This window comes from Parasphingorhabdus sp., from assembly GCF_036964565.1.
Lineage (GTDB): Bacteria > Pseudomonadota > Alphaproteobacteria > Sphingomonadales > Sphingomonadaceae > Parasphingorhabdus.
On record NZ_JBALTN010000012.1, the window covers coordinates 1 to 57,671 of the forward strand.

General features: G+C 55.5%; 48 protein-coding genes and 7 pseudogenes (1 of these 55 running past the window's edge). 39 read left to right on the forward strand and 16 right to left on the reverse strand.

The features are described from left to right. Positions 1-345 precede the first annotated feature (345 nt). From V7650_RS15510 to V7650_RS15525, 5 genes and pseudogenes are all read left to right on the forward strand, one after another. Positions 346-3,297, forward strand: coding sequence for a TonB-dependent receptor (locus V7650_RS15510; protein WP_100092249.1), 2,952 nt, complete (start codon positions 346-348; stop codon positions 3,295-3,297). Between the two features lie 342 nt (positions 3,298-3,639). Continuing rightward, the gene (locus tag V7650_RS15515) at positions 3,640-4,569 is read left to right on the forward strand and encodes an IS4/Tn5 family transposase DNA-binding protein (RefSeq protein ID WP_206169919.1); all 930 of its coding nucleotides are present in this window, start codon (positions 3,640-3,642) and stop codon (positions 4,567-4,569) included. Continuing rightward, positions 4,508-4,675 (forward strand): annotated as a pseudogene (locus tag V7650_RS18280) (hypothetical protein); the annotation flags it as partial. The gene V7650_RS15515 and the pseudogene V7650_RS18280, both read left to right, overlap by 62 nt. A gap of 87 nt (positions 4,676-4,762) precedes the next feature. Continuing rightward, positions 4,763-5,029, forward strand: coding sequence for a hypothetical protein (locus V7650_RS15520; RefSeq protein WP_335657155.1), 267 nt, complete (start codon positions 4,763-4,765; stop codon positions 5,027-5,029). 61 nt (positions 5,030-5,090) lie between these two features. Next, positions 5,091-5,716, forward strand: a pseudogene (locus tag V7650_RS15525) (transposase); the annotation flags it as partial. Positions 5,717-5,803: 87 nt separating this feature from the next. Here the strand turns inward: V7650_RS15525 and V7650_RS15530 are convergent. Both V7650_RS15530 and V7650_RS15535 read right to left on the reverse strand, forming a co-directional pair. Beyond that, on the reverse strand, positions 5,804-8,524 hold the full coding sequence (locus V7650_RS15530; protein WP_335657156.1) for a TonB-dependent receptor: 2,721 nt from the start codon (positions 8,522-8,524) through the stop codon (positions 5,804-5,806). Between the two features lie 321 nt (positions 8,525-8,845). Beyond that, a pseudogene (locus V7650_RS15535) lies at positions 8,846-9,160 on the reverse strand (toprim domain-containing protein); the annotation flags it as partial. 57 nt (positions 9,161-9,217) lie between these two features. On the opposite strand from V7650_RS15535, the pseudogene V7650_RS15540 reads away from it, so the two are divergent. Then, positions 9,218-10,454 (forward strand): annotated as a pseudogene (locus tag V7650_RS15540) (IS256 family transposase). A 421-nt stretch (positions 10,455-10,875) separates the two neighbouring features. Here the strand turns inward: V7650_RS15540 and V7650_RS15545 are convergent. The 6 genes from V7650_RS15545 to V7650_RS15570 form a co-directional block, all read right to left on the reverse strand. Then, positions 10,876-12,102, reverse strand: coding sequence for an NAD(P)/FAD-dependent oxidoreductase (locus V7650_RS15545; RefSeq protein ID WP_176278810.1), 1,227 nt, complete (start codon positions 12,100-12,102; stop codon positions 10,876-10,878). A 198-nt stretch (positions 12,103-12,300) separates the two neighbouring features. Further along, positions 12,301-12,846 carry a 3-phenylpropionate/cinnamic acid dioxygenase subunit beta gene (locus V7650_RS15550; protein WP_335657157.1) on the reverse strand — a complete coding sequence of 182 codons (546 nt, stop codon included), beginning with the start codon at positions 12,844-12,846 and terminating at the stop codon, positions 12,301-12,303. A 19-nt stretch (positions 12,847-12,865) separates the two neighbouring features. After that, complete coding sequence (locus V7650_RS15555; RefSeq protein WP_335657158.1) at positions 12,866-14,185, reverse strand: SRPBCC family protein; 1,320 nt, start codon at positions 14,183-14,185, stop codon at positions 12,866-12,868. A 36-nt stretch (positions 14,186-14,221) separates the two neighbouring features. Then, positions 14,222-15,040 carry a hypothetical protein gene (locus tag V7650_RS15560; RefSeq protein ID WP_335657159.1) on the reverse strand — a complete coding sequence of 273 codons (819 nt, stop codon included), beginning with the start codon at positions 15,038-15,040 and terminating at the stop codon, positions 14,222-14,224. A 52-nt stretch (positions 15,041-15,092) separates the two neighbouring features. After that, positions 15,093-15,392 carry a hypothetical protein gene (locus V7650_RS15565; RefSeq protein ID WP_089133690.1) on the reverse strand — a complete coding sequence of 100 codons (300 nt, stop codon included), beginning with the start codon at positions 15,390-15,392 and terminating at the stop codon, positions 15,093-15,095. A gap of 151 nt (positions 15,393-15,543) precedes the next feature. After that, on the reverse strand, positions 15,544-16,518 hold the full coding sequence (locus V7650_RS15570) for an NADPH:quinone oxidoreductase family protein (protein ID WP_335657196.1): 975 nt from the start codon (positions 16,516-16,518) through the stop codon (positions 15,544-15,546). 126 nt (positions 16,519-16,644) lie between these two features. On the opposite strand from V7650_RS15570, the pseudogene V7650_RS15575 reads away from it, so the two are divergent. The 3 genes and pseudogenes from V7650_RS15575 to V7650_RS15585 all read left to right on the forward strand — a co-directional run bounded on the left by V7650_RS15575 (position 16,645) and on the right by V7650_RS15585 (position 18,323). Next, positions 16,645-17,511, forward strand: a pseudogene (locus tag V7650_RS15575) (AMP-binding protein). A 5-nt stretch (positions 17,512-17,516) separates the two neighbouring features. Further along, complete coding sequence (locus V7650_RS15580; RefSeq protein ID WP_335657160.1) at positions 17,517-17,762, forward strand: hypothetical protein; 246 nt, start codon at positions 17,517-17,519, stop codon at positions 17,760-17,762. A gap of 42 nt (positions 17,763-17,804) precedes the next feature. After that, positions 17,805-18,323 (forward strand): AMP-binding enzyme, encoded by a 519-nt coding sequence (locus V7650_RS15585; protein WP_176278803.1) that lies wholly within the window; start codon positions 17,805-17,807, stop codon positions 18,321-18,323. Here the strand turns inward: V7650_RS15585 and dmpG are convergent. The 3 genes from dmpG to V7650_RS15600 form a co-directional block, all read right to left on the reverse strand. After that, complete coding sequence (dmpG, locus tag V7650_RS15590) at positions 18,228-19,268, reverse strand: 4-hydroxy-2-oxovalerate aldolase (protein WP_176278802.1); 1,041 nt, start codon at positions 19,266-19,268, stop codon at positions 18,228-18,230. The two genes, V7650_RS15585 and dmpG, sit on opposite strands and share 96 nt — an antisense overlap. Further along, positions 19,268-20,185 carry an acetaldehyde dehydrogenase (acetylating) gene (locus V7650_RS15595; RefSeq protein WP_176278801.1) on the reverse strand — a complete coding sequence of 306 codons (918 nt, stop codon included), beginning with the start codon at positions 20,183-20,185 and terminating at the stop codon, positions 19,268-19,270. The genes dmpG and V7650_RS15595 overlap by 1 nt, the downstream gene beginning before the upstream one ends. 81 nt (positions 20,186-20,266) lie before the next feature. After that, entirely contained in the window at positions 20,267-21,058 is a 792-nt protein-coding gene (locus V7650_RS15600) for a fumarylacetoacetate hydrolase family protein (RefSeq protein ID WP_335657161.1), read from the reverse strand. 240 nt (positions 21,059-21,298) lie between these two features. Here V7650_RS15600 and V7650_RS15605 point away from each other — a divergent pair, with 240 nt between their 5' ends. Then, positions 21,299-22,063 carry an IclR family transcriptional regulator gene (locus tag V7650_RS15605; RefSeq protein WP_176278799.1) on the forward strand — a complete coding sequence of 255 codons (765 nt, stop codon included), beginning with the start codon at positions 21,299-21,301 and terminating at the stop codon, positions 22,061-22,063. Positions 22,064-22,106: 43 nt separating this feature from the next. Here the strand turns inward: V7650_RS15605 and V7650_RS15610 are convergent, their stop codons facing one another. Then, positions 22,107-22,898: an SDR family NAD(P)-dependent oxidoreductase gene (locus V7650_RS15610; protein WP_176278798.1), complete on the reverse strand. Its 792-nt coding sequence runs from the start codon at positions 22,896-22,898 to the stop codon at positions 22,107-22,109. A 129-nt stretch (positions 22,899-23,027) separates the two neighbouring features. Between V7650_RS15610 and V7650_RS15615 the strand changes: the two genes are divergently transcribed. From V7650_RS15615 to V7650_RS15625, 3 genes are all read left to right on the forward strand, one after another. Then, positions 23,028-23,870, forward strand: coding sequence for an alpha/beta fold hydrolase (locus V7650_RS15615; protein ID WP_176278797.1), 843 nt, complete (start codon positions 23,028-23,030; stop codon positions 23,868-23,870). Between the two features lie 161 nt (positions 23,871-24,031). Beyond that, positions 24,032-25,522 carry a class I adenylate-forming enzyme family protein gene (locus V7650_RS15620; protein ID WP_335657162.1) on the forward strand — a complete coding sequence of 497 codons (1,491 nt, stop codon included), beginning with the start codon at positions 24,032-24,034 and terminating at the stop codon, positions 25,520-25,522. A 65-nt stretch (positions 25,523-25,587) separates the two neighbouring features. Then, positions 25,588-27,783: a TonB-dependent receptor gene (locus tag V7650_RS15625; RefSeq protein WP_176278795.1), complete on the forward strand. Its 2,196-nt coding sequence runs from the start codon at positions 25,588-25,590 to the stop codon at positions 27,781-27,783. 167 nt (positions 27,784-27,950) lie between these two features. Here the strand turns inward: V7650_RS15625 and V7650_RS15630 are convergent, their stop codons facing one another. Further along, entirely contained in the window at positions 27,951-28,604 is a 654-nt protein-coding gene (locus V7650_RS15630; RefSeq protein WP_176278794.1) for a TetR/AcrR family transcriptional regulator, read from the reverse strand. Positions 28,605-29,196: 592 nt separating this feature from the next. Here V7650_RS15630 and V7650_RS15635 point away from each other — a divergent pair. Next, positions 29,197-29,802 (forward strand): annotated as a pseudogene (locus V7650_RS15635) (IS5 family transposase); the annotation flags it as partial. Positions 29,803-29,810: 8 nt separating this feature from the next. Here V7650_RS15635 and V7650_RS15640 read toward each other — a convergent pair. Then, positions 29,811-30,656: an acyl-CoA thioesterase domain-containing protein gene (locus tag V7650_RS15640; RefSeq protein ID WP_100092257.1), complete on the reverse strand. Its 846-nt coding sequence runs from the start codon at positions 30,654-30,656 to the stop codon at positions 29,811-29,813. A 626-nt stretch (positions 30,657-31,282) separates the two neighbouring features. Between V7650_RS15640 and V7650_RS15645 the strand changes: the two genes are divergently transcribed. The 8 genes and pseudogenes from V7650_RS15645 to V7650_RS15685 form a co-directional block, all read left to right on the forward strand. Then, on the forward strand, positions 31,283-32,467 hold the full coding sequence (locus tag V7650_RS15645; RefSeq protein ID WP_100092258.1) for an alkane 1-monooxygenase: 1,185 nt from the start codon (positions 31,283-31,285) through the stop codon (positions 32,465-32,467). A gap of 184 nt (positions 32,468-32,651) precedes the next feature. Then, positions 32,652-33,065, forward strand: coding sequence for a rubredoxin (locus V7650_RS18285; protein WP_442955318.1), 414 nt, complete (start codon positions 32,652-32,654; stop codon positions 33,063-33,065). Then, positions 33,066-34,550, forward strand: a complete 1,485-nt coding sequence (locus V7650_RS15660) for an aldehyde dehydrogenase family protein (RefSeq protein WP_335657163.1) — start codon at positions 33,066-33,068, stop codon at positions 34,548-34,550. A 30-nt stretch (positions 34,551-34,580) separates the two neighbouring features. After that, entirely contained in the window at positions 34,581-36,203 is a 1,623-nt protein-coding gene (locus tag V7650_RS15665) for a GMC family oxidoreductase (RefSeq protein WP_335657164.1), read from the forward strand. A 95-nt stretch (positions 36,204-36,298) separates the two neighbouring features. After that, positions 36,299-36,973 (forward strand): OmpW/AlkL family protein, encoded by a 675-nt coding sequence (locus V7650_RS15670; RefSeq protein WP_100092262.1) that lies wholly within the window; start codon positions 36,299-36,301, stop codon positions 36,971-36,973. Between the two features lie 92 nt (positions 36,974-37,065). Further along, positions 37,066-39,717 (forward strand): LuxR C-terminal-related transcriptional regulator, encoded by a 2,652-nt coding sequence (locus V7650_RS15675; RefSeq protein ID WP_335657165.1) that lies wholly within the window; start codon positions 37,066-37,068, stop codon positions 39,715-39,717. An 18-nt stretch (positions 39,718-39,735) separates the two neighbouring features. Further along, positions 39,736-40,926 carry an NAD(P)/FAD-dependent oxidoreductase gene (locus V7650_RS15680; protein WP_335657166.1) on the forward strand — a complete coding sequence of 397 codons (1,191 nt, stop codon included), beginning with the start codon at positions 39,736-39,738 and terminating at the stop codon, positions 40,924-40,926. Between the two features lie 391 nt (positions 40,927-41,317). Further along, positions 41,318-41,677, forward strand: a pseudogene (locus V7650_RS15685) (transposase); the annotation flags it as partial. Between the two features lie 148 nt (positions 41,678-41,825). Here V7650_RS15685 and V7650_RS15690 read toward each other — a convergent pair. After that, positions 41,826-42,083: a helix-turn-helix transcriptional regulator gene (locus tag V7650_RS15690; protein WP_335657167.1), complete on the reverse strand. Its 258-nt coding sequence runs from the start codon at positions 42,081-42,083 to the stop codon at positions 41,826-41,828. Beyond that, positions 42,046-42,537, reverse strand: coding sequence for a helix-turn-helix domain-containing protein (locus V7650_RS15695; protein WP_335653797.1), 492 nt, complete (start codon positions 42,535-42,537; stop codon positions 42,046-42,048). The genes V7650_RS15690 and V7650_RS15695 overlap by 38 nt, the downstream gene beginning before the upstream one ends. Positions 42,538-42,898: 361 nt before the next feature. Between V7650_RS15695 and V7650_RS15700 the strand changes: the two genes are divergently transcribed. The 17 genes in view from V7650_RS15700 to V7650_RS15780 are tightly spaced (at most 30 nt apart) and all read left to right on the forward strand, a layout consistent with a single transcriptional unit that may run on beyond the window. Further along, positions 42,899-43,207 (forward strand): TrbC/VirB2 family protein, encoded by a 309-nt coding sequence (locus V7650_RS15700; protein ID WP_335653798.1) that lies wholly within the window; start codon positions 42,899-42,901, stop codon positions 43,205-43,207. A gap of 30 nt (positions 43,208-43,237) precedes the next feature. Then, positions 43,238-43,525, forward strand: a complete 288-nt coding sequence (gene traL, locus V7650_RS15705) for a type IV conjugative transfer system protein TraL (RefSeq protein ID WP_335653799.1) — start codon at positions 43,238-43,240, stop codon at positions 43,523-43,525. Between the two features lie 11 nt (positions 43,526-43,536). Then, positions 43,537-44,136 (forward strand): type IV conjugative transfer system protein TraE, encoded by a 600-nt coding sequence (locus tag V7650_RS15710; RefSeq protein ID WP_335653800.1) that lies wholly within the window; start codon positions 43,537-43,539, stop codon positions 44,134-44,136. After that, positions 44,133-44,957, forward strand: a complete 825-nt coding sequence (locus V7650_RS15715; RefSeq protein ID WP_335653801.1) for a type-F conjugative transfer system secretin TraK — start codon at positions 44,133-44,135, stop codon at positions 44,955-44,957. The genes V7650_RS15710 and V7650_RS15715 overlap by 4 nt, the downstream gene beginning before the upstream one ends. Continuing rightward, positions 44,954-46,273, forward strand: a complete 1,320-nt coding sequence (locus V7650_RS15720; RefSeq protein WP_335653802.1) for a TrbI/VirB10 family protein — start codon at positions 44,954-44,956, stop codon at positions 46,271-46,273. Before V7650_RS15715 ends, V7650_RS15720 begins: the two co-directional genes overlap by 4 nt. Further along, positions 46,270-47,142: a DsbC family protein gene (locus V7650_RS15725; RefSeq protein WP_335653803.1), complete on the forward strand. Its 873-nt coding sequence runs from the start codon at positions 46,270-46,272 to the stop codon at positions 47,140-47,142. Before V7650_RS15720 ends, V7650_RS15725 begins: the two co-directional genes overlap by 4 nt. Further along, positions 47,139-47,873, forward strand: a complete 735-nt coding sequence (locus V7650_RS15730; RefSeq protein ID WP_335653804.1) for a hypothetical protein — start codon at positions 47,139-47,141, stop codon at positions 47,871-47,873. The genes V7650_RS15725 and V7650_RS15730 overlap by 4 nt, the downstream gene beginning before the upstream one ends. After that, positions 47,870-50,440, forward strand: coding sequence for a type IV secretion system protein TraC (gene traC, locus V7650_RS15735; RefSeq protein WP_335653805.1), 2,571 nt, complete (start codon positions 47,870-47,872; stop codon positions 50,438-50,440). Before V7650_RS15730 ends, traC begins: the two co-directional genes overlap by 4 nt. Further along, positions 50,433-50,834 (forward strand): hypothetical protein, encoded by a 402-nt coding sequence (locus V7650_RS15740; protein WP_335653806.1) that lies wholly within the window; start codon positions 50,433-50,435, stop codon positions 50,832-50,834. Before traC ends, V7650_RS15740 begins: the two co-directional genes overlap by 8 nt. Then, a complete protein-coding gene (locus V7650_RS15745; protein WP_335653807.1) occupies positions 50,831-51,226 on the forward strand; it encodes a TrbI F-type domain-containing protein in 396 nt (131 codons plus the stop codon). The genes V7650_RS15740 and V7650_RS15745 overlap by 4 nt, the downstream gene beginning before the upstream one ends. Next, on the forward strand, positions 51,223-51,732 hold the full coding sequence (locus V7650_RS15750; protein WP_335657168.1) for a S26 family signal peptidase: 510 nt from the start codon (positions 51,223-51,225) through the stop codon (positions 51,730-51,732). The genes V7650_RS15745 and V7650_RS15750 overlap by 4 nt, the downstream gene beginning before the upstream one ends. Then, entirely contained in the window at positions 51,729-52,364 is a 636-nt protein-coding gene (traW, locus tag V7650_RS15755) for a type-F conjugative transfer system protein TraW (RefSeq protein ID WP_335653808.1), read from the forward strand. Before V7650_RS15750 ends, traW begins: the two co-directional genes overlap by 4 nt. Further along, positions 52,361-53,395, forward strand: coding sequence for a conjugal transfer pilus assembly protein TraU (gene traU, locus V7650_RS15760; protein WP_335657169.1), 1,035 nt, complete (start codon positions 52,361-52,363; stop codon positions 53,393-53,395). The genes traW and traU overlap by 4 nt, the downstream gene beginning before the upstream one ends. Continuing rightward, complete coding sequence (gene trbC / locus V7650_RS15765) at positions 53,380-54,162, forward strand: type-F conjugative transfer system pilin assembly protein TrbC (protein WP_335657170.1); 783 nt, start codon at positions 53,380-53,382, stop codon at positions 54,160-54,162. Before traU ends, trbC begins: the two co-directional genes overlap by 16 nt. Before the next feature lie 3 nt (positions 54,163-54,165). Beyond that, the gene (locus V7650_RS15770) at positions 54,166-55,899 is read left to right on the forward strand and encodes a conjugal transfer protein TraN (protein WP_335657171.1); all 1,734 of its coding nucleotides are present in this window, start codon (positions 54,166-54,168) and stop codon (positions 55,897-55,899) included. Further along, positions 55,896-56,771, forward strand: coding sequence for a conjugal transfer protein TraF (locus V7650_RS15775; protein ID WP_335653736.1), 876 nt, complete (start codon positions 55,896-55,898; stop codon positions 56,769-56,771). The genes V7650_RS15770 and V7650_RS15775 overlap by 4 nt, the downstream gene beginning before the upstream one ends. Continuing rightward, positions 56,761-57,671: the 5' portion of a conjugal transfer protein TraH gene (locus V7650_RS15780; protein WP_335653735.1), read on the forward strand. Its footprint extends 520 nt past the window's final position; 911 of the gene's 1,431 nt are visible here — the first part of the coding sequence; it begins with the start codon at positions 56,761-56,763; the stop codon falls past the right edge of the window. Before V7650_RS15775 ends, V7650_RS15780 begins: the two co-directional genes overlap by 11 nt.

The following is a 57,671-nucleotide window of genomic DNA, read 5'->3' on the forward strand; positions in this document are numbered from 1 at the left end:
ATCCTCCAGAAAATGACTTCGCCTGCGAGCCGGTCATTTTCTGGAGGATAGTGCTGAGCAAACAATAACGGCTGAAGTCTTCTACCAGCTATAAGCTGGTGAGTTTCCTTCAAAGGTGAGACATTAAAATTACAAAATATGGCCCTGCCGAGAAATCGGCAGGGCTTTTTTGTAGCAAAATTGCATCAATTTGCCTGTGTATCGTGCTAAAATGGAGCAAAACTAGATGTTTCACGATTTGAGCCTGGACTTAATCGAGCGATTAGTTAAGTAATAACGGAATGGGGGGGGGGGGTGCGTAAAAATATCACTCTCCGATAAAATGTTGGGATTTGGGAGAGAGAAATGCGTAAATCGTTATTATTAGCCGCCACAGCTATATCTACAATGTCCGTACCTGCCATGGCGCAGGACCGTGATGATGGTACCATTGATAGCAATGTCATTATCGTGACCGCGCAGAGGCAGGCACAAAGTGCTCAGGATGTACCGATTGCGGTTTCCGCATTTTCCGGGGCAGCCTTGGAAGCCCAACAGATCGAGAACAGTTCCGATCTCCAGCTAACGCTCCCGAACATCACCTTTACCAAAACCAATTTTGTCAGTTCCAGTTTTACAATTCGCGGGATCGGCGATCTTTGTGTCGGCGCGTCGTGTGATCAGGCAACCGCCATTCACCTGAACGATTCGCCTCTTTTCGCGACGCGACTTTTTGAAACAGAATTTTTCGATCTCGAACGCGTCGAAGTGCTGCGCGGTCCGCAAGGCACGTTGTTCGGACGCAATGCGACCGCGGGTGTGGTCAATGTTGTCACTGCCAAGCCACAAATGGGAGAGTTCAAGGCATCCGGCGATGCCGAATATGGCAATTATAACGCGATCAAAGTCAAGGGCATGGTCAACATTCCCATCGGTGACAATATCGCATTCCGTGGTGCCGGCGTTTATGTAAAACGCGATGGTTATACCACCAATCTTAACGGCGGCCCTGATCTTGATGACCGGGATATGTATTCGGTGCGTGGTTCGCTGCGTTTCGAACCAACTGCGGATACGACGATTGACCTTTATGCTTCATATTTCCGCGAAGATGACAATCGTATGCGGATTCAGAAGCAATATTGTCAACGTGACCCTACAGGTATTTTGGGTTGTCTGAACAGTTCTCGCAATGCAGAATCGTTCAACGCGAACTCGACTATTGCGGCTACATTATCGTCGCGCGAATTCCTTGCAACTCAGGGTATTCCAACGGCTTTTGCTCTCGGTAGTCTTTACGGTCCAGACCAATATGCAGGTGTTTCCGTTCCCGCGGATCCGCGGACGGTCAACACGGCCTTCACGCCGGAATATTTTGCCAGCGAGTTGACGTTCCAGGGCAAGATCGAACATGACTTCGGGCCGATCAGCGCGCAACTTTCCGGTACCTACCAGAAGGTCAAGCTGGATTCTCGGCAGGACTATAACAACAATATTGGCCGTAGGGATATTTATGCAACTGGATTAAACACGCTTGCTGCAGCTGCAGCTGGTGCGATCCCAGGTCTTCCTGCAGCTTATTTTGCACCTCTTGCTTCTGCGATCATTCCGGATGGACCGAACGGCGTGCTTTGTACTTCAGATACTGATACCACCGGTCTCGGGGTATTTGGGGGCAACAGCATTTGCGACGCAACACCGCTTCAATTTGACCGGTCGAATCTGGATAACAGCAGTTGGTCCGTCGAGGCGATCATCTCAAGCGATCTGGATGGTCCGTTCAACTTCCTGGTCGGCGGTATTTATGCCGACTCTCATCTGACCGAGAACAGCTATTATGTGAACGCCTTCGGGCTCGATTATGGGGCAGGTTTGCTCGGTAGCTTCATTTCGCTTGCCGATGGCTTGCCGCCTTCATTCCTCGGCACGCCATATTATCGCAACCATTCGGATGATCTGACGGTCAAATCCTATGGCCTGTTCGGCGAAGTCTATTTCGATATCAGCGACAAGCTGAAACTGACGGGTGGACTGCGTTACAACAACGACAAGAAAAAAGTTAGAGCGCGTACAACGCTGGCAGACTTCCTTGTGCCATATAGTCAAACAACCGATGCGTTTGAATCACCATTCGTCGGATCTTTGGATGCCGATCCAGGTATACCCGGTAATCAACTTTTCCAGAATCGGGAGGTCAAGTTCAATGAAATCACTGGCCGTGCGGTGCTTGATTATAAAATCACCGACGACAATCTGATCTATGCATCCTATTCTCGCGGTTATAAGTCAGGTGGTATAAATCCGCCACTGCAGCCAATTTTCGCAGCTCCGGAATCCTTCCGGCCCGAGCAGGTCGATGCGTTTGAAATCGGATCGAAAAATACATTTGGCGATGGGGCTCTGCAACTCAACCTGACTGCATTCTACTATAAATATAAGGGTTTGCAGCTCAGCAAGATTGTTGCTCGGACCGCTGTAAACGAAAATATCGATGCCGATATTTACGGTGCGGAAGTCGAGGCAGTCATTCGTCCTGATCCGGACTGGATGATCAACATGGGCTTCAGCTATCTGCACACCAAGGTCAAGGGCGATACGTTTAACAGCGATCCGCGCGATTTTGGCGGAGGCCGGTCGGATGCGGTCATCATCCAGGATATTACCAATGCATCCAATTGTGCGGTGGCTTCCACGTCCGGAAATGCAGCTGGTGTAAATGCTTTTGTCAACACGATAAATGGTGCGATCAATGCCGGTCTGGTGCCGGGACTTGCACCTGGAGCAGGCCTGCAACCAACCACGGCATTCCCTGCTGATGGTGGCATTGCTTCAACCGGTGCCTTTGGTATTTGCGCTGTGCTGGACGCAGCGGCCCAAGGAGCTTTTGCTGGTGCAGGCGTTGTTCCGGCAGCCTTTGGCGGGATCGAGTATTTCTCTGCCGGTGTTCCCAAGAACATTCGTGGGAACCAGTTGCCACAGGCACCTCAGCTGAAATTCTCCACTGGCGTGCAATATACCATGAACTTTGACAATGGCATGAGTCTGGTCCCGCGTGTTGACCTTGCTTATACCGGTGAAAGTTTCGGCAGTATCTTCAACGGCAATGTCAACCGGATCAAAGGTTATGCGCAAGCAAACGCCCAGATTCAGTTGAACGGTACGGATGACCGCTGGTATGTTCGTGGATTTGTCCAGAATATTTTCGACAGCAACTCGGAGACCGGACTATATGTCACCGATCAGTCGTCGGGCTTGTACACGAATATCTTCTCACTTGAGCCACGCCGCTATGGTATTGGAGCTGGCTTCAAGTTCTGATCTGAAGCGACCATGATATGAAGAAAGCCCTGCCGGGAAACCGGCGGGGCTTTTTTTGATCATCTAAGATGCCTTTTGGCGAAAGCGCGACCTGATCCGGATTTTAGATATATCTCGAAATTGGCAGCCATTTTGCGATCAGGAAAGCCGTGCATGGAGACTAACTCCCAAGGGCGAGGCGTGCTGTAAGCGTGGCAAGGACCTTCCAATTACCCACAAGTCGTCGCACGTGTGATTCCATTGGCCGCGCGGACCTTGCTCACGTGGAATCGGGTATGATTCATCCTCTGGCACCTGAAATAGCTGACGGGGTGCACAAGGGGGAATTCTGGTTTCGACGCAGTGAGATGGGCCGATGGGGAAGTTGATATCGGCGCATTTCGCGACAAGCGTCTGGGCGAGCGGCTTAGAACGATGCTTGCGCAGATGGCAGGAGCGATTGGCGCACCGATCCCGATGGCCTGTCAGGACTGGGCCAATACCAAGGCAGCTTACCGCTTCCTGTCTAACGGCTCAGTGAACGAAGGCGAAATCCTCGCCGGCCATTTTCAAGCAACGCGAGCGCGTGTTGGAACGCTTGAAGGGCCAATCCTCGTTCTACAGGACACCACTGAATTCTCCTATCAACGCCGCGCGCCGGAAAAAATCGGTGCAATCGGCCTGGCACCCAGCCGACGCGATGAAAATGGCAGGCTGCGACTTCATACGGTCTGTGGCCTGCTCATGCATTCTAGCCTTGCGATCACGACCGAGGGATTGCCGCTGGGTCTGACAGCAGCGAAATTCTGGACCCGCACCAAATTCAAGGGCACCAACGCGCTGAAACGAAGGATCAATCCTACGCGTGTGCCGAACGAGGAGAAGGAAAGCTACCGCTGGCTCGAGAACATGCGTCAGTCGACCGCTATGCTGGGCGAGTCCGAGCGACTGGTCCACATCGGCGACCGGGAGAACGACATTTACGAATTCTTTTGCGAAGCGCAGGCACTCGGCACACATTTTCTGGTCCGCACCTGTGTCGATCGTCTGGCCGGTGACGGTGACCACACCATTGCCGACGAAATGAGCGAGGTTTCCGTGCAGGGCATGCAACGGGTCGTCATCGACAAGGACGATCATGCCGACATTGAGTTACGCTATAGACGGATCCAGGTGTTGCCACCGATCGGCAAGCAAAAGCGCTATCCGTCTCTCAACCTTACCATCCTGCATGCCCGTGAGTGTAGAGCACCTGAAGGGCGGGCCCCCTATCGATTGGAGGCTTATCACTGATCTGCCGGTAACAACGCCTGCCGAAGCGATTGAAAAGCTCGACTGGTACGCCCAACGCTGGAAGATCGAGCTTTTCCACAAGATACTAAAATCCGGCTGTCGGGCTGAGGATGCACGGCTCCGGACTGCCGATCGACTTGTCAATCTGATCGCAATATTCTGCATCCTGTCATGGCGCATCTTCTGGATGACCATGATCAATCGCGCCGCGCCTTCCGCATCACCCAGGCTCGCGCTGACCGATGACGAAATCGTCCTGATCGATCATCTTGTGGCTTCCAGAAAGAAGGTGCCCAGGCTCAGAACCATATCCGATTACCTGTACGAAATCGCGCGGCTCGGCGGCTATCTCGCTCGCGCCAATGACCCGTCTCCAGGTAACATTGTGATCTGGCGAGGATGGACCCGCCTCATGGACATCAAAATCGGTGCCAACGCCATCCGTAAGACTTGTGGGTAATTGGAAGGTCCTCGCCACGCTTACGTGGGTGTGGCCCCTCAATACGTATCAATGTTGGGCAAGTGCACGCGGCCTCACATGGGCCGTCGGCATCCCGTACAAGCAGAAAGTCTATCCCGCCGACGTGGCGATGATTTTTCCCGTCGCCGGGCGTGGTCGCCCCCGCAAGCGGCACATTCCCGACGCTACATCGGTATCGGCAAAGGCGATGTTGGAGGTAGCAAAGTGGCGCAAGGTCAGTTGGCGGCGCGGAACCAAGGGGCTGCTCTCGGCACGCTTCGCCGCCGTTCGCGTGCGAGTTGCCGATGGCCCGCCTCAACGCATCCGGAACAGTGGCGCGCAACATCTGCCCGGCGAGGAAGTGTGGCTGGTCGGCGCACATCGCTCAACCGGCGAGCGCAAATACTACCTCCCCAACCTGTCCTCCGACACGCCGATCAAGCCGCTTGCCGGAGCCATCAAGGCCCGTTGGGTCTGCGAACAGGGACATCAGCAACTCAAGGAAGAGCTCGGCCTCGATCACTTCGAAGGCCGATCATGGAAGGGGCTTCACCGACATGCGCTGATGTCGATGATTGCCTTGGCCTTCCTGCAATCCCGCCTCCTCAAGCAGGCCAAGGGGGAAAAAAGAATCGCCGGGTCGCCACCACAGCCGAGCCTGCCGACGATCAGGCAGACCATCATTGAACGCCTCGCCAAACCTCCTGATCTGACGTGCCCACAGTGCGGACACTGCATCTCTCATCGCTCGCTCACAAATCTGCCAAAGTAGTGTTAGAACTGGCCACGCAATGTGATGCCATAGGTTCTTGGTTCCGCAAGGAAGGCCGAATAGGTCTGCTGCGATGCGACAAATGGCGTGTTGAACGCAACCTGCGAATAACCAACATTGAAGACATTTTGTGCCCAGCCTTCGATCGCCCATTTATCGTCAGGACCACGGATACCAATACGCGCATTTACCAGCGTAAACCCGTCCTGTTCCTTGCCGTAAAGCAAATCCGAACCGGTGTTATAGTCACTGGTGGTACGGGCGTTGATGTAAAACAACCCGGTCAATCCGCTGTTGCCGATTGGCGGCGTGTAGGACAGCGATGCGGTCGCTGTGATTTCAGGCGCGTTCGACAGATTGTCGCCTGGCAGCAGGCGCAAAGCCGGATCGAGTGGAGAGCCAGTATCACGGCCAACCAGATTATTTTCATAGCTGGTATCGGTATATGTCAGCCCCATAGAGACATTTACATGTCTGACGGGATTGATGGACGCTTCCAGTTCGACACCCTGCGCGACAGCGCCATATTTGACGTTATCCGGGGTACAATTGCCCGTTGCGCCGCTGGCATCGCGATCCGCACCACCGAGATCATCGCTACACGCGTTTACATTCTGAACCACATAAGCGGAGCCATTGAATGTATTGAGCTGAAAACTGTCAAACTGCTGACGGAACGCAGCAACGCTCAGCGAAAATTCCCGGGTCGAGTATTTTCCGCCAATTTCAAAGGCGTTCACCGTCTCCTGGTCAAATTGGAGATTGGCGGTGCTGCCCGCCAATGCCGGATTGGCCAGCGTTGAACTGGTCAACGCAGACCGGTCGAGGTTGAAACCGCCAGCCTTGTAGCCGCGCGAATAGCTGGCATACAGCATCAAATCGTCAACCGGCTTGTAAGACAGGATAGCCGTACCCGTGAATTCATTCTCGCTCCGACTATCAGCCAAAGTTACACCATCCAGTTCGGAAGTTGAATTACCCTGACATGAAAGCCCGATTATGCCCGCTGCCAAAGGAGCAACCCCAGTACTGAGTAACGGCGTGAACAACGCGCGTTGGATCGGACACATCGTATTGTCGTTGGTAAACGCAGCGTTGAAATCCTTCGTTTCATTGGTATAGCGCAGCCCCAACGTCAGATCGAGCTTTTCGGTGATGTGGAATATATTGTGGGTGAAAAAAGCAAAATTCTCGCTCTTCTGATTATATATATCGAGAATCGTTCCCTTGTCATTGATCTGGGCCAGATTATCCAGACCGGCAAAGATCAGCGGGGTGGCAGCACCGAATGCGCCGGCCCCTGCATTTGCGGCTAGCAGCGCAGCCCTGCCGCCAGCGCTCAAACACCCTGAGCTAGTTGGTGAGGCAAGGGCAGGATTAACAGCATTGACGACCCGGCATGGCGCGAACGCACCATATTGCGAACCGAAGCGCAGATTGTCTCGTACCTCAAGCTTTTCGTTCGCATAAAAACCGCCGATCAACCAATCCAGCTTGTCATCAAATGCCGACCCTTGCAGGCGCAATTCCTGCGTGAAGGTTTTAAACTCCCGAGAACCGGCATTTTCAGTCGGTGCGCGATAGAGGATATCGACCTGTGTATAGTCGGTATCGGAAGCCTGAAAGTTGGAATATTCACGGTATCCGGTGATCGACGTCAGGTTCATCGTGCCGAGTTCGGCATTGACCTCAACCGAAGCACCGAAATCTTCGGTTTCACCAGCATAGGTGCGACCGGGAGTCACATAAATATCCCGGTTGAACGTGCTCTGGTTAAGCGCGGCCGGGTTTTGGCCCAGACCCAGCAAAATCGGGATGATCGGGTTGGCGGGGTCGGTCAGTGCCGGTGCACCGGGTTGCGGAAGCGCGAACGGATCAAGACCAGGACTTACCCGTGCTTGTTGGGCGAAACTCGGCTGAACAAAGGTTGCTGCACAGCAGGACTCGTCTTTTTTGGAATAGTCACCAATCACCCGGACGCTCAGACCGTCATTCGGTTCGAACAGCAGCTGACCACGGACCAGAAAACGATCCTTATTATTGACGTCGGTCCCGTTCACCACATCGTTGTAGAAACCGTCGCGTTTCAGATAAACGCCATCCACCCGCGCAGCGATAGTGTCGCTCAGCGGACCGTTAATGCCGCCCTCAAGGCGGATCTGGTTATAATTGCCATAGGTTGCGGCGGCATGACCGGAAAACACGAATTCCGGTGCGGCGGTGGTGATGCTGATCATGCCGGCAGAAGAGTTCCGGCCACCCAATGTACCCTGTGGTCCGCGCAGAACCTCGATCCGTTCAATCGGACCCAGTTCGCTGAGCGCATTACCGCTACGCGAACGGTAAACACCATCGATGAACACCGCCACGGAGCTTTCCAGGCCGGGGTTGTCACCAACCGTACCAATACCGCGAATACGGGCAGAGCCGTTGGCTTCATTGCCGGTCGATGAAACAAGCAAGGAAGGCGCCAGCTGATTGAGTTCGCGAATGTCGCTGGTTCCGCTCTGCTGCAATTGTTCCGCACCAATGGCTGACACGGCAATCGGCACATCGGACAAGACCTGCGCCCGACCCTGTGCGGTCACCACGATCACATTATCATCGACGGTACCTTCATCAGCTTGGTCAGCGGCATCAGATTGCGTCTGTGCATAAACGGGGGCGGTGGTGATTGCTGCAAGTGCAAATGCGCACGCAGATAGATTCAACGCTAATTTCATAACATGCTCTCCTGAAAATTTATTTTTTATCCTCATTAATGATAGCCTAGCCCGTCACATTTGATAGCCAAATCTCGCATCAATGCACCGTTTTCTGCAAACTGTGGCTTTATTGTCAGCCTATGCGGCACTTTTGGCGCAACAAATGAGCAGCCGATTTGCTTCCAACATCCAATGGCCCGCATCTTCTGGAAACAGAGAATAATTAATAAGAGCAGGATGACGTAGCGTCATAGCTGGCGCGGCCTGATCTCCCCGCATTTTGGATGGTTTCCAGGCAAATTTTTGGCCGTCCCAAACACTGCTTGGACCGAAACCGGGTCAATCACTATTTATCGGCCGTCGAGAGCGCAACGCCTGCGCCAGAGTCCCCTCATCGAGATAGTCCAGCTCACCGCCCACCGGTATCCCGTGCGACAGCTGACTGAGTCTCACGGGATAATTTTCCAATCGCTCGGCGATATAATGGGCCGTCGTCTGACCCTCCAAAGTGGCATTCATCGCCAGAACGACTTCGTCAATCCCGCCCTGCTCGACGCGCTTGATCAGCTTGTCGATCGCAATGTCTTCGGGTCGCACGCCGTCCAGCGCTGACAACCGCCCGCCGAGCACATGGAATTTTCCGGGAAACAGCCGCGGTGGGGCATAATGGGTAAAAGGAGTCCCACTATGTGACGACGCAAAGAGCCGACGATCCCGGCAGAGTTACTGGATCAACTATTGGCATGATCGGATGCAGCTTCTGCGCTGGATCAGGCGGATTGCTGGATTCGTTGAAGAAGGCGCTCGCCGAACGGGCGTTGAATGCCGAGATGGATTATCATCTGGGTGGCGATGAACAGGTAGGCAACAGCCGCAATGGCTATGGCCGCAAGCGTGTCATCACCGATAGCAGCAAAATCGAGATTGAGGTGCCGCGCGACCGCGAGGGCAGCTTTGATCCGCAGTTGATTGCTAAATATCAGCGCCGGTTCCCTGGCTTTGATGACAAGATTATCTCAATGTATGCGCGCGGGATGAGCACGAGGGAGATCACCGGGCATCTGCGCGAACTATACGGCATCGACGTATCGCCTGACCTGATCTCGACCGTCACCGACGGCGAGCATCGCTCCGTGCCGGGGGCACGGGAAGACGCGCAGCGCTGGAAGAAGTTACCGCCTGGCAGCAGCGGCCGCTTGATCCGGCCTATCCACTGGTGTTTTTCGACGCCATTCGCGTCAAGATCCGCGATGAAGGCATGGTTCGCAGCAAAGCTATTCATATCGCGCTTGGCGTCCGCGCTGATGGCCGCAAAGAGGTTCTCGGCCTGTGGATTGAACAAAATGAAGGTGCCAAATTCTGGTTGCGCGTTATGAACGAGCTTAAAAACCGGGGCACCGAGGATATCATGCTGGCAGTCGTTGATGGTCTCAAGGGCTTTCCCGATGCGATAACGGCGGTATTTCCCGAAGCCGTCGTGCAGACATGCATCGTCCATTTGCTACGCAACAGCATGGATTTTGTGTCGTGGAAAGACCGCAAGCCACTGGCAACGGCCCTCAAGGCCATTTATCGCGCCGTCGATGCCAAGGCTGCCGAAGACGCGCTGATTGCCTTCGAAGCAAGCGAATGGGGCCTGCGCTATGTCGCCATTGCCCAGAGCTGGCGGCGAGCATGGAATGAGGTGGTTCCATTTTTCGCCTTTCCCGAGGCGGTGCGCAAAATTATTTATACCACGAATGCTATCGAGGCCCTGAACTCAAAGCTCAGGCGAGCGATCAGAGCCAGAGGTCATTTTCCCAATGACGAGGCGGCAACAAAATTGCTCTATCTGGTCTTGAACAGACCAGAAAAAGAGTGGAAGATGCCACTTCGTGAGTGGACCATGGCAAAAGCACAGTTCGCAGTTATCTTCGGCGAACGCTTCATCAAAGCCAAGACGGCATAATGTTCAACCGCCCCACCACACACGAAATTACTGACACTCCCGCGAGCGGCGGCCGTTCATAGGGAATCACGTCCGCACAATATCGAGCGCCTCCTTGCCGCTCACTGCCGATCGCTGGCCATGACACATGATCGTGACGGGTTGTAGTTTCCGTTAGAGAATCGACTTTCTGCCAAACAGCGCCACAATGTTCGGCCACATATCAGGACACCGACCCTCTCGTGATGTCGGCGCTATCCGATAATTTCTTCACGCCGGGCGACGGACCGATCACTGGCCTCTTTGACGATCATTGGCAGACGATGTACCGCAAGGAGTTTGACCTTCTTACGCTTCCTAATGTCGAAGGTATCGCCATTGGTTCGAACTTTCGCGCGGTCTCGATCATAGTGGACATGTTGAATCGGCTATCCGCCGGACTTCAAAGCAATTCCTTAAGCTGGCGCGAAGTATCGGCAAGGTCTTCACGTGCCGCTACCAATCCCGTCTCGACAAGCCTTCTACCCTGCACATAGTCCTTCATGGAATTAACGCAATCGAGCGCCACGACTTTTCCATTCTTCAGATATACAATGGAAAAGGACCGATTGGATGGATCACCACGTGTCACGGAGTCATCGTATCCCGCACTCAGTCCTACCGTCTGAATTTTCAAGTCATACTGATCGGACCAGAACCAAGGTGTTGCGTGATATGGTTCAAAGTTGCCGCAAATCACACTCGCGACGACGCTCGCCATGTCGTTGGCATTCTGGACACTTTCGAGCCGAATGCGCTGGCCGTCCGCAAACGGATTTATGTGTGCAGCACAATCCCCGATTGCATACACACCGGGTAGTGTAGTTTGGCAGTATTCGTCGACTACGACACCGTTCGCGGTTTCCGCGCCTGCCTTGGCCAATGCATCAATGCATGGTTCGATCCCGATGCCGACGAGAACGATATCGGTCTGAATCACCTCGCCTGTTTCGAGCACAACGCCAGTCAGAAGTCCCCCGTCTCCCTCGATGCAGCGGACGCCCGATTCGAGGTGTATTTTTACTTCTCTGCTCACGTGCTCATTTTGAATAAAGCGGGAAACTTCGGGACCAGTGACTCTGGAAAGCACACGATTGAAAGCTTCTACTAAGACGACTTCATGGCCAAGTTTTCGAAATACTGCTGCCGCTTCCAGGCCAATGTAGCCACCTCCTATTATCGTACACCGCTCTGTTCCTGCTTTCATGTCATCGATCAAAGCATCCACATCCTCCTTGGAGCGCACCGTGTGTACGCCCCGTAGGTCCGATCCATCGCAGATAAGGCGCTTGGCATCTCCACCCGCTGACCAAACAAGCTGCTCGTATGCGTATTCCTGACCGTTGCCACAGGAAATTGTTTTCACCAGAGGATCGAGTGAAGAAACATTGCTCCCGCCTAGCAGATGTACATCCCTATCCCGCCAGAATTTCTCGGGTCGAATGAGTATCCTTTCGAAGGTTTTCTCTCCGGAGAGATACTCCTTCGAAAGTGGCGGTCTTTCATAGGGGAGGGCACGACTGCGGTCGAGCAATCCGATGCTTCCGTGGAAACCCTGCTTACGCAGCCCAATGGCAGTCTGAGCACCGCCATGTCCGCTGCCGACGATCAGAACATCGTATTTCTCCATCTGTTAACCCTCCTCCTACAGAATAATCATGACCCCACAGCGGCAAGCATGCATTGAGTGTTCAGTCGGTTCGCGAAAGTCGTCGGCCCATGCCATACAAGAGCCGTGTCTGAAGAAGCTACCCCGATCCTTAATAACGCTCTTCAGGATCGGTACCCAAAGGCAACGATACAGCATGCGAATTGCGAGCTATCCAAATCAAAGGAATGTGTTGATATTCTTTGCTTGCAGAATGGTCTGCTGCAGTATCACTTTACGACGGGCCAGTTTCAGCGAGCCGTCCGTATCCCGCCTGATCAGATCGACGCGTCTGGCCTTCAGCTCCATCTCGTCATCCTCCGCGTGGTGGCGACTGTTGATGACTAGTGAATGAACGGTCCATTCGGTGGGGGTATCGGTCGGTTCGACCTCGATATTGCTCACAAGATGAAAGTGCCGGGTCGGCGGGTCTTCAGCCCATGCGGAGGGCTGCTTGGCGCGGGCTACGCGAATCTTGAGATATTCGAGATCGTCGTCAAAAAAGGCCATCCTTGTGGGGCTGAACTTGGCGTCGTCATTCCGGTAGCGTGTTTGCATCCCTGGAATCCAATAGTGGATGTCGTCTGCCAGCAATTCCAGCCATTCATGCAAATGCTCGCCGTCGAGTAGGCGGGCTTCGCGATAGAGAAATTGCTGAATTTCGATAACTAGATCGACGGAAACTGCTCGATGTTCGCGGGCTTCGATTTTTTCGGCTTGGTTCACGGTCACCTCAAACTGGTATTTAGCGGACTGGTACGTCGGCCCAGGTTTCTGCATTCATTAGATCGGCCCAGCGTTGGTAGAACGCCCGCTGGTTCGCTTCGTTGATCTGGCTCTGATGGACATTTCCCTTCAGTTCCTCGTGTTCGATACGCGAATCGAGGCCCATTCCAGCATGGAGTTTCTGTCGTCGCGTGACGACACCTGCATTGACAGCGGTGCAATTTTCGAAATTCTCACCGTCGTCCATCTCGAAGACCCCTGCTGGAGAGAAAGTCAGCATCACGCCGCGGCGATATTCTTTCTTTAGCTCCTCCGGGGCATTGGCGTTCAGAAATACCCAGGTATGAAGCTCCGTTTCTCTCGGACCTTTTGGGTTCCACGTGCGGAAGGTATTGTGCCCGGCCAGGAAGGACAGGTTCGGAAAAACATTGGCCGAACTGAGCGAGGCGACCATCCTGCTGCGGACCTTCCCCAGCCGTTCGGCAAACCTCGCCTCGTGTTCACGCAGATATTCGAGGATTTGCGGCGAATTGAGCGTGGCCGCGTTGCCGATGAAATCCAGGCCGAACTCCCACCCGTGGCCATTGACGTTGGCGTGATAGGAACGATCGGGCCGCATCGTCGGCTGTTTGCCGAACATGGCGATGAGAGCCGAACTGTGCGTCCATGGAGCGTGGTAGGAATCGCCTACGAAGTTTTCTGCTGGGAACTTCCAGTTGCACTTGAGGCGGGACTTGATGTTGCCGTCGATAAATTCGATGCCGCCTTCGTCATTGTCGAGAATGACGTCGAGATACCAGCGAAAGTCGCCCAGATATTCCTCTAGCGAGGGTGCGTCCGGATCGAAGCAAGCAAAATGCATGCCCTTGTAGCTCTCCACCCGAGCCTGGTGGAGGCCGAGCCGAGACTTATCGAAATTGGACTTGCCATCGTAGGACTTTGGTCGGCTGACGCTCTTCAGACTGCCGTCGAGGCCGTATGACCAGCCGTGGAAATTACATGTGAAACGGCGGGTCTTGCCAACTTCGGCAAAACACACGCGGTTGCCGCGGTGGGAACAGGAATTGAGGAAAGTATGAATCTTGCCGTCTTCGCCGCGCGAAACGATTACCGCATCCTCCCCTATCGTAGTGGTAAGGAAATCCCCGACCTCTGGCAGTTGCGAATCGTGCGCAACGAAAATCCAGCAGCGTGCAAAAACTCGCTCGAGCTCGAGCGAGTAGATCGCATCGTCCCAGAATATCCGGCGATCAATGTAACCTTCTTCCGCATCAACCCAGTCGTTGACCTTGGAGGCGAGTTCCGTTTTATCGTCCGTTTTTGTGGATAGGTTTGTCACCCTATTCTCCTATTGAAATTGGTTTTCCTGCCGCCATCAGGCCGGTAGGATTTCGGCAAAGCCGAGGCCAGTGACACCGCCCGACCAGGCTTCGTAAGTAAGCACTTCTCCCTGGCCAGCCGGAAGGGCTCCCATCACCGCTAGATAATGGCGGATTTCCATGCCCCCATTGCCCCCGTCGCGCATGATCTCTTCGTCGGTCATCGAAAGCAGCGTGGACGGGTCGCCGGACACGATGGCATCGAGGACCTTCTTGTCGAACTCGGGGTTGATTCGGCCCATTTCTCCTGTGCCGACCCAGTGGCTGATCCCACCACTGCCGATCAGTACGACGCGTTCGTCACCCGGCATGCCTCCAACCGCATCGCGCACCATCTGCCCGAACTCATACGCCCGCTGAAGGCGAACATATGGCTCGACGCCGCTGGCCATGTAAACGGGAACGGTCTGAACCGATCCGTCGGTCGGAAGGGCAAGTTGGGCCGGAACGCCGATTGCATGATCCACGCCCAGATCGCGCGCGACGGATACATCGAACCCGCTACCGTGGGCGTGATTCACCAGGTAGTTGGCGAAGTCCGGATCGCTCGCAATCGGTGCATTAGCTACGCCTGGCAGCCGATCAATCGGACCATGCAGCTCGCCGGTAGCGATGAGGAACTGCGGCAGGCAACGCGGGCCGAACAGAATATAGTGGTCGGCGCCGAAAATTATCGCTTTGGTCGCGCCCGATGCGCGAACCTTATCGCATATCCGGGAATAGACCGCGAGAAGGTGATCGCGCTCCTTCTTCTGCGGATTTACGAACAGCAAGGGGTCATGCGGCATTATATAGCCGCCAACGATATTCGCCATTTAACAACTCTCTCCTGTGTGTCGAAAACTCGGCGACGTGATGTCGCGCAAACTACAAACTATCCTTACCGCCGCTCGACGCTTCCAACCGTGATGCAAGCTTGGGAACCCGGGCAAGATATTCGGGCATTGATTGCGGTCCGCGGACGCTGGTCCAAAAGCCCATCAAGAGCATCGGATTGATTCCGTATTCGAACAGGTTTTCTACCTGCATTGAAATAACCATCTCGCGTTCGGTCTCGCTGAGTGCATATTTGCCCGCGACTTCTCCGGAATCTTCGCGAAATGCTTCCTTCCGGTTACGTGAAGTACTCACGTCATAAAACAATTGCTCGACAGCCCCGTAGCTCATCCCATTCGCTTTCTTTTTGCATTGCGACGACGGGGATAATCCCCAGTGTCTTTTTAGGCACTGGCAGGAATGAGTCAATACCCTTGCGTATGGTTCGGCAATTTAGGGCCGCCGACTTACCCATTTTTTGCGCTTTCCTGCGGCTATGGCGCTACCAGGATAGCACAACTTTGCCGACTGTCTCTCGCGACCGCAGCGCCTTCATAGCCGCGACCACTTCACCCATTGGATAGACATCCCGAATCAGCGGGCGAATCCCACCTGCGGCACAAAGCTCGACCAGTTCTTGCTGGATCGCGCGGATTTCGTCGGGATCTCGGTCAAAGCTCCAGTAGACGCCGTGCACGCTGGCTGATTTTACCAGCATGTAATTCGCCTTCAGCGCTGGTATCTCGCCGCTTGCGAAGCCGCATATGAGCAGTTTTCCCTGCCAAGCGAGCAACCGCAAACTCTGTTCCGAAGTTGCGCCTCCGACCGGATCAACCACGATGTCGACTCCATTTGGAGACAATGATTTGACCTCTTGGTACCAATCTGGCTTGCGATAATCGATAACATGGTCCGCGCCATTTTCGATTGCGAAACGACGCTTTTCCTCCAACCCAGCCGTGGCAATGATGCGGGCTCCGGCGGACCGGGCAAGCTGGGTCGCTGCGACCCCGAGACCGCCACTCGCAGCGTGGATCAGGACCGTCTGGCCCGCAGTCAGATTACCTTTCGAAAACAAGGCGACATGCGCCGTGGTATAGGAGACCGGAAGCGCAGCGGCGGTCCGAGCATCGATGTCTCCGATCGCCATCAATCGGTCTGATGCAACCGCGCAATATTCAGCGAAGGCACCGCTGCGAACCTGACAAGCAACCCTGTCTCCAGGCTGAAACCGCGAGCCTGCGCTGGCGTCCACGACTGTTCCGGCAAGCTCGTTACCGGGGACAAACGGCGGCTCGATACGGTCCTGATAGCGGCCCGCGATAGCAATTTCGTCAGCAAAATTGAGCGCTGCGGCCTCCACCTTCACCAGGGTATCAACCGGATTCGGACCGCCTTGTTCCAACGTGGGAACGGGAATCCGATCGAACACCAGATCCTCCGGCTTGCCATATTCCTTCACGACCCAAGCCAGCATCTTCTTCAAATCAATTATCCCTTACAAAATATCCATTCGCATAAGTATGGAAATGACTGTTATCTGACAAGCCCAATCGGCAAAAGGTGGAATTTAATCATGTCAGCCAGCAATGACGCATCGGCCATGTCTCGCGCTGGCGGGGTGATCGCTTTCTTACGGCGAGGTCGTCGAACTTGCGTCAAGCATCGAGGCCGTACTCGCTCGAATGGGTATCGAGCCGGGGGAACGCAAAGAGTATATGGGCCGCCCCATACCGTGTTCACGCTCAGCTGTTTCGCGATATGCCATATCGGCGCGGTCTATGTCGGGCGCAATCCGTTATACAGTGCCGATCGGCTAGCCAGGCAATGTGTCGATAGGGGCCTGAAAGCCATCGTGACCTTCGATGAGCCCGGGCCGCTCGCCAAGTCTCTCCAGATACGCGAACGCATCAGCCGTCCCGTGCCCCTGCTGGTCGGTTCCTTCACACAGGGTCCGCGCGAGGCAATCGCGCTGCAAGAATCTGAGATGGCATCGTTCCTGCAGACCATACCCGACCTACTGACGGCCGGTGGATCAGTGGATCGGGCCACGTTCGACCCCGTCGCACAGCCCGCCATGCTCCAATTCACGGGCGGTACCACCGGCACGCCCAAGGCCGCAGTCCTCACCCATTACAGTCTGCTGCACAATTCGGCCTAAATGGTCAGCAGTTATCCTTAGCTCAAACACGGCAGGGAAGTGATGCTTTCGGCGGCCCCGGCGACCCACGTGGGCGGGATCGAGCCGGTCCAGAATTTGACCATGCAACTGGCTGGAGAACTGGTCTCACTACCGCACTTCGATCCAATGAATGCCCTGGAACTGGTCGAAGAACGACAGATCACCATCCTTCTGCTTGCCCCTACCATGGCCATCGCCCTGCTGAAGGCGCCCCGTGAGCGGCCAATCGACTGGTCGGGCATGAAATATGCATCCAGTGCGGCGCGCGACCGGTTCCAGCAGAGCTGAAGGAGATGTTCCGGGAGGCCACCGACCACTGGATCACGACCCTATACGGCATGAGCGAAACCGCTCGGGCGGTCGACTATTCGCCGCCCGAACGCACGCATGCGCAATGCACCGATGTTCGCCTGCCCTTCACCGAATTGGAAACCCGCAAGACAGACGATCCCCGTCAGCGGGCGGCGGTTAGCGAAATCTGTCTGCGCGGCCCGCTGGTGATGAAGGAATACTCGCGTAATCCGGAAGCGAGCGAGTAGGAATTCGTCGACGGTTTCTTCCGCAGCGGCGTTCTCGGTTCGATGAGCGAAGACGGGCCTGCCGCCGTTAACGGCAGGCTGAAGGACATGATCATCGCTGGCGGCTTCAATATCTACCCTGCCGACGTGGAGCGCGCGATGCTGGGCCATCCCGCCGTTCGGGAGGCGGCGGTCATCGGCGTGCCCGAGGATTACCGAGATGAGACTGCAAGGATGATCGTTAGTCTGCGACGAGGCGAGCAGCTTGATCTCAAGCATCTCAAGGAGTTTCTCTCCGGGCGGCTTTCCCCGATGGAAATTCCCACGATCCTGTCGATCGCAACCGAAATTCCGCGCAATGAGAAAATGAAGATTTCGCGGCAGGGCCTGCGCAAGCGCGAAGGCCTCGCCCCGCGCGGAACGGGGCGAAGTGACCGGGCGGCGGAATTGCGCCGCCACCCGGCCCCTTTCATCACCGAACCAAGGCTAGACCAAGTCGCGTTCCTTGGCCATCGACAGCGCCGTGTCCTCGATCATGTCTTCCTGTCCGCCGATCATCTTCTTGCGAGCCAATTCAATTAGGATGTCGCGCGCGGACAGGCCGTATTTCCGCTCTGCTTCCTTGGCCTGATACAAGAAGGTCGAATAGACTCCCGCAAAGCCGAGGGTGATAGAATCCCGGTCTGCACGGGGCGGCTGCGGCATAATCGGCAGCACCCGGTCTTCGGCTACGTCCATGAGTTTGAACAGGTCGACGCCAGTCTTGATACCCATCCGTTCGCTGACTGCGGCCATTAGTTCCAGCGGCGTATTGCCCGCCCCGGCACCCAGCCCGGCCGCCGAACCGTCGATACGATCCGCGCCCGCCGCCACGGCCGCCAGCGAATTTGCCACACCCATGCCGAGATTGTGATGGGCATGAAAACCGATCTCTGTCGCATCCTTCAAGGCTGTGCGCAGCCCGCCTATGCGAGCCGTCACGTCATCGGGCAGCATGTAGCCGGCCGAATCCACGCAATAGATCGTCGTCGCCCCGTATCCTTCCATCAACAATGCCTGTTCGAACAGATGATCTATCGAGGTCATATGGGCCATCATCAGGAAGCCGACCGTATCAAGACCGAGTTCGCGCCCCAGGCCGATATGTTGTTCGGTGACGTTGGCCTCGGTGCAATGCGAGGCCACATGGACGCACCCTGCCCCGCAATCGGCGGCCATCCGCAATTCATCCAGTGTGCCGATGCCCGGGACGTGAAGGACCGAAATTGTCGCATTCTTCACGACCTTGGCCACTGCCGAAATATACTCGCGATCCGTATGCAGGCCGCGCCCGTAGTTGAGAGACGATCCCCCCAGCCCGTCACCATGAGTGACCTGGATCAGGGGCACTCCGGCATCATCGAGTCCCGAAGCGATGTCGACCATCTGGTCCAGGGTGATTTGATGGCGCATCGAATGCATGCCATCGCGCAGGCACATGTCATGCAGCTTCAGTTTGCGGCCTCTGACCTGATCATCCAGCGTCATTATGCGTTCTCCATCACGGGTTCTAGTTCAAGCTGGCCATCCAGAATGTCCTGAGCGAACATTTCGGCGGTGCGGACAGAGGCCGCTGTCATGATGTCGAGATTTCCGGCATATTTGGGAAGGAAATCGCCAAGTCCCTCCACCTTGAGGAAGATCGACACCTTGCGACCTTCGAAAGTCGGCCCGTTTTTCAACTGGTAGCCGGGCACGTATTGCTGTACCGCCGCGATCATCTCGTGGACGGAGGCGGTGATAGCTTCCTGGTCGGGTTCGTCGACGGTTTCGCAATAGACGGTATCGCGCATCATAAGCGGTGGTTCCGCCGGGTTCACGATCACGATCGCCTTGCCTTTCGCCGCCCCTCCAACCTCTGCTACCGCAGCCGAGGTCGTGCGGGTGAACTCGTCGATATTCTTGCGCGTGCCCATGCCAATCGACTTCGAAGCGACGGTGGCGATGATTTCGGCATACTCCACCTCCTGCACACCGCTGACCGCGGCGACCATCGGGATCGTGGCTTGCCCGGCGCAGGTGACCATGTTGACGTTCATGGTCTTGCGCCCCGCAAGGTCTTTCAGATTAATCGGCGGGACGCACAGCGGGCCGATGGCAGCGGGCGTCAGATCGATCATCAGGACACCAAGTTCATTGAGCTTGCGACTGTTGTCCGCATGAACATAGGCCGAGGTCGCATCGAACGCGATCTGAACCCCATCCTCAATCACATGGGAAACCAACCCGTCGACCCCTTCTGCGGTGGTCTTGAGCCCCAGTTCTTTCGCGCGGGCCAGACCTTCGGACCCGGGTTCGATGCCCACCATCCAGACCGGTTCGAGAACCTCGGAACGCAGCAGTTTGTATAGAAGATCGGTGCCGATATTTCCCGGCCCGATTATTGCACATTTGATTTTATCCATCTCTTCCTCTTTCAGTTGAATTGAGCTTGTTCGCGAGTACTTGAACGCTTGCGGTCGGCCTCTACCCCCGCCAGGGGCGGACTAGGTGAAGGTCAGGCGGCAGGTTCCGAGACCATCGCTAAGACTGAGCAGCAGCGTGTCGCCGGCGGAGATTTCGACCATCGGGCCAAGCGCCCCGGAAAGGATAATTTCGCCTGCCCTGAACGGCATGCCGAGACGGCCCAGCGTATTGGCGAGCCACGCGACCGAGTTGAGCGGCGAACCCTGGACCGCGGCCCCGACGCCGCTCGCAACCTCGGTTCCATTGCAGTCGATTTTCATGCTCACGCTGGCAAGATCAATGTCGCGCGGATCGACCTGCTGCGTGCCGATTGCGAAAATCCCGCATGAAGCATTGTCGGCGACAGTATCCTGAATCCGGATGTCCCAGTCGCAAATGCGGCTGTCGACGATCTCGAAACAGGCGGTGACATATTCGGTCGCCTCAAGAACATCTGCCGCCGTCACGCCGGGCCCTGTCAGGTCATGCTTCAGGATAAAGGCGATCTCTCCCTCGGCCTTTGGCTGGATGAGAGACTTGCGCTCTACTGTGGCATCATCGGCAACCAACATGGCATCGGTCAACTGGCCGAAATCGGGTTCAAATACCCCGATCATCTCCTGCACCACCTTGGACGTAACCCCGATCTTCTTACCGATGATTGCCTCACCGGTCTCCAGCCGCCGCGCAACCAAACGTTCCTGAACGCGGTAGGCATCGACGATATCTATATCCGGATTCCGGTCCCGAAGATTGGGGATCGTCTCACCGGCGATCAGGGCATCGTAAAGCTCATCGCCGAGTGAAGTGATGATCGAAGGTTCAATTGTCATTGCCTAAAACTCTCCCAAACAGATACTAAATTGCGCAGCCGTGACTTATCGGCTCACCCCTTCCAGCCGGGATTTAGTGCGTCATCAGCCACAAATTGGATGAGTTCGCGAATCTCCCGTGTTCTGAAAGCGGTCGGATCAATCGTTCTTCAGAACATTGGGCCAACTCTCCGCATTCTACCAGCCTTGACAACCGAGCCTTTTGGTCTAGAGCCTCACCCTGTGAGAGGAAGAGCCGAGATGAATGAAGAGGCGGGTACATCGGTTGCCGAGCGATTGCTCGACTTGCTTGAGTGCCTTTCATCGTCACCTTTGACGGTGAGGGAAATATCCGAAACTTCCGGAATACCTCTTTCGACCGCTCATCGGTTGCTGCGGCCACTGGTGGCGCGCAAATACGTGCTGCGGCACGGGCGGGGGCGCTACCTGCTCGGCATCGCCAGCTTGGAACTTGGAGCGCGCGTGGATCTCGATTCCATCATCACCAGCGCTACCCGTCCGATCATCGCGGATCTTGCCAAGACCTGCAAGCACACGGTGCATCTGGGTGTTTTCCGGAACAATCTGGTCCGTTACCTGGTCAAGGCCGATGCTGGATATTCGCGTACCCCCTCGCAGGAGATGACCGAACTCGAGGCCTATTGCACCGGGGTCGGCAAGATGCTGCTTGCCCAGCTCGCTCACGATCAGCTGGAGGAGTATCTGGCTCCAGACGATTTCGTCCCTCTGACGCAGAACACCATTTCGCAGGCCGATGCCTTGCGGAAGGAGATCGGCGACGTGCGCAGGCAAGGCTGGGCGATGGACCGGGGTGAGATATATTCCGAATTGCGCTGTCTTGCGGTGCCGATAGAGGATCGGACCGGGCGGCTGATGGCGGCAGTTTCGGTCACCGAGGTGTGCACCGACGAAAATTTCGAAGAGGCGGAGGAGAGGCTGCTCACGCTCCTGCCGAGCATCGTCGAGGCGGCGGAGGCAATCTCCGTCATGCTGCGGGCTTCGTAGGGTCGCTGCGCTGGAAAACGGGCTCTGAACTTGGCCAATGCACCTATCCCATTCTCGAACTGAGCCCGCCGTCGCTGACTAGGATCGTTCCGTTGAGGTTCTTGCCGTCGCGTCGGGACGCAAGCAGCACGTAACACCCTGCATGATCATCTGCCGCGGCGGCTCTTCCTAGCGGCGATGCCTTCGCTACCATTTCAACGGTCCGTTCTTCAGAATCGAGCCGACGCGAAGAACTCTCCAGCGCTGCGAGACCCGACAGGCCGGTCACCGTCCCGCCCGGAGCGACTCCATTGACGCGCACATGCGGCGCCCATTCATAGGCCAGCTGATAGACCACGCCGCGCAGCGCAAACTTACTTGCGGTATAGAGCGTCCCGCCGCCGCCAGCCCTGAAACTGGCGTTCGAACAGGTCACTATCAGGGAGCCACCCGATTCCCGCAGCGCCTCGACGGAGGATCGTGCGATCAATAAGGTCGAAAGTACATTGATGCGGAACAGTTCCTCGAACGCGGTCTCCACATCGGCCGTGCCCATCCGATCTATTCGCTTGTACCAATCGTACACGCCTGCATTCGCGACCACGCAGTCCAGCTTGCCGAATTTTTGCAGCGCGAGCGCGACCCCGCGTCTGCAGATCTCGGCCTCAGTGCAATCGCCTGCCACGACCGCACACCGATCGCCTAAACGATCCGCCAGGTCGGCAAGCGCATCCGCATTGCGATCCAAGGCTACCACATTCGCCCCCTCTTCTACGAAGCGCAGGGCCACCGCTTCTCCGATGCCCGAAGCAGCCCCTGTGATCACCGCAGTCTGTCCCGATAGAATCTCCACCATTTCTCACCCTCTGATTTTTGGCTCATGCCCATTTTGGCAAACCATACTCTTACGTATTGACATTTCTGCGAAGGTCTCGCAACAGATATTTCACAAGAATTTGACAAATTGCGTGGTGTGGAGAGAGATATGTCCAGTAATCTGAGGCTCCCCGATATCGGGGCTTCGATAGACGTCGACGGTATCCAGACGAATTATCATGAACACGGTGAAGGCGATCCAGTGATCCTCCTTCACGGTTCGGGTCCGGGCGTCACGGCATGGCAGAATTGGCAAGGAATCCTGCCTCGCCTTGGCGAAACGCACAGGGTTCTGGCCCCTGATATCGTGGGATTTGGCTTCAGCCCTTTGCCCGAAGGCGAAAAACCGGGGATCAAGCTGTGGACCCGGCATCTGGCGGGCTTCATCGACGCCATGGGCCTCAATCGAGTGATACTAGTTGGCAACAGTTTCGGCGGCGCGCTGGCGCTTGGGATGATGGCTAATCACTCCGACAAGGTGCGCTCGCTCGTTCTCATGGGGACCCCAGCGGGCGAGTTCGAGCAGACCCAAGGTCTGGCGAACAGCCGGACCTTCGAACCCAGCATGGATGCCATGCGCGCAATGATGCAGGCCTTTCCCTACGATCCGTCGATCGTCACCGACGAGGCCGTCGCCGCGCGGTTGCGCGTCGCCGAGATCGCCAGCGGTAAAGAAACCATCCGCAAACTGCAGCCCGGCGAGGAACAGAATGCCAAGGGGTCGCGCATCGTGAAAGGCATCCCGCTGCAGCAGCTTGATGCGATCACCGTGCCGGTGCTGATCCTTCACGGGCGGGAAGACAAGATGATCCCGCTGCAGGTGGCGGTACGTATGCACGAGCACCTCAAGCGTTCGGAAATGCACGTATTTGGTCAGTGCGGCCATTGGGTGCAACTGGAACGCGAGGAACAGTTCCTTGAACAGGTCCGGGGTTTTTTCCGCAACAACTGAACGCCTAGCAAACTCGCAAGCGCGTTTCAATCCGCCCTCAACTCAGCTTCCTCCTAAGATGGTACTTTATGCAGAAATCGAAAACCAGATCCGAGATACTTCGTCGCCTCAGTGAAGGCGATCCTGTTTTTACGCGGAAAGAATATTCCGATGTCGTAACCATGTTCTGGGACACCGTAGAGGCGTGCCCGGACCAGCTTGCCTTGGTCGAAGGCGGCAGAAGCCTTTCTTACGCGCAGTTTGGCGCCGCGGTGGCTGGTCTCGCGGCGCGGATCAGTCAGATTGTCCCGCCTTCAGGGCGCGTCGCGATCTGCATTCCGAATTCGATCGAGGCCAATGTCGCCATCTACGCCGCGCTAAGCGCCGGCGCGGAAATTTCGACGGTCAACGCCGACTATACCCCGCGCGAACTGGGTGCACTGTTCGAGATAGCGCCGCCCGGTCTGGTCCTAGCTGGTGAGCGTAACTCCAACGTTGCCGGGGAAGCCGCCGACAATGCCCATGCGCAGCTGATTACCGTGGGCGAAGGTGGCATTGCAATCGAGCAATTGCTCGACACCCAGCCCACTCGGCCTGAGGTGAAAATCACGGGCGACAGTCCCTGCATCATCATGTTCACCGGCGGATCGACTGGCACGCCGAAGGGCGTGCAGCGCAGCCACCGATCGGAAATGAGCATCATCAAGGCGATGCATACGGCATGGCCGACGCGCGATCAGGAAGAGGTGTGGCTCAATGTCGCCCCGATCAGCCATGTGTGGGGGACACACATGGGCTGCTTCAACCCGGTCTATGGCCGCTCGCCCCTCATCATCGTACCCCGCTTTCAGCCGGATCTGGTCGCGCGTTTGATGGAGGAACATCGGGTCAGCGTGTTCAGCGGCGGTCCGGCAGCGATCTATCAGGGCTTGCTTGCGGCCCCGGATACGGACCTTTCTGCCCTGTGGCTGTGTCCGGGCGGCGGCTCGGTCTTTTCCCGGCAAACCCTGTCGTCATGGGAGGCCAAGACCGGCCTACCAATCCTTGAGGCGTTCGGCATGACCGAAGGCGGCCCACTCACCGCGCAGCCACTCGACGGCACGCATCAATACGGCACCACCGGGCTTCCCCTGCCAGGCATAGAAGTAGCCATCGCCGCGCTCGACGGCAGCGGCAAGCGGCTGCCCGCAAACGAGAATGGCGAGATACTGATCCGGGGCGAACGGGTGATCGACCGTTACATGGGGCTACCTCCCGTGGCTGAAGATGGCTGGCTCCCCACCGGTGATATCGGTTTCACGACACCGGACGGCTTTCTGGCGGTCGTTGACCGCAAAAAAGACATGCTGATCGTCGCCGGGTTCAATGTCTATCCGAGCGAAATCGAGGAAGTGCTTTCGCTGCTTCCCGAGGTTTCGGACGCTGCGGTGGTTTCCGTGGCGGACGATCGCAAGGGCGAGGTGCCTATCGCCTTCGTGGCCACCGGGCCGGACTCCGGCATGACGGAAGAAGTCTTGCTGAGCCACTGCGCCGAACGTCTCACCAGTTACAAGATTCCTCAAGCCGTCGTCGTGCTTGACGAACTTCCGAAAACTCCTGCCCGCAAGCCGGACAAGAGACGACTGGGAGAGATGGCCAAGCAGTTCATGCAGAAACGAAAGGGTTCGAAATAAGTTAGTTCCAAATAAAATAACGTAGAAACACACAGTCGAAATATTATTATACCTGGGAGGTAAAAATGAAGAAATCATTGTTAACAACGGCAGCCATACTGCCTTTCCTGCTCTGTCCGGCTGCGGCCAATGCCCAGAGTGCCACCTCGGATGAAGCCGACCAGGCGGGCGAGGCCCAGCTAAAGGCGGATGCGCAAGCTGACGGCGCGGGCGGCATGATCATCGTCACCGCCACGCGCCGGGAAGAAAGCCTGCAGAAAGTCCCCGTGGCAGTGACCGCCCTGTCGACTGAGGTGCTGACAACCTCGGGCGTTGAACAGGTCCGGTCTCTCAACCAGGTCGTGCCAGGGTTCAACGGCGGCCGCAACCAGAACGTAATGCAGCCCAGCATTCGCGGTGTCGGTTCGAGCGGTACTTCGGTCGGCGATGAATCAAACGTCGCGGTCTATGTGGACGGCGTTTACCAGGGCGATCCCTATTCGACACAGATCGACCTTGTCGAAATCTCCCGCGTCGAGGTTCTTCGTGGGCCGCAGGGCACGGTGTTCGGCCGCAACGCCACTGGTGGTCTGGTCAACGTCGTGACCCCGGATCCTCAGTTCACACCGCGCGCCCGTATCAAGGGAAGCTGGGGTCGCCTGCGCGAGGATGCAAACAATTTCGACATTCGTGCCTACGTTACCGGCGGCTTGACCGACACAATCGCTGCCGATCTCGCCGTTCTCTATCGCAATCAGGATGGATACGCGACGAACCTGCTCAATGGCGGCGCTGTCGGCGATACCGAAATTGCGTCGATCCGGTCCAAGCTGCTGTTCCAGCCGAGCGACCAGGCCGAGTTCATTCTGACGGTCGCATATGTCGATACGCACGAAGAAATTGCGGCCACTGCCCAGCCGTTCGAGGGGAACTCGCTGGGCGCGCAGTTCGCCGGCGCGATCATTCCCGACGAACCCTGGGAAATCTCCAATTTCGCCTTCGGAACGGCTGGCCTGTCTGACTTCACCCGACTGGACATCGCGCTGAAGGGACAGCTCGATCTGGGCGGGGTCATTCTGGAATCGACCAGCTCTTACATGCGTACGCGCGTGCACCAGATCGCCGATTCCGATGGCACCAATATTCTTCTCGGCGAAACGAACATGCGAGTCAAACCCGATACGTTCACACAAGAACTGCGGCTTATTTCGGACAATGGTAGTCCCCTCAGCTGGACTGCTGGCGCCTATTATTACCAGCTGGAGGGTGAGCAGCCGCTTATCCTGATCAATCGACGGGACGTCGCTACCCCGGTCACGCCGATCACGATCGAGCCGGAAGTGGAGAATTCGTCAATCGCAGCCTTTGTCGAAGGCACCTATGATCTGACGCCGAGCCTCTCGGTAACGCTGGGCGGACGTTACACCACGGAGACGCGAAAGTTCTCGCAGCGTATCAACGGCAACCAGCTGTTCACGGATGCGGAGGAGGATTTCGACAAATTCACTTACCGCGTGGCCGTCCAGTACGAAGCTTCGCCTGATCTGAACATCTACGCCACCTATGGCACCGGGTTCAAAAGCGGCACCTTCAACACTTTCGGCACTTCGAACGTGGCGGTCGAGCCGGAAACGATCGAGGCGATCGAGTTTGGCATAAAATCCGATCCACTGCCGTGGCTGCGGGCGAACCTTGCGACCTTCTATTACACCTATGACAACTTGCAAGTGACCGCGCGGGCGGCCAATAATTCGTTCGTTCTGCAGAACGCGGCCAGCGCAGAGATCTATGGTGGAGAGCTCGAGCTTACGGCAGAACCTATTGACGGCTTGGATCTGCGTGCGGCCATCGCCTACACTCATGCCAAATATGATGAATTTTCCAACGCGCAGGTATTCATTCCCCAGGCGGGCGGCGGAAACATGGTTTCATCCACCGATGTCTCTGGTAATCAGCTAGTCCGCACCCCGGAGTTCACTCTGACGCTGGGCGGACGCTACACATTCGATGCGTTCGATGGAGAAGCCTTCATCGGTGGCAACCTCTTCCATTCGAGTGCGGTATATTACGATTACCTCAACATCTTCAGCCAGGATTCTTATGAACTTCTGTCGGCAGAGATCGGTTGGACTAGCCCGGATGACGATCTTACTTTCCGCATCTTCTCGAAGAATCTCACCAACGCAGCGGTGGCCCAGCAAATCTCGCCTGGACCGCTCGCCGCCTACATCATCTACGAACGCCCGCGTGAAGTAGGTGCAAGCGTAGAACTCAGGTTCTGATCTAACGGTCGACGCAGGGCACGAGCATGAACATGCCCTGCGTCGCCATGCCTTTGGGGCCTCGTACTCTTGCGGGTAGCGAGGCCCCTAGATTTTTGGAGCTTCCACATCGCAGCAACAGACACGCGGTGCCCCCGAATAAGGCTCCGGCCGGGCTCGGCGAAGGTTCAACCCGCAGTCGAAGCAGTCGCTCCGGTGGTGCTGGTGGAATCCGTTTTGGGCGGTTCCCGCCCTACTGTTACCGGAAGGAATACTGCGAGGAATGCCTTGGTATCTTCGGCATGGCACCGCTTCGTCTGGGAGCGTGACAGGATGTTCAGTCCGATGATTTGAGCCAGCGCCATTGTCGCCGTCTGGCGCGCCTGATGCTCGCGCTTGCCCAGTTCGATATAGGCATCGGAAATTAAGCTGATCCGGTCCTGATTGACGCGCCGGGTGGTTTCGGCAGCAATCTCGGAAACCCGCGCCCATTCTTGCAGCGCCCGTTCGACGGAGCCGCCCGGAACATCGTGCCGTCGGTTCAGGGCAAGGGTGTAAAAATATCGCAGCCGATCCAATGGATCGTCGAAGTCGCGTTTGCCCGCAAGTCCAATGGCCTTGGTCGCCGAGTTATACCAATATGACAGCGTCTCGCAGAGAAGCGTCTCTCTGTCCTGGAAATGCCAATAAAAGCTTCCTTTAGTTACATTCAGCTCCTTGGCTAATGATTCTATCTGAATACCGGCGACACCAACTTCACCTATTTTACTGAGCGTGTGCTTTAACCAGATGTCCTTTGACAGCCTGACCCGTTTTTTCGATCCGTTATTAGCTTCGGACATGGAATTCCCTAATTTTACGATCCAGTTCGAAAGTTTCGTTCTTCGGACCGCTTATCGCTTTAGTGGCGAAACGCGTTGACATTACATGTGCTGATAGCCGTATCTGCAGCATCAAGGCTGCTTTGACAATCCACCTAAGTATACGACGGCGGCGAGGATTGGGTCAAGGAACCTTCTATTAATCCGTCATTGATTATGCTGGCCGAACTTGCGGAACTCAGACTTCAAACGGATACGCGCATCGTGTCGCAGGAAATCAGCGAACTTCGACATATCGCGGTTACAGCCACGACGCAGGTGAAGATCAGCCGGGCTCTCAAGGGAACGTCGAGCCCCGGGTGAAATGGATATTCCATTCCCTTTCTGAATCTGCGCCGTTCATTAGCTGCCAGATGCTGAAACCGGTTAATCGACGCACCAATATCGGTACGCTCTGGTTCAAGCTCTCTCGTAAATTGGGACTGGGAATTCCTGCGACTCCCGAGACGGTAAACGGATTGCCACCAGCGGGTTTAGAGCCCGATCCGAAAGTAGTTGAGCAATACCAGGATGTTGTGATTCAGTCCGTCTTTACGAAGAGATGGAGTGAACGATGACATGGACTGGTATTGCCCGGCGTGAGCATAGCCGGGAAGGGTTACGATATCCAAGCGATATGACGGACCGGGAATGGCTACTGACAGCACCGTTTATCCCGTCCGCCAAGAGCGGGGGCCGCCCTCGCACGACCGATATGCGCGAAGTTGTGAATGCGTTGCTCTATATTGCGGCGAGCGGTTGTTCGTGGCGACTGTTGCCAAAATGCTTTGCGCCGGTGTCGACGGTGCGGCGCTATTTCTACGCCTGGCGTGATACGGGTTTGTTTGATGCGATCAACATGGTGCTGGTTATGAACCTGCGCGAAATCGAGGGTCGCGAAGCCTCGCCCAGTGGCGGTGTCATCGACAGCCAGAGCGTCAAAACCACGGAAAGTGGAGGAGTTTGCGGCTATGACGCGGGCAAGAAGGTCAAAGGCCGCAAACGGCATATCGTTACTGACACTTGTGGCTATCTGATCTTCATCCTGGTCCATGCCGCCGATATTCAGGACCGCGACGGGGCCGTCGATGTCCTCAAAGCTATCCGCTATCGCTTCCTATGGCTGCGCCATGTGTTCGCCGATGGCGGCTATGCGGGGGACAAGCTCAGGCGCGCGCTCAAATGCCGCTAGCGCACAAAAGTTGCTATCGCTGTGGCTAGCGGTTTCTCTGGTTCATGGAAACAGCTGGCGCGGACAAAGCTCGCGGCTTTGCCTTCACGTTCAAAACAACTGTTCGTGAATAGATCGCGCGAACCTACGGCTGGACGCAAATAACGAATGTCAATTGACTCTAGCTGCTGGCCGATCGAACTTTCACCGCCTGCCACACGGCCCTGGCATGCAGACATCAGCGCCGCAGCAACGGCGCCGCCATGGACAATATTTCCGCTTTCCCATCCCAAAACGGCCCGATTTCCTGCTGCAATTTGTGGAGAGTCTGGTGCGCCCGATAAACCCAAACTGGTGCTCATTGGTCCGGGCATTGCTTGAGGACTGAAATCACCGATCAAATTATAGTCGGCCGGAGCGCCCCCCGGGAAGCTCCCCAAACGAAACAGGCCTGTTGCTGTTCCGACGATATCTTTGGACGAGTTGGTTACACTGCCTGTTACAGTGGCAGATGTTTTCCCAACCATCACCGCTTCGGCGGTCAACGTCAATTCATCCCCCATCGAAGATCCTGATAAAAGTCCGATCCGCAAATCAAAAGTTGAAATTCCGATTTCAGCCGCAATCAGTCCTTTCAACGATTGGGACAATCCTTGATCGATAAAGCCCATGAGTGCCAGCGGATCAAGGTTTGGATTTCCCGGTGCTTTGGCAATCCGCCTATTGGCTTTCATTCGACTGATCGAACGCCCGCTGCTGCATTCCAGCAACTCCATGCCGAGCGTCAATTGATAGGGGGTTACAAGTCGAACCCGCATTTTCTCACCCGTCTGTCCATCTGGCTTGATTGCGCAGTCATCCATTTAACTTCCAATAAGGCATACTCAAAATTCCTTAGTTAGGCGTAAATTGCAAACAAACGACTCCGTTCGCCGGAGACGCGAAAATTGATGCCCGCAAAACCCGAACGGTGCAAGGTCATCATGATCTTGGGGAATGAGGTCCGATGATTGCTTTTACAATTCTGGCCAACATCCCCTTTGTCATTTGGTCATGTTAAACTAGCAGGGCAACGTTGAGAGGCGTAGGCAGCGTTGCGCGCGTCGCGCATTAGATATTCACCGTTGCGTCGATGCCATATGCGCGCGGTGTGTACATCGGGTGTCTGGGGAGACACTCTCTACCTGCGATTATAGCCTTTCCCGAAGCGCTTCATAGGGCGTTTGGCAAAACCAAAGACTCTTGTCTCGGCTTCGTCGCGCTCGCCTCATTCTTATTTGCGCCTCCTAAGCCGGTACAATCCTATCCCGCGGCTCCTCAGAGGCGCTCCTTAACGGCCTATCCAATCGAAAAACGCCTAAAACTACCCGATCAGGTAGTTGAATACCCCTCATATGCCTGTCTACTTGTTGCAGATAGGAATCGGACACGAAATTCGAAAAAGTCCGATCCATTTATGGACTAGGGATGCATTTGAAAGGTAGAACGGATGGTGAGCCACGCATTGAATAAGTCGCATCTAGATGGCGATGCGGCACTGAACTATGTCGACAAGAAAAAAGCACTATGGATACTCTCCGTTCTTTGGCCAGCAACGCCTCTGGTAGGCCTTTATCTCGTTTCGGAAACGGGCTGGAGCATCTGGTATGGACTGGTTCTGATCCTGTGGTATTTAATTATTCCAGCGCTTGATTTTGTATTTGGTCAGGATTACTCCAATCCGCCCGAAAGCGCGGTAGAAAAACTTGAAAAAAGTACATATTATCGCGTGCTTCTCTACCTTACGGTGCCAATACACTTCGCCGCGCTGATCGGCTGCGCATGGTGGGTTGCCACCCAGGATCTCAGCGCGCTTGAATTTATTGCGCTGGCCCTCTCGTTGGGTGTCGTCAACGGATTGGCACTCAACACCGGCCACGAACTTGGACATAAGAAATCCTCGTTCAGTCGCTGGATGGCAAAGCTTGTGCTTGCCGTTGTCGGCTACGGACACTTCTTCATCGAACATAACAAAGGGCATCACCGCGACGTAGCGACGCCGCTAGATCCCGCAACTTCGCAAATGGGCGAGAATATTTACATTTTCTCGCTGCGCGAAATTCCGGGTGCATTCAAACGCGCTTGGCATCTGGAAAAGGAACGCCTCGCCCGTTGTGGCAGTAGCCCCTGGACTCTCAAAAACGAGATTCTCCAGCCGATGGTCGTCACCGTCCTGCTTTATGGTGCGCTGATCGCCGCATTTGGCACGATCATGCTAGTCTTCCTACCGATTCAAATGGCGTATGGCTGGTGGCAGCTGACGAGCGCGAATTATATCGAGCATTACGGCCTGCTGCGCGAGAAGTTGCCGAATGGCCGGTATGAGCACCAGCAGCCGCGGCACTCGTGGAACGCGAACCATATCATGTCAAACCTGATCCTGTTTCATTTGCAGCGCCATTCGGATCACCATGCGCATCCGACGCGGTCCTATCAGTCGCTGCGTAATTTTGAGGATTTGCCGGCGCTTCCGCTCGGCTATCCAGGGATGTTTTTTCTCGCACTATTCCCAGCTGCATACCGGGCCGTGATGGACAAGCGTACCGTCGCTTGGGCCGGCGGCGATCTGAGTAAAATCCAGATACGCAAGGGCAAACGGGCATATTACGAAAGAAAGTTCGCGGACGCTGCGTAAAACTTTTCGGCGCAGGGTAGAGTCTCTTCCCACACCCACCCTGCGCCGTTCTTCCCAACCGAGTGGCGGTGCAGGTTTGTAGGGTCGAACGCTGTGAAAGCTTTGTGCCCAAGGTCACTGCGGTGTCCCACCGAGCGGTGCGATCCGCACCATGGCTCTCCAGAACAAATTACGAGGTTTATCGATGGCGAAATATCAGTGCCCTGATTGCGGTTATATTTATGACGAGGCCGATGGCGACCCTCATGAAGGTTTCGGACCTGGAACGCCGTGGAGCGAGGTGCCGGAAAGCTGGTCATGTCCCGACTGCGCTGTGCGCGACAAGATCGATTTTACTCCGATTGATGGAGGGTTGCAGGCCGCTGAAGTTGGCGCTTGCACGCCCGTCGCCCCAGATGGTTCGACCATGACCCGCGCCGCTCCAGGGGCGCCATTTCGAAAGTGGGTCTGCATCACCTGCGGGCATATCTACGACGAGGCGACCGGTGATCGGCACGAGGGATTTGCGGCGGGGACTCGGTTCGAAGACATACCGGATGACTGGTGCTGTCCCGATTGCGGTGCATCCAAGGGCGATTACGTCCTCGTGCGCGATTGAATGACGACAGACCAGATGAAAGTTAATTCAATGGGGAATCTTGAAATTCTGAAACCAGCTGGATCTCCGGGCAGTACGATTAGAGAATATGACAACCTTTTGACACAAATGAAGGCTGCCCAGTTGGCGCGTCGGACGCGGTATAATCGGAATGCGCGGCTTGATCATCTTGAAAGGCTGCGCGAGGCTGTGCTTGCGCACGAAGCGCAGATCATTGAGGCCTGCGAACGTGATTTCCGCAAGCCTGCAGCGGAAGTCAAGTTGACCGAACTATTCCCGGTCCTGCAAGAAATAAGGCACGCCAAACGGCATCTCAGGCAGTGGATGAACCCCCGTCGCGCGGCGATGACCTTGAGCATGGCTGGCACGCGGGCGCGGGTACGCCCTGAAGCCAAGGGCGTGTGTCTTATCATCGCGCCCTGGAATTACCCAGTGAATCTCTCATTAGGCCCGTTGGTTTCAGCGATCGCGGCCGGAAATAGCGTCGTGATCAAGCCGTCGGAACTGACACCGCACACCTCGGCCATAATCGCCGATATCGTGGGCGAGGTCTTTTCACCATCGCATGTTGCGGTGGTCCAAGGCGGGGTTGAAACCGCCCGGAGCCTACTGGAGCAACCGTTCGATCATATCTTCTTCACCGGCAGTCCGGCGGTCGGCAAGATTGTCATGGCAGCAGCGGGGCGCAATCTCTCTTCGGTAACGCTTGAATTGGGCGGGAAGTCGCCGACCATTGTCGGCCCCGGGGCGGATATGCAGAAGGCGGTACAGAGTATCGTTTGGGGTAAATTCGCGAACAACGGACAGACCTGCATCGCGCCCGATCATGTTTACGTTCATAGCAGCATTTCCCAAAAATTTGAGCAGGCTGTCATCGCAGAGATTCGCAGGGTCTATGGGAGCGACAGTCGCGAACTGAAGGCCAACCCCGACTATTGCCGGATAGTCAATGCGCGCCATTTCGAGCGGTTACACGCCCTCATAAAGGATGCACGCGCGAAGGGTGGAGAGATCGCTTTCGGCGGAGAATTCGATTCCAGTGAAAACTACATTTCACCGACCGTGTTGAGAGGCATGAACCCTGACATGGACATCGCCGAAGAGGAATTGTTTGGGCCCCTGCTCCCGCTCATTCCGTTCGATAATCTGGATGACGTCATCGGAAGGATCAATTCGCAGCCGAAACCTCTGGCGCTCTATATCTTTGAGAAGGACCGCTCATCGATCGACCGCGTGATTGCGAACACCTCTACTGGCGGGATTGGGATCAATGTCACGGTCGCCCAATTTCTCCATCCAAACCTCCCTTTCGGTGGAGTGAACAATTCCGGGATAGGGGCCGCGCACGGCGAGTATGGCTTTCGTTCGTTCTCACATGAGCGGGCCATCCTGGAGGACCGCTTCTCGATCCTTTCCTGGCTCTATCCTCCCTACACGCCGCGCGTGCGCCGTTTAATCAACCTCATAGTCCGGGTGTTGGGCTGATGCGTACATTCTGCAAGGAACATGCGAACTATGTATGACTATATAATAATAGGGGCCGGTTCGGCCGGTTGTGTCCTCGCCAACCGATTGTCCGCCGATGGCAAGAAACAGGTGGCTCTGCTCGAGGCTGGTCCGAAGGACAAAAGCCCGCTGATTCACATGCCGATCGGAATCGCGCTTCTGGCCAATAACAAAAAGCTCAACTGGGCTTTCGAAACCGAGCCGCAGGATCATCTTAACAAGCGGCGCTTGTTCTGGCCCAGAGGAAAGACACTCGGTGGCTCATCTTCAATCAATGCGATGGTCTATATTCGCGGCCATCCGGACGATTATCAATATTGGCAGGAAGCGGCAGGATCGGCTTTGTGGGGGTGGGACCGTGCGAGCGAACTTTTCCGGCGCATGGAGGACAACGAACGTCACCCGGCTGGAGATTTTCACGGACAGGGCGGTGAATTGAGCGTCGGTGATTTGCGTACGGTAAACCCGCTCAGCGATGATTTCGTCGAAGCGGGGCGGGAACTCCAGTTCCCGGTCAATCCGGATTTCAACGCGGACAGCCAAGAGGGCATCGGATATTACCAAGTGACACAGCGCGACGGTCGGCGATGGAGTTCAGCGCAGGCCTTTTTGCGTCAGGTCGAGGGGCGGGCGAACCTGCACATCATTACCGATGCGCGCGCCGAGCGCGTGTTGATGAATGGCAAATCGACCGTAGGTGTCGCTTTCCGACAAGGGCGCGAATCAAAGAAGTTGAAGCTCAAACCGGGCGGTGAAGTCCTATTGTCTGGCGGCACGGTGAATTCTCCACAATTGCTGATGCTGTCGGGGATCGGGGATCGTGCGGTGCTGCGCCATAATGGCATTCCGATCGTACACGATTTACCCGAGGTCGGTCAGAACATGGCCGATCACCTCGACGTCACCATCATGAACGCAGCAAATTCGCGCAAGCCGATCGGGGTGGCAGCCAGCTTCATACCAAGAGCCCTCGGCGGTCTGTGGTCGTATATTTTTTCACGGCGGGGCTTTCTTACCAGCAACGTTGCGGAAGCAGGTGGTTTTGTCCAGTCTTCGCCCGACCGAGACCGGCCCAATGTTCAGTTCCACTTTCTGCCTACTTATCTCAAAGATCACGGGCGAAAACTTGCCTTCGGATATGGTTACACGCTTCATATCTGCGATCTGCTGCCGAAAAGCCGCGGTTACATTTCCTTGAAATCATCTGATCCAATGGCCGACCCGCTGATCCAGCCTGGATACCTAGCCGATCCTGATGATCTCAAGACAATAATCGCGGCATTCAAGATCGGTCGGCGCATTCTGGATGCGCCGGCGATGGCCGCTCATAGTGCTGCTGAGGTGCATCCCGGGCCGTCGGTCCAGACAGACGATGAAATTGCCGCGTTTATCCGCGACACTGCCGAAACAATTTACCATCCCACGGGCACCTGCCGAATGGGTGCGGATGCAGAGTCCGTAGTCGACGCCTCGCTTCGTGTCCGGGGTATCTCAGGCCTCCGGGTCGTGGACGCCTCGATCATGCCCAGCCTCGTGGCCGGTAATACCAATGCGCCGACCATGATGATTGCAGAGAACGCCGCCGACATGATTTTGGGCAAGGTCGGTACGTTGGACGCAAATGCTGCCTGAGGCCGCTCGGTCTCAAGAAAACTCCGGCGGTGCCCGGAGAAATTAGTGAAGCTGGGCCTGGCCCGGACAAGATAACTGTATCTGGGAGAGAAGAAATGAATCCATTCAATGTAAAATTCCCGACATCCTGTTGTGTTCTGGGTCTGGCTCTCATGTGGGGGAGTGCGGCTTCAGCCCAAGATGGCGGCATGTATAAACGCGGGGATTTCGTAGTCGCTGTTTCCGCGTCAGAGGTTTTGACCAGTGAGCAGTTGGACGAGGTTTCGGTTGGCGGGGGTGACCTGCCGGGAGCAGGCGTCACCATCAATAATGACGAAACGGTCACTTTCGACCTATCCTATTTTCTGTCTGACCGGATTGCGGTGAATCTGTTCGGCGGTATCCCTGCTAGCGCGAGGCTGCAAGGAACCGGCTCTATCGGAGGTCTTGCGCTCGGCTCGACTGATTATGGACCTGCGGTGTTGTCGCTTCAATATCATCAGCCGATCGGGAGTAACGTCTCTCTTTATGCAGGGGGAGGCGTAGCGCGCCTGCTATTCCTAAACGAGAAAGACGGCGCAATTGCCGAATTCGATGTGCGCGACACTTGGGCTCCCGCGCTGCAGGTCGGAACGCGTGTAGCTCTGAATTCGAGCCTATTGCTCAACCTCGATACCCGCTATATTCCTTTCAATGGAAATATCAGCGGTAATCTTGGCCCCGCGCGAGTCAAGGCCAAGGTCGGCGTGGACCCAATTGTCGTCAATATTGGCCTTGCCTATCGCTTCTGACGACACTCCTGATCCGCATTCCCGGTACGGCAAATTCAATTGCCGGGACAGATAAGCAGCGGTCGGTGCCGCCGAAGTTAAGAGGAATCATTATGATGACAGCGGGTGGGGTCGACGGGAAAACGCCGCTCGGGCAAGAAGGGCTCGACCCCACCTTGCAGTTATACAACAGACGCATGGCCCAGCGCAGGCACGTTTTTGCTCAGTCTGCCATCCGGCGCGAGCGCCTCTCGCATGAGGCCCATCAAGGTGCGAAGGCGCTCGTCTACTGCGCACCCAGCGGCTTTGGGAAATCGACGCAGTTGGCGATCATGGCAGAAGATGCAGGTTCCGGGAACGCAGCTTACCTTAGCCTCGCTGAGTTCGAAACTGCGGAGGGCAGCGATGGTTCGTGTGTAGAACGTGTGATGCAGGCCATCCTCGATCAGTTGTCGGGACCGGATGCGCCGCAAACAAAGGGCGTGCACGAGGGAGAGGCTGTACTGTTCGCCCGGCTTTGGAAAACCGAGCAGCCAATCTTGTTGTGTTTCGACGAATTTATACCGGCTTTTGCTGACTTGGCGGAGCGGATTATCTGCGAGACGCCTTCCAGCGTCAAACTTGCCTTCGCCCCCATTGGCGTGGAGTTTTTGTCACGGCTCGCTCTTTTGCCCGGGGTCGTAAGAGTGCGGTCGGAAAGCTTAGCATTCAACGAAGCCGAGATAGATGAACTTGCCCTTCTATCGGGGGCGCCATGGTCCACTGAACGCGCTTTGGAACTGACTGGCGGCTGGCCCGCATTGCTGCGTTTCGCTGTCGACCGAGCCGAGCCATTATCTTCGCCCATACAGTGGCCAGAAGTGCAGAACTTCTTGCATAACGACGTGTTTGCCAAATTGACCGTCGAAGAACGGGAAGTTCTGCGTAACGCCTCAATCTTGCAAACGGTTACACCGGAAAGCTATCGCTATGTTTTTAAAGCGAATTCGGACCTAGAACATTGGCTCAAGCGCCTGAGCGCTGTCCATGGTGTGCTGGTTGCAGGGCTGGCGAATGATGGGGAGAAGTTAGTAATGCTCCCGGTGCTCCGCGATTTTCTGCGCGAGGAGTTGCGCGTACTCATGCCAGACCGAATTTCCTATTTGTTGAAGCGCATCGCCTACTGGCATTGGCGACAAGGCGAATACCGCGAGACGATAACTGCTGCTTTGGATGCCCACGACCATCGCTGGGCGCACCGGGTAAGCGCAGGCGTGCTTATCGATATTGCATTACGACAGGGAGAAATTGCGGGTCTACGAGAATGGTTCGCTTCGGTTCCTCGTGACCAGTTGAATCGCCTGCCAGCCTTGGCATTCGGCTATGCCTGGACGATGTATTTCAGCCAGCAGGCGCAGGTGGCAGACGAAGTGCTCGAAGGCATGGCCGCAACTGAATACGCCGGCCAGAACCTCTACGGCCAACCCAGGGGTTGGCCCGAACTCGTATTCGCTATTGGCAAGGCGACACATGATGAATTGGATGAAAGCACCAGACTATGCCACCAATGGATCGATAGTTTTGGAGAGGATAACGAGGTTGGCGCAGGCGCGGCTTATACCTGCTTAGCATTTATCGCTGCGAGCGAGCGGCAATTCGAAGATCTGTCGAAGCTTTCTCGGAAGGCTTTCTCAATCAATCGATACGCGCGTCAGCGTTACGCTTCGGGCTGGCTCTCGGTCGCTCACGTGCTCGCGGCGATGCGGAGCGGCAAGATGCTACGGGCTCGTAAACTCGTAAAACAATCGCGCGAGAGCTCTGATATCGCTGTTGAACGTTCGCCCTTCGCCTCAAATCTCCTGCAGGCGTTCGAATATCAACTTTGCGAAGAGATCAAAGAAGGTGTCATGCCAGAGGGGCTCGAACACGACGCCATTAATTTCGCAATGGAATATGGGGTGGTGGATGTGCTCGCCGGAGTGACCCAGGCTGCGGCAAGGCGGATGGCGTTGAAGGGACTAACAACTGAGGCATTTGCCCTGATGGAAAAGGTCCGCGCCACGGCTCACCGCCGCCAATTGCCCCGCTTACGTTATCTGGCGGAAATCAATCTCGCCGAATTTCACTTGCTGGAAGAAAGCGCGGCGGCTGATGTTGATCTGCCCAAGCCCAACGCTGCGATCCTTTCGGCCAACCAGCTCCAGGCGTTGGATGCGCGCCTCGCCCGTGTGCGAGCGCTCATCGAGATCGGCAAGTCGCGTTTCGGGCTTGCTGAACAGCACGCCCGTCTCGCGTTGCGCGAGGCGGGCGTAATGGGCGACTTGCGTGCGGCGGCCGCAGCCCAATATTGTCTCGCTACGGCGCTTGTCTTTCTGGGTTCGACCCGGGACGCGGAACGTGCTTTTCGCGAAGCGGAAGAACTCGTCGCATTGAATGGATGCCACACGACACGTGAGTGGATGATGGCACTGCTCCTTCGAATCGTGCCAGAAACGATACAGTTCTTCGATACAATCGGGCGTAAGGGCGAAGCGCTTCATTCGATGGAGCCGAGCGTCGGCTCCTCAGATAAGGGCCTCGTGCCGGTTCTGGCAGGGCGGCTTACCCGCAAGCAATATCTTGTCCTCCAATATATTGCCCGGGGCATGACGAACAAGGAAATCGCAGCACAACTCTCGATCAGCGAAAGCGGCGCGAAATGGCATGTCAAGCGGCTGTTCGAACGCTTCGGTGTCTCTAAGCGGAGTCAGTTGGTCGCGACCGCGCAGGCAAAAAACTTACTATAGGTACAAGGAAAATACTTCATGCAATCAATTAAGAGAATTGTAATCATTGGGAGCGGGACTGCTGGGATCAATCTAGCGCTAAATCTGCGCCAGAACGGTTTCGCAGGGAATGTCACGGTATTTGGTACCGAGCATCACGATCCCTATCAACGTCCGCCGCTTTCGAAGAACTGGTTGCTATCCGATAACGATCCCAGCCCCATTCCGTTGCGTCCAGCGAGCGCTCTTGAGGAAAATGAAATCGTGCTCAGGCTGGGCCAGGAGGTTGCCCTGATCGACCGCAAACGTGCTGTGATTGTGACCGAAACTGGCGAGGAAACTCCTTATGACCGGCTAGTATTCGCGACGGGCGCCGCGCCGCGCCGGCTCGACGTGCCGGGCGCGGATCTGAAAGGTGTTTTCTATTTGCGCAGCCTGGATGATGCTGCGGCGCTGCGGCGCGCGATGCGCGATAATTTGTCGGCCGGAGCGGTCGTTGTAGGCGCTGGGGTGATTGGCCTTGAAGTCGCCTCGGCATTTACCACCCTTAATAGACCCGTGACGGTGGTCGAGGCGGGTGCACGCGTCCTCGCTCGGGTCGCATCGGTTTCGGTCGCGGCGCAAGTGACGCAGCGACTGGAAAAGGCGGGCATACACTTCCTGTTTGAAAAGGCGGTCGCCCGGATCGAAGGCGAGTCCGGTTCGGTAAAAGCCTTGGAGCTAGCCGATGGAACTCGATTGCCCGCCCAGCTGGTTATCATTGGAATTGGAGCGGTGCCACAGGAAAGCCTTGCACTCAAGGCTGGACTTACTTGCGATGACGGTATACTGGTGGATGAGGAAATGCGCACGTCGGATGAGCGCATTTATGCAATTGGTGATTGCGCGCGGGGGCCGAATGAATTCGCGCGAGGCAAAGTCCGGATCGAGACGATCCATAACGCTATGCATCAGGCGAAATTGGCGGCCGCCAGCCTGTGTGATAAACCCGCTCCCGCTCCGGCCGTGCCGCGTTTTTGGTCCGACCTTGCTGGCATGAAGCTTCAGGGTCTCGGCATTCGCTCCGATTCGGAAGTGATCGAGGAGCAACATGGGGAGAGCGAGGATGCCGGCGAATATCATCATTTCGAGAACGGCCAACTCGTCGCGACCGAAACAATCAATCTCCCAATGCGGCAGAACGAGTTCGCCTCGCTTATCGTATCCCGAGCTCGTACTGACACCGAATAGTCTGTGAGTTGTTCCCCGTCAGCACTTATGTCACCAAATTGATGTTGTGATTTAAGGAGTGTTTTGGTTTCATCGTAGTGACGAAGGAACGAAGCTCACGGCAAATCAAACTTCATTTCGAACGATGTTGGATGATCATCTGAAAGAACGAGCAACAAAGATGTTGGGGCAAGATAAAATGTCGAAAGAGGCCATATCGGAAGCATTGGGCTATACCGACCGGACCAGTTTTAGCCATGCGTGCAGACGGTGGTTCGACATTTGATGGCCACGTCGAGAAATGGGCCCTTCCCTTGGGGATTGAAATCCGGTTCAAGGATGCTGAGGCAGCGAGGGAACTTGGATCATGGGCCAGCCGGGATTTTTTGATTTGCAGCAGCGGCATTAAGGTCTGGACGCAAAGTCTGATCCTTTGGTGGCGATATTGGTAGCGGTGCCGTTTGAGCTGTTCCGCGTGAATCTGAAGGCGGCCCTGGTGAAAAGCGGTCTGCGCAAAATGGCGGATGATCGCAAGAATGCGGCGGGCCGCAAGCCTTGGGATGAAGTGCTGATCTTCAAGGCCTTGGTGTTGCAGGCGCTCTACAATTTGTCGGACGATGCGATGGAATATCAGCTGCGGGACCGGCTCTCCTTCATACGGTTTGTTGGCCTTGGCCTTGAGGACGCGGTGCCCAATGCCAAGACGCTATGGCTGTACCGCAAGGCGCTGGTCAAAGCGGGAGCGATTGAAGGCCTGTTCCATCAGTTTGACAGCACGCGTCACTGCTATGAATGGCAGCGTGCTCAAAACATGTTATAGCAACTGTATCGTTCACGCTGTTTGCTCCATCCAGTTTATTTGTGAGCGACACAACGCGTTTAGTATCCGACGGAAAAAAATTTGTGGAATTCCGAAAGTTCTAGCTTGTAGCGTCGAGCGATGTCTTTGAGGTGATCCATCCGTTAATATCGCTTTCTAGCCACCTGACGCTGTAACCGCCTATTGAATGAGGCCTAGGAAATTTCCCATCGTCCATCCAGCGATAGATGGTTGATCGTCCTAGTCCGACACGGTGCTGGACTTCTTTCAGACGGAGCAAACGTGCCGCAGGCGGATCTGGCAGTTTATTTGGCTCAATATCAAGCATATCCGCCTCCATGTGCGCGATCGAAGCCATCGCCCAGAAGCGTATCCTTCCGGGCGAGGTCGTCCATGTGCTCAGCGAGCAGTCGCGCGACGCGTTGAGCAGTCCCCTTCGCCCAATGCGGTTTGACACCGTGGAGGTGATCACCAAGCTGGGTTTCTAGGACATCTGGCAAATGGCGAACCAGTTCTTCAAAAAACAAGGCTAGATCCGTTTGCATCCAGCGTGATGCCTTGTCCTGATCTGAAGCTAGATAAAGAAGCAAATGGGCATGCGGCGATGCGCCCGTGCCATATAATATACGCAAGGCTTCACTTACGGTAGCTTCGCGTTTGCCGGCCAAGATACGCCGCATCGTGCCCCGGTCAATTTCAGCCGCGCGCGCAATGCGCACTTGAGAACGGCCTGATGTTGAGGCCGCCTGATTAAGCAGCATAGATACGCCGGCTTTGATATGCGCCTCGGAAATTCCATTGGTTTCAGTCATGTCATTCATCCTGTCTTTAAGAGAACGAATCACCTGATATCTTGAAGGCGCACCTGTAGGAAAATGAAAAGAACATAAATAGAACAAATAGGAAATTACGAATCAACTGATCCGGGTTTCCTGTTCTGTTAAAAACAGCTTCTGTTTAAATGAGAACAACTGCTGTGCTGGCCTGAACAGTTCCGGGCAGATTAGCGCAATCGCTGTTCGGCTATGCCCATTTCCCTTCCAAATTGTCGCTTTTAGCTTGGGATACATCCAATTTGGCATTTCCTGTTTTCCTACAGGCGGATCACCGATGCACAAAGAACATACAGCGAACGCATGCTGTTTCATGTTTCTCAAGCGAAAGTGATTTTCTATGACCAATATTTCTCAAACACGCCGGCGCGCATCCGATTATCTCATTCCAGCAGCCGTTGCGCTTCTGTGTGCAACGGCTGCCTATGCGGGCGCAGACAATACCTTTGATCCTGCGCTGGCAAAATTTACCGACTTTCTAGAAGGTTCTGGTGGCAAGATCATTACCGTTCTCAGTCTGGCTGCGGGGCTTATTGGTCTTGCATCCGGACGCTTTTCATTGGGGCAAATCGCGGTACCCGTAGGCGTCGGTATCGGCGTCGGGACCGGCGTTCCCATCGTCACCTCTGTTGTCACGGCAGTCATTTAACGACTGCGACCGGCAAGGAGGGCGGCACAAATGGCTGACAGATATCTTTTGCCCCGGCGGCTTGATGATCCCGAACTCATCGGATTTTGGACGATCGACGAGTTTCTTGGCCTGATCATCCCGTTCGCCTGGGGCATATTAGCGCAGCATATTTTTGTAGGAATCGCACTAGCATTTGTCGCCTGGTTCGCTCTTCGAAAAGCAAAATCTGGCGGTGCGAGCGCGCAGCTCCTGCATGCTGTCTATTGGTATCTGCCCGGTTCGTTTCTGGGATTGAGAGCCACGCCGCCCTCCTACTGCCGACTTCTGGCCGGTTGAAAGAGGAGAAGATGGAAGCACAAATAGCACATCAATCGGCCCAGCGCCTGCTGCGGCAACGCAACTGGCTGGCCCTCTTAGCTGCGGGGTTAGCGGTAACTAGTCTGGTCGCCATTGCAGCTGGATCAATGCAGCCGCGTGAAATCGTGCTGGTACCTGTAACCGGACAATCGCTGACTTTATCGAGCGCAGGCGTGTCCCGTGAATATATGGAGCTCGTCACCCGCGATACCGCTCTCATGCTGCTCAACCGCAGCCCTGAAGGGCTTGATTACTGGATGGAGCAGATTCTCAAACTGGCCGATCCCAGCGCCCATGGGCGCCTGAAATCAGAATTGGTTAAAATCGTTTCCGAACAACGCGGCTCCGATATTGCCCAGGCGTTTGTCATCCGTTCGCTTGTCATCGATCCGAAAGAACTCAAGTCTGAAGTGACCGGAACACTCAAGACGTTTGTCGGCGCGCAGGTAATTGCCAGCGAGGAGCGTAAATTTGTCTTTAGCTGGACCTACTCAGGCCTTCGGCTTGCGCTGACCGGTTTTGCGCAGATCCCAACCGAGCGCGATCAACAAATTCAGCAGAAATCAATCGAGAAGGATGCCTCGTCATGAGCAGCATATCATTCACCCTGCCTGCCTGTCTTTTAGGCAGCGGCATAGCGAGCATCAGTTGGGGCATTACGCGAATTCCCGATACCGGATTTAAAACTCTTGGCGTGGCATTACTTATTACCGCCCTTTCATTCAGCGCATCACCGGCTTTGGCAGACCAGTTTGTCGAGGCGGCAGATAATGCAAAAATTGACTGCACATTATCGCGCGATGAGCTGACCCGCATTGCTTTGGTTGGTGACGAGTTTTCAAGTGTTTCAAAAATCGCTTCGGGCTATCCCTATAATGATTTCGGGGTAACGCACGAACCGGTGCGCGGCGATATTTATATTTCCGTGCCGCCCAGCTTTGCCAGTGACAGCGCTAGCTTCTTTGCCACCAGTAAACAGGGGTTTGTCTATAAATTCGTCTGTCACACGGCCCCTGTTGAAGCGCATCAGCTTTTTATAACTAATCCCGCCCTTGCAAAACCGGAGGCGGAGACATGGGAAAACGAAAGAAGCGAAGAACAGACCATCATTGCTTTGGTGAAAGCGGTGGCGGAGGGCACAGCGCCTCCCGGTTACAGCGTGCGCCAGCGGATGACGCGGCCTGTTCGAACCGGATCCATCGAAGTCCAGCTCATCGCAGAATATCGCGGCGCAGGTTTTAACGCGCAGCAATTCATTCTCACCAATCGCGGAAGAACCGCAGTCGAACTCAATGAAGAAGAGCTCGCACCCAAATCTGCGCGCGCAATTTCCCTTGCCCAAAACACACTGGGGGCCGGAACAAGCACATCGGCCTTTGTTGTCACCGCGACCCGGGGGGCAGACCAATGAGCGACGTCAAAACGGCAACCCAGGCTGCGGACACAGAAGCAGAACCCGGACATGCGCGCGCTGGCCTCAACAAGAAGATCGCGCGGCGGCAAAATATGCTGCTTGCCGGTATTGGCAGTCTCGCACTGATCGCAGGCGGTTGGTTTCTGTTTGCCGGTGATGGCGATGAAAAAGGTACGCAAGAAAGCGGCATAGTGACCATTGACGCTGGCAGTCTGGTCAACCGCAATCTCTCCCAGCGCGAGTTTGTCGCGGCTTATGAAAACCGGCTCAATAAACTCACGCAGGATCAAAAGGCGCTCAAGGAAGCGCAGCTCCCTACACGAGAAATAGAGGAACAGATTGAAGCGCTTCGGCTCGAAAACAGCGAAATGCGCGCCAACGGGCAAGCAGCCATCGATGCGATTTCAGCGGAAAACGCGGGTCTGAAAACGCAGCTGGAAGAGAAAGACGCGCCGCCGCCCCCAACAACGCCGCCAACCTATGGTCCGCGAGGCGGAGATTTTGACCGTCAGTCTGCATCGCTTGGATCGCCCGATGGTACAGAAATTTCGCCAGGTGGTTCTCCAACGAGCGAGGTAAAAATCCTCAATTTCGGAAGCGCAGAGCAGGGATCGAAATTTACCAAGAAACGCACATCGGAAATATCACCGGTGCTGGTTGAAGACAGTCCGGAATATCTGCCGCCCAACAGCTATGCACCTGCAAAAGTCATCGTCGGCGTTGATGCCTCGGTCGGGGTTGCCAGTCAGAGCGATCCGCTTCCAGTTGTATTGCGCATTACCGGCCCTGCCCGCTCGGTAATCAAGAACGGCAAGCTGCTCACCACCAATATCACTGGATGCATTGTTAACGGCGCAGCGCGCGGCGATCTGTCATCAGAGAAGGTCTATGTGAAACTCGCCCGCATGACCTGCGATCAGCCAGGCGGACGGGTTGCCGTCAGCGAGGTCAAAGGGTTTATCAGCTTTGCCGGTAAATCCGGCGTGCGCGGCCGCGTTGTCAGCCGCGAAGGCAATCTTGTCAGTCAAGCCCTGCTTGCCGGGATTGTCGGCGGGTTTGGGCGCGGCTTTTCCGCCAATGCCAACGGCATATTTTCCGGTCAGATTGGCGCGGACGGGAAACGCGATAGCCTATCGGGCGCGGACATATTGACCGGCGGTCTTGGCCAGGGCGCTGGCGATGCCGCCGATACTGTCTCCAAATATCTCATCGAACGAGCCGAACAATATCAACCTGTCGTCGAGATGCCGACCGGCATCGATGTCGAGATCGTCTTTCTCGACGGCGTCCACGTAAGGAGTGAAAAAAAGTGAATTTCAAATATCAGAAACTAGGCAGGAACCTAAAATCAAAGGCGGCAGCCATTGCGCTTGCTGTTGCAAGCGGCGGGATGGTTTCCGGCCTTGTTGCAGCCAGCTTCATTTCTGCTCCAGCCAATGCCGCAGCAGTGCTCCAGGATGTTCGAACGGCTATCGAGCTGCGCCTCCCGAAAACACCCATTACCAGCCTCACCTGTCAGGGTTTTGGCGGCCTTTGCGAGGTCGTATCGGAAAAGACATTATTCTATATTGATGAACGCGCGCGCTATCTATTTGTCGGGCGTCTGTACGATATGGAAAGCCGGGCAGACCTGACGGCGGCAAAACTGCTCGAGCTTAATCCGCAGCTGCTGGTCGCAGGATCTGCGGGCGCAAATGCCAGCAAGCAGAATACTGCGGAACAGCGCGCCAACAAACTAGTCTCCAAAGTTCCCGTCGCGGACTTAAAGCCGTCGGGCGCGGTCCATTGGGGATCCAAGTCCGGGCCCAAGCTCATCGTATTTTCCGACTTCAATTGCAGCTATTGTAAGCGTCTGACGGCAGAACTCAAAAAAGCACGCGTGCGCGTCGAAGAGCGACCAATTTCGATTCTGGGCGAAAAGAGCCGAAAACTGGCCGAAGCGGTGATCTGTTCGCGTGATCCTGCAAAGGCATTGCACCAAGCCTATTCCGGCGAAACACCAAAGAAGCAAAAGTCATGCGACACCTCGGGTCTTGATGCCAATGAGGCCTTTGCACGAAGCCACGGTTTTTCCGGGACGCCGGTCATGGTGCGCGCAAGTGATGGCGCGGTGCTTGAAGGATATCGCGGCGCTTCTGAAATCCGCGCGTTCCTGAACTCCAATCCAAAAGGTGCAAAATGACACGCGCGCGCTTTCCATTGGGCTTGATTGCGCTTTCCTGCGTCTCACTGGCATCCTGCGCTAGTCTGGGCAGCAATATTAGCGGCAGTTTTGATTGCAAGGCGCCGGGCGGTAGCTGCGCGCCAACATCGCAAATTGATGCAGCGGCGAGCGTTGCTATGATCGATCGAGTTCCATCAAGTGGCAGGCGAGGTCTGATATCGGCGACGCAAACCGCGCGGACGGGCGAACGGGTGCTCAAGATTGTCTTTCCCGGATTTGTCGATGCGTCGGGTAATTTGCATGAAGCCCGCAGCGTGCACGTAGTCGCAAGATCTCCCGACTGGGCTTCTACATTGGCTGACGATGATATAAATATCGCGAGGCAAATGGCGCGCGATATCTCCAGTGGGGCCAAGCAAGAACCCAAAGACACTTCCGGTGGCGCGCTTAGCGCAGACGATAACTCCAGCGAAACGCCATCAGAATCGATGGACGACGCTGATCCATTTTTCAAAAACTCATATAATTTGCCCTCGCGTGGTTCGTACCCCTTGACCGTGCGAGAGGCAATTGCCGGCGCAAATATGCCGGCAATCGAGGGGTTCGATGGGCTCCCTCCCCCAGCAAGTCGAACCCCTCACCCTGTTTTGAGAGCAATCACGAAAGATGGTCTGCCAAGTATTGAGGCCATCGAAGCCGCCAAGATACGCGGGACCAACAGACTGCCCAGCCAGGAGAAGGGAAGATGACCTTCTCCATTCCATCTGCGCGCGCAAAACTATTGTCGGGACTGTTTGGTGATCACCAAACCGCTGACCATGCAAAACCGAGCATCGCGCTCGATATGCTGTCGGACTGGCTGCCATACCGGGTTTTTGATACCGGGCCGCGGCTGTATCGCAACGCGCGCTCAAAAGGATTTATATTGTCCGCCGCGCCGCTGATTGGCGCGGATGAACGCACGGGTGAAATATTGGGGCAGTTTTTTTCAGAAGGCATGCCCGAAGGCGCGTGCTTGCAGATTTTACATTTTGCCAGCCCGCGCATTGGCCAGGTAGTCGCCCCGTGGTTTGCCAAGCGCTACGCACAGGGCGGCGTATATGAAGCAATGGCGCGCCATAGATCAAAAAGGCTTTATGATCTGGTCTGGGAAAGCGGATCTGCCCATGCGCCATTTCATGCCCGCTGCCATAATTTGGTTATATCGCTGGGCGTTCCAGACACCGCAAATGTCGATGATAACGAACTTACGCAGTGCCGCGACGGGCTTATCGGCGTACTGACGTCTCTTGGCATTGATGCAAATGAAATGGAACCGCAGGAACTCATCGCGCTCGTTGATGATTTGACCTCTCCTACGACGGCACCGCAAGAGGACCGAACCGAATATAATCCGCTCGACGATATCGCCAGTCAAGCGATCCGCCGTGATATTGAACTCGAAGCCCACGACGACCGGATGATCTTGCGCACCGAACGGTTCCGGGAAATCGGGCGCAGCGCTGATGGCACACCTGAGATCGGTGCTATTTATCCCGATGCCTTCGATATCCGGCATTTTGGCGTGAGGCAAATGCCTGAACGATGGGCGCCTTGGGAATGCGCGCGGCTAATCGGTGACATGTTCACCGACAAACTGCGGTTTCCCTGCCCGGCTGCGACTATGCTGTGTCTGGTCTATCCCGACCGCGAGGGCGCGTCTGCAAAAGCCGGTTTCAAATTCATGCGCACGACCAGCCTCAGCCAATCCAAAAGCGCGCGGTTTCTGCCCAAGCTCGCCCAGCAATCTTCCGAATGGAGCCATGTCCAGGCAGAATTGCAGGCTGGCAAAAGACTGGTGCAATTGTTTTACGGCGTAACCAGCTATTCGCCACTCGGCCTCGGCGATGCACATGAACGCTCGATCAAGGCTATCTACAAGGCTGCTGGTTGGGATTTGGCCGACGAGCGCTTTCTCCAGCTCCACGGGCTGATCGCCGCCATGCCCATGACACTGGCGGATGGTCTTGCCCATGATCTCAAACGCTTAAAGCGCCTTAAAACCATGCTTTCGACAAGCGCGGCTCATATTGCGCCGTTGCAGGGCGAGTTTCTGGGCGGGCCGCTGCCACATCTGCTGCTGGTCGGCAGGCGCGGGCAGCCATTCTATTGGTCGCCATTTGAAAATGACGCGGGCAATCACAATGTCGCGATCTGCGGTAAATCCGGTTCCGGAAAATCGGTATTGCTTCAGGAAATGTGCGCGAGCCTGCGCGGCGCGGGCGCGAAAGTCGTTGTGATTGATGACGGCCGCTCGTTCGAGCATTCGGTTAAATTGCAAGGCGGGCGTTTTGTCGAGTTTACCCTCAAATCCGGTTTCTCGCTCAATCCATTCTCGATGATTGATGATGTGCGCGCTGCCGAAGACGATGATTATAAGCTCGACTGCATTGCGATGATCAAAGCGATTGTCGGTCAAATGGCGCGGCACAGCGACCGGCTTACCGATACAGAGCGCGGCCTGATCGATCAGGCTGTTACAACAGTCTGGGAAGCGCTGGGAAGCGGCGGCACCATTAATGATGTAGCAACAGCGTTCGCAGGCATTTCCAATCCCGTAGCCGATGATCTGAGCGTTGCCATCGGACCCTATATGAGCGGCGGAAGCTATGGCGGCTTTTTCGAAGGCCAGGCAAGTATTGCGCTCGATGATGATTTTACAGTTTTTGAAATGTCTGACCTGGCAACGCGCGAGGATCTGAGATCGGTCATTCTTTGCGCTATCATGTTCATGACCAGCCAAGCCATGACCCAAAGCCCGCGCAGCACCAAGAAATTGCTTTTGATTGATGAAGCATGGTCGCTCCTTAAAGGCGGCTCGATGGGCGAGTTTGTTGAAACCTATGCGCGTACTGCACGCAAATATGGCGGCGCGCTGGCAACAGCCACGCAGTCACTCAATGATTATTATAAATCAGACGGCGCTACCGCAGCGCTCGAAAATAGTGACTGGATGCTGGTGCTCCAGCAAAAACCGGAAACCATTGCCGACTTCCGCAAAAACGACCGTCTCGACATGGATGATCGCACCGAAACGTTGATCCGCAGTTTAAAACGTTCGGGCGAGGAATATAGCGAGGTCTTTATCAAAGGCCCGGAAACGCAAGCCATTGGACGCCTGGTTCTCGATCCCTATTCCGCCTGCATCTATTCTTCTTCGCCCGATGTTTATGCTGCGATCGAGGCTGAGCAGGAAGCGGGTGCTTCTCTGGCACAGGCGATCGCCCGCGTGTCCGGTGTTGGCGCCGACAATCGGAAGGGCAAGCACAATGCCTGACAAAACCGATACGCTGTTTGATTCTTATCTTTCCCTTGGGACAAGCAAGGACCGGCGCTGCAATCGCGCTCCGTTCCCACTAAAGCAGTTTTTTCAAACCACTTGCCACATCATGCTGGAAGCATCGTTGTTCACCATGAGCTCGGTGTTGATGGCGCTCGGACTGCCGCTGTGCTTTTTCCTGCTGTTATCCGGTTGGGATTTGCTCGGGCTGTTCACGCATCTGGACAATATGAGCAGCCGCTATCTCGAAGCGGACGGGATACGCAGATTGGCGTTTTCTAGCGATCTTAAAATCATATTCTTTGGGTCTACTGCTCTGATCGCGGCGCTTCGGATGCCAGGGTTTACCAGGCGGATAGCGGGTAGCTTTCCCATAAGGAGCAAGACATGAGCAAATTTGCAATTTTCTCAGAGCATCTGCCAAGCGGGCGATCAGTTATCATGGTCCTTCTGGTCACGGCGGCGATTTTGTGGATCATCTGGGTCAGCTTGCGTCTGATCGAACCTAACAAGCAACAAATAGTGCAGGTCCGCATGTCCGAGATCATGCGGGATTTCGTTGACGCAGAAGCAAAGGGCGCAACTGATCCGGAAGTGACGCGCGAGGCCATTGCCCGGTATCTCAAAGCAACCGAAGCGGCGGTGGATGATTTGGGCCGTAGCGGACATGTGATTTTGGTTGCTGAAGCCGTGCTCTCCAAAAATACACCCGATGCCACGTTGCAGCTTAAAGTCAAAATCGCCCAAAAACTGGAAAACGACAGCCGGGAGAAACCGCAATGAGCGCTCTCATATCCCGTCTCAAACGCCCGATCATTTTAGCAATGCTGGTGGCGATCCCGTTGCTCTACGCGCCGATAGCCAAATTCAGCGACAACCATGCGCTCTTGATCAACGCCAGTCCCAGCCTGCCCAACTGGGCATTCTGGCTGGATAAGAATTTTACCCCTTCTCGGGGCGCGTTGATATTCTTCGAGCCACCGCGTTCAGAACTACTCATCAATCACTTTGGCGCGAAACCGCAGATCTTCGGAAAGCGGATATTGGGCATGCCGGGCGATCGGGTTCGCCATGACGGCAAAAATGTCTTTATCAACAATAGGCTTGTGGCGCGAACCAAACCCAGAACCCGTAAAGGGGCAGCGCTAACCAAAGGTCCAGTAGGCATCATTCCGGGCGGCTGCTATTATGTCGGAACGTCCCACAAACATGGCTTTGATAGCCGCTATGGCGAGATTGGTTTCATTTGCGCGCCCCGGATTATTGGCACCGGGAGGGCAATATTGTGAACAGACTATCTTTGCCTTTCCTCATTACGGCCCTGCTGTCGTCACCGGCATTGGCGCGCGACTATGGCCAGCAGGGTACGCATTTCCCGATTATCGAACCGGATTTACTCGAACAGATTCAGTCGCGCCTTCAGACCATGGACAAGAACGGTGACATTGACCGGCTCAACCAGAAACTCAAAGCGCGCACCATAGCGCGAGTAAACCGCCCCAAGCCAGTTGCAGGATTGGTGAGAGCGACAAAAGCCACCACGCGCTTGTTCGATCCAACCATCACATTGCAGGCCGATATATTGGATCATGATGGGCGCAGGATCTGGGCCAAAGGAACCAGGGTCAATCCTCTCGATACCGTTCCATTGCGCACGGCGTTGATTTTTTTAGACGGCGATGACCCCGCGCAGCTCGAATGGGCATTTGCGCAAAAATCAAAGACGGCAAAACTCATTCTGACAAAGGGTGCACCGCTTCAACTTATGAAAGCTCGGCAACGACGTTTCTATTTTGATCAGAGCGGAAAACTGACCGCGCATTTCGACATCAAGGCGCTACCCGCAATGGTCGATCAACAGGGCCGGATGCTGCGCATCCGCCAATTTGCGCTTTCCGGGGAGCAGGAGCGAAGCCAATGAAAACATTGTTTCGAAAAATCTTCAGATTAAAACCCGTATGGCTCTTGCTCGTGCTGGCATTCAGCCTGCTTGTCTCATCGCCAGCGCGCGCCGATGCGGGCCCTGGCCGCTGCACCGGCAAATTTGTCAATCCGATCACCGATATCTGCTGGTCCTGTCTGTTTCCTCTGTCAATTGGCGCTTTGGATATCTGGCCATCGAGCAGACCTGATCCTAAAAACCCCGCGCTGCCCGTATGCCTTTGCGGTTTGCGCCCCGGCATTGCGATGGGGTTCTGGGAGCCGGTGCGGCTTGCCGATGTCAGCATGAAGCCCTGGTGCTTTGTCAATCTGGGCGGGCTCAAGATCGATCCCGGATTTGATATTGGCTATCGTTCCATCTCGGGACCATCGGCCATTGGCGGCGCGAGCCAATATTATTCCAGCTGGCATGTCCACTGGTATGCTTATCCGCTAATCTACTGGATGGAGATTGTTGCTGATTTTCTCTGCCTTGAAGCAGGATCTATCGACATTCTTTATATTTCCGAGATTGATCCGCTGTGGCAAGACAGTGAACTCACTGCGATCATCAATCCAGAAGCAGTGCTGTTCGCCAATCCGCTGGCGCTCGCTGCGTGTGCGGCGGATTGTGTTTCTGCCACGGTCAATCTGCCGCGCGATGAACTTTTCTGGTGCGCTGGCTGTCAGGGTTCGATGTACCCGATGAACGGCAATGTGTCAGCGAGCATTGGCCATGTTCAAGCCTCGCGTCTCGTATTGTCGCGCTTTGCTTTCAAATTACACCGTCAACTGGTGTCCTGGGGAACCATGGGCAAAAAAGGCCTGTGCGGCAAATATCTCATGCCAATCATGCGCAAACAGCAATACCGCCTGCAGGCAACCAACCCCAACCCGGCAACAAAAGGCCGCTATGCCTGCCCGCCCATCGGAGCCTCCACCACCTTTCAATCTGCCGGACAGGTCATTCCCGCCATTGGCGAGGACATGGGCTATCTAGTCTGGCGCAAACGGAATTGCTGCGCATTATGAAGAACTTCGTTCTCTTTTCGGTTTTGTTCACGATCTCCGCGTCCACCGGTTTTGCCGCTGCGCAAAGCGTGAACTCGGACATACTCGATATTGAAGCCATACGGGCGTCCGCCAAAACCTATTCCACCGAGGCAGAAGCACTGGCGGAAAATATCCGTTTGCGCAGCGAAGATTTGCGTAGCGACGCCCGTCAGACACAAGACCAGGCGCGGGCTAATCACGAACGATATACGCAAACTGTCGAGCGGAAACATGCAAATAACAAAGAAAACAACATGGATGAAGTCTTCGATTTCGACCGGATGATTTCGGATCATGCAAAAATGGCTCAGGCCAAACTCGGTGACGCACCGCGTTTCATTGCCTTTGCAAGCTTGTCGATGCCGTCGCAGTCTTTGAAAAAACTCGTTCGCGACACATCGGCGGCAGGCGGGGTCACGGTGCTGCGTGGTTTCCCCGGTGGCAGCGCCAAACAGCTGACAAAAATGCTGACCGCTATGGCCTCGGATGGCGAGCAATTATCCGCGCTCGGTATTGATCCCAGACTTTTCCGGGCGTTCGATATCAAGGCTGCGCCCAGTTTCGTCATGGCCTCTTCCGATTTTACCCTGTGCGACGGCTTTGACTGCAAAGGTGCTGTCCCGCCCCATGACCGGATGACCGGCAATGTCAGCGTAGAATATGCGCTGGAAACATTTGCGGGCGGCGCTGGTCCCGGATCGCGTCTCGCTGCGCTGCACCTTGCCCGCCTCAAAAGGGAGCGCTGAGCGATGAAGTTTGTGAAAATACTTCTACTCGCTGTCACGGCCATCAGTTTTTCCGCCGGATCAGCACTGGCCGCGCAGGAGCGCGACGCGGCTAGGGAAGATGGCAAAGCTTTTGCTAGCGAACAACAACGACGCGCGCGCGCAAATGCAAGCACGCAGCCCGATGCGGCGCGTGTTCCCGGCTACACATCAAATCCTGCTGAGGCGGGTTATGCGGATAATCCAGATCGCATTGAAAGCGATGCACGGGCCGCAGCGCGCAGTCACGAAGGCATGAAAGCGATTAAGGATTCCAATGCCCGGCGCGCAAAGTTCGACGTTGACGAAATCAAAACGGTCACTGCGCGGTCTAAATCGATCAACGAAGACCCGCTCAGCTTTACGAGCGGGATGGAAATTGGCGGGGCGGAAGGACGCTGCGTTCCGCTTCCATCCTCTCCCGGATCGCCGGGGCGTTACACGGCAACCTGCAATAGCGGCGTGGCGCTGGATGAGAGCAGCGAAAACTGCAGCATCTACCTCGATGTAAGCGTCGAAGCGCGGACCCAATATCATTATTTGTGCAGCTACATCAGTCCCTACGGTTTTGGCGGCGTCCCTTCTTGCGAGATATTTAACGCAAATGGATGCCGTAGGACCGGTATACGTCCAGGTCCATGTTTGCAATGGGGCGGAAACCGTGAACAGGATCGATATTGCGTTGAACCCGGCGAACCTTATGTCGAGATGAGTTGCAGCGCCCCTGTTCCAGGAGAAACGCCTTACGCGACCTCATCCGAAAATATTATTCAGGAAAACAAAAATGATGCCGCATGCCGAACTTTTGCCGAAGATGCAGATTGCGAACAGACAGCCGAGGCTTGCAGCGACAGCGACCCTGTAACCCGGATCATTAACGGTGTGACGGTTACAAAACCTTGCTGGGCATGGGAGCGGACCTATCAATGCTCTGCCCGGCGTGCTGCCAATGATTGCGAGGAATTGGACAATAATCCGGCTTGCCAGTTGCTGCGGCAAGATTGCCTGAGCGAAGATAATCCCTGTTCAACGATAGAGCGCGTTTATGATTGCCCGCTTCCGGATGCCGAGGGTTCTGGCAGCCAGTATATTTGCGACGGTGATGTTTATTGCATCGATGGATCATGCGAGACGATTGAGCGCGAAGCGAATGATGAGTTCAAGGATGCCGCTGTTGCCCTCCATGCAATGGACGATGCACGCGTACAATTTGATCCCGACACATTGACCCTTTTCAAAGGCGAGCGCGAGACGTGCGGCTCAAAAGTCTTCGGGGTGCTTAACTGCTGCAAGGGCAAAGGCTTTCCGCTCATTCCCGGCATTAGCCTGCTAGTTGCCCTCGGCTGCAACACTCAGGAAATTCTTCTTCATCAGCGCGATGCCAATGGGCTGTGCGCCTATGTCGGCAGCTATTGCTCGAAGAAAATTCTCGGCATCTGCATCACCAAGAAGAAAGCCTATTGCTGCTTCACTTCCAAATTATCGCGTATTCTGCAGGAACAAGGCCGCGCGCAGCTGCCCAAACCTTGGGCTCGGGCGAAAGACGAACAATGTCTTGGATTCACAATCGAGGAATTTGCGCAGCTTGATCTTTCAAAAATGGATTTTTCCGAAATTTACTCTGAATTTACCGAAGCTGCCCGCCTGCCTGACGAGCTCGAAGCAGCCAATGACATCCAGCAGAAAATTCAGAACTTCTACGAGAGATCAGGCCCATGAAAAACAATTTTACCCATAGGTTCCCACTGCCCTTGGCGCTCGGCGGCTTGGCCGTGCTTGTCCTTGCAATCATTTTTTTTATAGATGCGGCCATCAGTCCGGCATTTGCGCAAGGCGCTGCATCCAAGCCAATAAACCCAGCAACCTATGCGCCGCGAGCGAGTGCGGACGAACTTTACTGCGAGAAACGCAAACTGGGATACTGGTTCTATTGCAGCAAACCAAAGCCGCCTGAAACGGAATCGCTGCCGACAAAACCGCAGGCAAGCGCAAGCCAGCAACTCGATGCGGTCACAAAAGAACTGCGCGAGCTCAAAGCCAAAGCAATCCTCCAACCGACCCGCGAAAATGTTATCGCTTACATACGCTTCCAGCGCGAACAGCTTGACCGCGCGTCATTATTTTCAGACGTTTGGCAGCGCGCGATCTGGCAGCAACCGGATCTGGATTATACACTCGAGCGCCCGGTTTCGACGCTCGCGAAAAGACAGTGGCAGGATGCGCGCAGTGCATCGCGTGATACGGCGATGGCCAACCTCGGAAAGCGCTACGGTTTGTTTTACTTTTTTGCGCAGAGCTGTGGGGCCTGCGAGGTCATGTCGCCAATCGTAAAATCGGTTTCCACCCGCTGGAAACTGACGATCCGCGCGATCTCGACCGATGGCGGACCATCGCGGCATTTCCAGAATTACACGGTCGAGACGGGGCAACGCGCGCGGATGGGATTGAAGCCTAAAATCACCCCTGCCCTGGTGCTGTGGGACAGCGCGCAAAGCCGGGCCATTCCAATCGGCTACGGCATCATCTCTGCCGATGAACTGCAGGATCGTATTTATTTGCTCACATCAAAGGAAGCCGGACATGATTATTAAAAAAGCAATCGCTGCGATCACAGCTGCAAGTCTAATCATCGCTCCCTTATCTGCTAATGTCGGAGACAGCATGGACCGGTTCATGGATGATATGGGCGGCGCTGCCAATGTCACCGGACCCACGGCGTTCGAGGGTCAGTCAGCAGGCTATTATAGTCTCGGCAATGTCTGGACGCGCTTTCCCCAGAAGACGACCAATATTGCTAACTTGCAGCTCCCTTCTGCCAAGGCGGGCTGCGGCGGCATCGATATTTTCGCAGGTTCGTTTTCTTTCATCAACGCCAGTGAGATTGTCGCGATGCTCAAAGCCGTGGCGAACAACGCTGTCGGTTTTGCTTTCAGCCTCGCCATCGACACCGTGTGTCCGGAATGCTCAAAAATCATGCAGGAGTTCTCGCAAAAAGCGCAGCTCATGAACAATCTCAACATCAACAGCTGCGAAATGGCGCAGGGTTTGGTGGGCGGTATCTGGCCAAAGGGCGATCTAGCTGACAAGGCAATCTGCGAGGCGATTGGCAACTCAGAGGGCATATTCACAGATTATGCAGCCGCCAAACATGGTTGCGGTACCAAAGGCCAGCGCGATTCCACGAACGCCGGTGCTGGCAGTGATTACGCCGATGTAAATCCTGGCGTCGCGCGCAACTACACATGGCATACCCTCAAGAAATCCGCCTTCTTCAATCCTGGCGGCAGCTTTGACCGCGAACTCGCAGAATATGCGATGACGCTCATCGGGACTATTATATATGTACCGCCTAAAGACGCATCTCCTGGAAAATTTGTGCCGTTCGCCGGCGATGCCTCCTCGACATTAGTAACTGCATTGCTGGACGGCACATCAGGTCAGACCATCAAGGTCTTTGATTGCGATGAAGCCGATCAATGCCTCGATCCGGC

What these genes read in the sequence shown, in the direction of transcription:
- V7650_RS18285 (WP_442955318.1), top strand. Translation starts at nt 32,652, where the DNA reads ATGGCGAAATATCAGTGCCCTGATTGCGGTTATATTTATGACGAGGCC.
- dmpG (WP_176278802.1), bottom strand. Translation starts at nt 19,268, where the DNA reads ATGACGCTGGATGATCAGGTCAGAGGCCGCAAACTGAAGCTGCATGAC.
- V7650_RS15585 (WP_176278803.1), top strand. Translation starts at nt 17,805, where the DNA reads ATGAGCGAAGACGGGCCTGCCGCCGTTAACGGCAGGCTGAAGGACATG.
- V7650_RS15740 (WP_335653806.1), top strand. Translation starts at nt 50,433, where the DNA reads ATGCCTGACAAAACCGATACGCTGTTTGATTCTTATCTTTCCCTTGGG.
- traL (WP_335653799.1), top strand. Translation starts at nt 43,238, where the DNA reads ATGGCTGACAGATATCTTTTGCCCCGGCGGCTTGATGATCCCGAACTC.
- V7650_RS15570 (WP_335657196.1), bottom strand. Translation starts at nt 16,518, where the DNA reads ATGCTGGCTTGGGTCGTGAAGGAATATGGCAAGCCGGAGGATCTGGTG.
- V7650_RS15620 (WP_335657162.1), top strand. Translation starts at nt 24,032, where the DNA reads ATGTTCTGGGACACCGTAGAGGCGTGCCCGGACCAGCTTGCCTTGGTC.
- V7650_RS15665 (WP_335657164.1), top strand. Translation starts at nt 34,581, where the DNA reads ATGTATGACTATATAATAATAGGGGCCGGTTCGGCCGGTTGTGTCCTC.
- V7650_RS15750 (WP_335657168.1), top strand. Translation starts at nt 51,223, where the DNA reads ATGAGCGCTCTCATATCCCGTCTCAAACGCCCGATCATTTTAGCAATG.
- traU (WP_335657169.1), top strand. Translation starts at nt 52,361, where the DNA reads ATGAAAACATTGTTTCGAAAAATCTTCAGATTAAAACCCGTATGGCTC.
- V7650_RS15695 (WP_335653797.1), bottom strand. Translation starts at nt 42,537, where the DNA reads ATGACTGAAACCAATGGAATTTCCGAGGCGCATATCAAAGCCGGCGTA.
- V7650_RS15730 (WP_335653804.1), top strand. Translation starts at nt 47,139, where the DNA reads ATGACACGCGCGCGCTTTCCATTGGGCTTGATTGCGCTTTCCTGCGTC.
- V7650_RS15670 (WP_100092262.1), top strand. Translation starts at nt 36,299, where the DNA reads ATGAATCCATTCAATGTAAAATTCCCGACATCCTGTTGTGTTCTGGGT.
- V7650_RS15625 (WP_176278795.1), top strand. Translation starts at nt 25,588, where the DNA reads ATGAAGAAATCATTGTTAACAACGGCAGCCATACTGCCTTTCCTGCTC.
- V7650_RS15595 (WP_176278801.1), bottom strand. Translation starts at nt 20,185, where the DNA reads ATGGATAAAATCAAATGTGCAATAATCGGGCCGGGAAATATCGGCACC.
- V7650_RS15745 (WP_335653807.1), top strand. Translation starts at nt 50,831, where the DNA reads ATGAGCAAATTTGCAATTTTCTCAGAGCATCTGCCAAGCGGGCGATCA.
- V7650_RS15530 (WP_335657156.1), bottom strand. Translation starts at nt 8,524, where the DNA reads ATGAAATTAGCGTTGAATCTATCTGCGTGCGCATTTGCACTTGCAGCA.
- V7650_RS15600 (WP_335657161.1), bottom strand. Translation starts at nt 21,058, where the DNA reads ATGACAATTGAACCTTCGATCATCACTTCACTCGGCGATGAGCTTTAC.
- V7650_RS15545 (WP_176278810.1), bottom strand. Translation starts at nt 12,102, where the DNA reads ATGGAGAAATACGATGTTCTGATCGTCGGCAGCGGACATGGCGGTGCT.
- V7650_RS15605 (WP_176278799.1), top strand. Translation starts at nt 21,299, where the DNA reads ATGAATGAAGAGGCGGGTACATCGGTTGCCGAGCGATTGCTCGACTTG.
- V7650_RS15520 (WP_335657155.1), top strand. Translation starts at nt 4,763, where the DNA reads ATGATCAATCGCGCCGCGCCTTCCGCATCACCCAGGCTCGCGCTGACC.
- traC (WP_335653805.1), top strand. Translation starts at nt 47,870, where the DNA reads ATGACCTTCTCCATTCCATCTGCGCGCGCAAAACTATTGTCGGGACTG.
- V7650_RS15675 (WP_335657165.1), top strand. Translation starts at nt 37,066, where the DNA reads ATGATGACAGCGGGTGGGGTCGACGGGAAAACGCCGCTCGGGCAAGAA.
- V7650_RS15690 (WP_335657167.1), bottom strand. Translation starts at nt 42,083, where the DNA reads ATGGCTTCGATCGCGCACATGGAGGCGGATATGCTTGATATTGAGCCA.
- V7650_RS15660 (WP_335657163.1), top strand. Translation starts at nt 33,066, where the DNA reads ATGACGACAGACCAGATGAAAGTTAATTCAATGGGGAATCTTGAAATT.
- V7650_RS15770 (WP_335657171.1), top strand. Translation starts at nt 54,166, where the DNA reads ATGAAGTTTGTGAAAATACTTCTACTCGCTGTCACGGCCATCAGTTTT.
- V7650_RS15630 (WP_176278794.1), bottom strand. Translation starts at nt 28,604, where the DNA reads ATGTCCGAAGCTAATAACGGATCGAAAAAACGGGTCAGGCTGTCAAAG.
- V7650_RS15645 (WP_100092258.1), top strand. Translation starts at nt 31,283, where the DNA reads ATGGTGAGCCACGCATTGAATAAGTCGCATCTAGATGGCGATGCGGCA.
- V7650_RS15510 (WP_100092249.1), top strand. Translation starts at nt 346, where the DNA reads ATGCGTAAATCGTTATTATTAGCCGCCACAGCTATATCTACAATGTCC.
- V7650_RS15640 (WP_100092257.1), bottom strand. Translation starts at nt 30,656, where the DNA reads ATGGATGACTGCGCAATCAAGCCAGATGGACAGACGGGTGAGAAAATG.
- V7650_RS15580 (WP_335657160.1), top strand. Translation starts at nt 17,517, where the DNA reads ATGTTCCGGGAGGCCACCGACCACTGGATCACGACCCTATACGGCATG.
- V7650_RS15615 (WP_176278797.1), top strand. Translation starts at nt 23,028, where the DNA reads ATGTCCAGTAATCTGAGGCTCCCCGATATCGGGGCTTCGATAGACGTC.
- V7650_RS15680 (WP_335657166.1), top strand. Translation starts at nt 39,736, where the DNA reads ATGCAATCAATTAAGAGAATTGTAATCATTGGGAGCGGGACTGCTGGG.
- V7650_RS15775 (WP_335653736.1), top strand. Translation starts at nt 55,896, where the DNA reads ATGAAAAACAATTTTACCCATAGGTTCCCACTGCCCTTGGCGCTCGGC.
- V7650_RS15720 (WP_335653802.1), top strand. Translation starts at nt 44,954, where the DNA reads ATGAGCGACGTCAAAACGGCAACCCAGGCTGCGGACACAGAAGCAGAA.
- V7650_RS15715 (WP_335653801.1), top strand. Translation starts at nt 44,133, where the DNA reads ATGAGCAGCATATCATTCACCCTGCCTGCCTGTCTTTTAGGCAGCGGC.
- V7650_RS15700 (WP_335653798.1), top strand. Translation starts at nt 42,899, where the DNA reads ATGACCAATATTTCTCAAACACGCCGGCGCGCATCCGATTATCTCATT.
- V7650_RS15565 (WP_089133690.1), bottom strand. Translation starts at nt 15,392, where the DNA reads ATGAGCTACGGGGCTGTCGAGCAATTGTTTTATGACGTGAGTACTTCA.
- V7650_RS15560 (WP_335657159.1), bottom strand. Translation starts at nt 15,040, where the DNA reads ATGGCGAATATCGTTGGCGGCTATATAATGCCGCATGACCCCTTGCTG.
- V7650_RS15710 (WP_335653800.1), top strand. Translation starts at nt 43,537, where the DNA reads ATGGAAGCACAAATAGCACATCAATCGGCCCAGCGCCTGCTGCGGCAA.
- V7650_RS15610 (WP_176278798.1), bottom strand. Translation starts at nt 22,898, where the DNA reads ATGGTGGAGATTCTATCGGGACAGACTGCGGTGATCACAGGGGCTGCT.